Genomic DNA, 57,671 nt, shown 5'->3' with positions numbered 1-57,671 from the left:
CACAAGCAGGATTCAAGACAATCTTTGGTATCGGTTATAAGTTACAACCAGCCATTAAGCAATCAGCAAAAGATTCACCTAAGACTAACTTCGTCATTATTGACGACTCAATCGAAGGGGTTAAGAATGTTGTTTCAGCAACGTTTAAAGACAATGAATCATCATATTTAGCTGGTGTAGCAGCAGCATATACGACTAAGACCAACAAGGTTGGTTTTATCGGTGGTGTTAAAGGTGACGTTATTGACCGCTTTGATGCTGGTTTTGCAGCTGGTGTTAAAGAAGGTGCTAAGAAGTTAGGTAAATCAATCACGGTTATTAATCAATATGCAGGTGATTTCAACGCTCCTGACAAGGGTAAATCAATTGCTCAAGGTATGTATTCACAGGGCGCAGATATTATCTTCCATGCTTCTGGTGCAACTGGTAATGGTGTATTCCAAGAAGCTAAGGCTATTAATCAAGATGGTTCTAAGAAAGTATGGGTTATCGGTGTTGACCGTGACCAATCTGCAGAAGGTAAATACAAGACTAAAGATGGTAAATCAGCTAACTTTACTTTGACATCAACACTCAAGGGTGTCGGTGCTGTAACAGAAGATTTATCCAATCAAGCAATGAAGGGTAAGTTCCCTGGTGGCAAGCATTTAACTTACGGTTTGAAGCAAGATGGCGTTGGTTTAACTGACGGTCAACTCTCAACCAAGGCTAAAGATGCTGTTAAGGAAGCTAAACAACAAATTATTGATGGGAAAATTACAGTACCAGAACATCCTGCTAAGTAAAAGCGTATAGATTGACCAGAATACTCCTTCGCTCATGCAGCCGAGGAGTATTTTTGTCAGTATTTAACTTAAAGACAAGCAATTGTCTATGAAGCAGTTCGGTTCTGTATGAAGTGTAGATTCCTAGAAATGTGAGGTCGCAATGACAAAGTCAGAGTATGTAGTTGAAATGCGTAAAATCACTAAAGACTTTGGTGGTTTTAAAGCAAATGATCAAGTCGATCTAAAAGTAAAGCCTGGCGAAATTCATGCTTTATTAGGAGAAAACGGCGCTGGCAAATCAACTTTAATGAATATTTTATCAGGTCTATTAGAGCCAACTTCCGGTGAGATTCTGTTAAACGGTGAACCTGTCAAAATCGATAGTCCCACGGCAGCTAATCGCTTAGGAATAGGTATGGTACATCAACATTTTATGTTGGTAGATGCCTTTACGGTTACCGAAAATATTATTCTTGGTAATGAGCCTAGCCATCTAGGTGTGATTGATCGTAAAAAAGCAACGAAAGAAATTAAAGAATTATCGGATAAATATGGTTTAGCTGTTGATCCAAATGCCAAAGTTCGTGATATTTCAGTTGGGATGCAACAACGTGCCGAAATTCTTAAAACTTTGTATCGTGGTGCTAATATTTTAATTTTTGATGAACCAACCGCTGTTTTAACGCCACAGGAAATTGAAGAATTAATTGGCATTATGAAGAGCTTAGTTGCTGAGGGCAAGTCAATCATTCTCATCACCCATAAACTAGATGAAATTCGCCACGCTGCTGATCGTTGTACAGTTATTCGTCGCGGTAAAAGTATTGACACCGTTGAAGTTAAAGGAACAACCAGTGAAGAACTTGCCGAAATGATGGTAGGCCATAGTGTTACTTTTAAGATCCCTAAGGATCCGGCTAAAATTGGTGCACCAATTTTAAACGTTAAGGGACTTAAGGTTAACGAAAGTCGGGGTCTACCAGCAGTTAAAGGCATTGATTTCACAGTTCATGGTGGCGAAATCTTGGGTATTGCTGGCATTGATGGTAATGGTCAAACAGAACTGATTGAAGCTTTAACTGGCTTGCGAAAAGTAGCGGCTGGTTCAGTCGTTATTCAAGGCAAGGACGTCACGAATGCACCAGTACGAAAGATTACAGAAACAGGAGTGGCGCACGTTCCCGAAGACCGGCAAAAATATGGTCTGGTTCTGCAAATGTCGCTCTCAGAAAATCTGGCTTTACAAACTTATTATCAAAAGCCAATGAGTCGCCATGGTATTTTAAATTATCATGAAATGCGTAAAGAAGCTTTACGATTAATTAGAGAATACGATATTCGTACAACTAATGAGCAGCTCAAGGCTGGTGAGCTTTCTGGTGGTAACCAGCAAAAGGCAATCGTTGCCCGGGAGTTAGATCGTAATGCTGATTTAATCATTGTTTCTCAGCCAACTCGTGGCTTGGACGTCGGTGCGATTGAGTATATTCACCGTCAATTAATCGATCAGCGTGACCAAGGTAAGGCCGTTTTACTTGTTAGTTTTGAATTAGACGAGATTATGAATTTATCAGATCGCATTATTGTGCTTCATGATGGCAAAATTGCCGGCGAAGTTCATCCAGAAACAACCACTGAACAAGAATTAGGTCTATTAATGGCTGGTTCAAGTGTTCAAGCAGCAGCCCAGGAGGTGAAATAATGTTGAAAGTCAGTCAACCTATTAAAAAGATTTTAGTTCCTTTAATTTCTATCTTATTGGGCTTTTTGGTTGGGGCCATTGTGATGCTTATCTTTAGTTATTCACCAATTCAAGCCTACACATCGATGTTCCAAGGCGCTTTAGGCAGTATGTCTGGCATTGGTGAAACCCTTCGCCAAGCAACGCCATTGATCTTTACAGCCTTAGGCTTCTCAGTTGCTTATTCTGCTGGATTTTTCAACATTGGGATGTCCGGTCAAGCTTTGGCTGGTTGGGTGGCTAGTGTTTGGGTAGCTTTGGCTTATCCAAATCTACCAACTTATCTCTTATTGCCGTTGGCCATTATTGTTGGTGCTTTAGCTGGTGGTTTAATTGGTGCAATTCCAGGTGTTTTGCGTGCTTTCTTTGGTACCAGCGAAGTTATCGTGACCATTATGTTGAACTATGTTGTGCTGTACACCAGTACTTATTTATTGCAAAATGTGATGCCAAAAAGTTTTCGTTCCAGTACTGACTCTACCCAAACGATTAGCGCCCATGCTTCATTAAGAATGGGCTGGTTACAAAATATTTTTGGCGGCTCACGAATTAATGCCGGTCTATTTTTAGCTGTCATCGCTATCATTATTTTTTGGATTATGATGAAGAAAACAACACTGGGATTTGAAATCCGTTCAGTGGGTATGAATCCTTTTGCATCAGAATATGCAGGGATGAGCAGTAAGAAAACCATTATTTTATCGATGGTAATTTCTGGTGTTCTTTCTGGCTTAGGTGGGGTTGTTGAAGGTTTAGGGACTTATCAAAACTTCTTCACACAGACATCATCATTATCGATTGGTTTTGATGGCATGTCAGTTGCCTTATTAGGTGGCGGCAGTGCTTTAGGTATTTTATTAGCGTCATTATTATTCAGTATTTTAAAAATCGGTGGTCTGGGAATGCAGACTGGTGCCGGTGTGCCATTTGAAATTGTTAATATTGTGATCGCTGCTATTATTTTCTTCGTGGCAATTGATTATGTCATTGGCTTATTATTTAAGCAGAAAAAAGCTACTGGTACTAATACAGGAGCCAAACCAGAACAAGTCATTCATCAACCGAAAGGAGGATCAGAGATATGAACTGGGTTAGCATGTTATCGTTAATCGTTTCATCAACCTTTGTTTTTTCAACACCTTTGATTTTCACTGCGATTGGTGGTGCATTCTCTGAAAACGGCGGGATCGTTAACGTCGGCTTGGAAGGTATTATGGTTATGGGGGCGTTCAGCTCAGTTGTCTTTAACTTAACTTTTGCTGATACATTTGGTAAAGCCACACCATGGCTGGGCTTAATTGTTGGTGCAGTTGTCGGCATTGCTATTTCTTTATTACATGCCATGGCCACGATTAATTTCCGTGCGGATCACATTATTAGTGGTACGGTGATTAACCTACTAGCACCTGCTTTAAGTGTCTTCTTGGTTAAGGCAATTTATGCAAAAGGTCAAACAGACAATATTGCCCAAAACTTTGGTTACTTTAGTTTTCCAGGTTTGTCTAAAATTCCGGTTATTGGCCAAATTTTCTTTAAAGATACTTCCTTGTTGGCTTATATTGCAATTATTGTGGCCATCTTAGCTTGGTGGATCCTTTATAAGACTCGCTTTGGACTTCATCTTCGTTCTGTTGGTGAAAATCCACAAGCAGCTGACACCTTAGGATTAAATGTTTATCGTTTACGTTATTCCGGTGTGATTATTTCTGGTTTGCTTGGTGGTATTGGTGGCGCCATTTTTGCCCAATCAATCTCTGGTAATTTCTCTGCCGGAACGATCGTGGGTCAAGGTTATATCTCCATGGCGGCGATGATTTTTGGTAAGTGGAATCCAATTGGTGCAATGGGCGCGGCTTTATTTTTCGGTTTTGCCCAAAGTTTGAGTATTATTGGCGGCCAATTACCGGGAATTGCCAAAATTCCAGCTGTTTATCTACAAGTTGCACCCTATGTCTTAACGATTATCGTTTTGGTACTGTTCTTAGGTAAGGCAGTCATGCCAAAAGCTGACGGAACCAACTATGTTAAGTCAAAATAATTTAACTGAATAAGAATTATTATTAAGTAAAATAAAAAAGTTGAAATGCTGATTTAGACAAAATTGTCTGAATAACAGCATTTCAACTTTTTTTAATGAGGAAAATAATCGGGTAACGGGGCTTCAATCGTCTTAGTTGTAAAAGAAAATGGCGGCGTGAAATTAATCTGATCGCCGTGAAGCAACATTTTTTGCTGAGGATGATCAGGATGGTAAAGTGGGTCACCAATAATCGGATGTCCAATGGCAGCTAAGTGAACGCGAATTTGATGCGTGCGACCGGTTTCTAGATCTAAAGCTAATAAGCTTTTACCAGCTTGATGTTTAACCAATTGATAATGAGTGATCGCAGTCAATCCTTGATTAAAATCAACACAGCGTTTGCGTTGATCTACGGGATCTTGACCAATTGGTAAGGTGATTTTACCAGTTGTTAGTTGTTCATGGGAATCTTCAACCCAAGCTAAATAATGTCGTTTCATTGCTTTAGTTGCTAGTTGGCGGTTATAGAGTGGGACAGCAACAGTTGACTTGGCAACCAGCAATGCACCGCTGGTTTGCTGATCTAAACGATGGACAATTAAAATATTAGGATAATGTGCTTGTAGAATATTTAGCATCGTACCATTTTCGTCTGGTCGATTGGGATGAGTTTTAATGCCAGCCGGTTTATTTACCACCAGCGTGGTCTCATCTTCAAATAAAATTTGAGGTTGTTGTGTAAAATCGGGTAAATAGGCTTGTTCATTATCAGTTAAAAAATCAAAATTCAATGTAATAATATCATGCGCTTTAACTTGTTCATCAAAATGATGGTAGCGATGATTGACGTTAATAGCTTGATCAATTCGCAAAAAATGTTGCCATTTCCGGGGGATTAACCAAGACTGTAATAATTGGCGAATTGTTAATGGTTCAAAATTTGGCGGCAGTTCAATTTGAAATTTGGTTTGCAATTTTGTTACTCCTTATGGTTATCTAAAAAAGCATTAAATGCGGCCGCGGCCCGATGGAATATCAACGGTTCATGGTAAAATTGTATTTAATTGGATGGTTGATATGACATGAAACGAAAAGAAAATAAAACAAAAACTAGTGGTGCTGAAAATAAGCATCCTTATCTTAGCCGATTTTGGCAACAATTTAAAGTGGTTTGGCGTCATGCTGAACTAACAAGATGGGTAATATTGACTTTATTACTGGTCTTTTTAGGTGTGTCTACTTTTTATACGATTAAGGCAAAGACCGCCAATGTTGGTGATTTAAAAGCGTCATTAAAGACGACGACTGAAATTATTGATCGTGATGGCGACAAGGCGGGAAGTTTGTATTCTCAAAAGGGAACTTTTGTGGAGCTTTCTAAGATTTCACCGAATATTCAGCACGCTGTAATTGCAACAGAAGATCGTACTTTTTATTCTAATCCTGGTTTTAGTATTAAGGGATTCGCACGTGCAGGGGTTAGTTATGTGATTCACCACGGCAATATTAGTGGTGGTGGTAGTACCATTACTCAGCAATTAGCTAAGAATATGTTGCTCACACAAAAGCAAACTTTTGGCCGCAAACTAACCGAGTTGTTTATGGCAATTGAAATTAATCGGGTCTACAGCAAGCAGGATATTTTGACGATGTATCTTAACAACGCCTATTTTGGTAATGGTGTCTGGGGTGTGCAAGATGCGTCTAAACGCTACTTTGGCAAAAATGCCAGTGAATTAACAGCAGCACAGGGGGCAACTTTGGCCGCAATGCTGCGCAACCCAACTTACTATGATCCTATAAAAAATGCTAGAAATGCGACTAGTCGTCGTAATTTAATTTTAGATTTAGAGACACAAACTAAATATCTTACTACGGCACAAGCTGACACCGCAAAGCAAGAAACACTGACGATTACGAATGCTTACTCTGCAAGTAGTTCTTATCGCTATCCTTATTACTTTGATGCGGTGATTAGTGAAGCCATTAATGACTATGGCATTTCAGAGTCAGATATTTTAAATAAGGGCTATAAAATTTACACTGGTTTGGATCAGAATTATCAAACGCAAATGCAAAATGCTTATGATAATGATTGGCTTTTCCCAAGTAGTGCTGATGGGACGATGGCACAATCTGGATCAGTGGCAGTTAATCCAAATACTGGTGGCGTACTAGCAGTTGTCGGACGTCGTGGGACGCATACCTTTAGAAGTTATAACTATGCAACAATGGCCAAGCGACAACCAGGATCAGCGATTAAACCATTGGCAGTTTATACACCAGCTTTAGAAAATGGATATCATTATGATTCTGAGTTAGTAGACAAGGATATGACTTTTGGTAAGAATAAGTACCATCCAACTAATGTTGACGGCACTTATTTAGGCAAGGTTTCAATGTATCAAGCTTTGGCTGAAAGTCGTAATGTTCCGGCCGTTTGGTTACTTGATCAAATTGGTGTTAATAAAGGTGTAGCTGCGGTTGAAAAATTTGGAATTAAAGTGCCCAAAGCTGATCAAAATTTAGCTTTAGCACTTGGTGGTTTACAGACCGGTGTTTCACCATTACAAATGGCACAAGCTTATACAGCATTTGCTAATAATGGCAAAATGACCACGACTCACTTTATTACTAAAATTGTAGATGCCACTGGGGCCGTTATTGTCGACAATACTAAAGTTAAAACTAAAACTGTGCTTAGTCAAAAGACTGCAGATACAATGACAAGTATGATGTTAGGTGTCTTTAATCAGGGGACCGGTGTTGTGGCCAAACCTGATGGTTACACAGTTGCTGGTAAAACCGGCACAACGGAAGTGCCAGATAGTTACCCAACTAGCGGTGCTAAAGATCAATGGGTTGTTGGTTATACCCCAGATATTGTCGTGTCAACTTGGGTTGGTTATGACAAAACAGATGAATCACATTATTTGACGGGAAGTTATGCAACTCGTATCTTTAAACAAGAGATGACCAATATTTTACCCTATACGCCTAAGACCAGCTTTAAGACGAAAGATGCAGCAACAATTGCCAGTCAAAAATCAACGACAAACTCAAGTAGTAGTGATTGGTTGTCAGATTTTAGTGATAATGTTGGCAAATCTTTTGATAATGCTAAAGATCAGGTTAATGAATGGTATAATGGCATCAAGGGTCTATTTGACCGATAAAAAACAAAGGAGTTAGACAATGACCGTTAATATCTATGATAATGCCAACGAAATGGCAGATGCATTGCGCCAATTGCCACAATTTACTGCTTTACAAGCAGCTTTTGGAAAGATGAAGGCTGATCCAATCGCCTATGGTATGTACCAACAAATGCAACAAATACAAGGCGAATTACAGCAAAAACAAATGTCAGGTCAAGAAGTAACAGATGAAGATGTTCAACAGTTACGTGACCTTGGCGACAAGTTAATGAAAGTTGACATGATGAAAGATTTAATGGATCGTGAGCGTGAAATGAACAGCGTCATGGATGAGATTAATGGGATTGTCACTAAACCAATCACTGATCTATACCGTGGCTAGAAAGGGTGAGCAATCGTGGCAACACAACTTGCTAATCTGAAAAACGGTGAAACTTTTCAGCTAGTCGTCATGATCAAACAAGCTGAAGTTCGCGTTGCTAAAAACGGCAAACGTTTCATTTCTTTAGTATTTCAAGACAAGACTGGTGAAATCTCAGGAATGTATTGGGATGCTAAGGATGAAGATATTCAACATTTTACGAGTGGTAATATTGTTCATCTTGAAGGTCAACGTGATCTTTATAATGGCCAACCCCAAGTTAAAATTACTAAATTGTACCTAGCTGATGCTAGTGAAGGTTTTCAAGCTAGTCAGTTTGTGGCGCGTGCGCCAATGTCAACTGAACAAATGCAAGATGAAATTCAAAAATCCTTATTTGATATTCAAAATGCAAAATGGAATCGAATTGTTCGTTTCTTATTGCAAAAATATCAACGGGAATTTTATAATCATCCTGCAGCAAAGACCAATCACCATAACTTTGCAGGTGGATTAGCTTACCACACATTAAGTATGATGCGATTAGCTAAATCAATTGCCCAGCAATATGAACAATTAAATTATTCATTATTATTAGCGGGCGTGATTTTACATGATTTAGGGAAGACCCTGGAACTTAGTGGTGCAGTTGGTACTGAGTACACTGTTGAGGGGAATTTAATTGGTCACATTGTGCTCATTGATGAAGAAATTGTATTAGCATGCCAAGCGCTTAAAATTGATGGTACGGACGAAGATGTTGTCTTATTGCGACACATGGTTCTTTCACATCACGGCTTGTTAGAATATGGTTCTCCAGAACGACCTAAGTTGTTAGAGGCTGAAGTGTTACATTATATTGATGAACTTGATGCTTCAATTAATATGATTTCTAAAGCAATGGCTAAAACAGAACCGGGTACGTTTAGTGAACGAATTTTTGGCTTAGACAATCGTCAGTTCTACCGTGCCAAAAATTAATTTAATCATATAAAAAAGACTTTGACTCACAAGGATGAGAGTCAAAGTCTTTTTGTATTGAGAAATACTTATTATAATTTTTAGGGTATCATGATTTCACTAAAAAGCCAGTACCTGACTGAGGATCAGTACTGGCAGGTCAAGATTAAGTTGGCTCATGATAATTAACTTATAATTAATCTTGATAATTTATTTATAACATAAATTACGACCTAAATGTTAACTTTTCCACAAAAAAAACGAATTAATTTTAAAAATAGTATAGGCCAATAAGTTTTTTATATGAAATACAATGTTAAGTTCTTTATAGCAAAATTAGCATACAAAAAAAGCTAGGGATCATCCCCTAGCTTTTTTGTAAGTGCTAATTAGTTACTGCTTGATGAGCTAACGTAGTTAGAAAGAACGTTCTTTAAGTCACTGTCTTTAATATCAACGTTTGCTTTCTTGATAACTTTAGCTAAAACTTTTTGCATAACAGTCGAATCTGATAGCCATGTATCATAAAGTTGTGCTTTTAATTCTTTAGTGTGGTCTGACATCTTACCTTTACCAGGGTTCTTGTCCATCTTGATAATGTGGTAGCCATAAGAAGTCTTAACTGGTGTCTTAGTATATTCACCTTGTTTAAGCTTGAAAGCAGCTGCTTTGAAAGTTGAATCAAGTGAAGTATCAGTGTTGTCAAAGGCATCTAACTTACCGCCATTAGACTTAGTACCAGTATCAGTTGATTTAGATTTAGCTAATTTAGCAAAATCTGCACCATCATCTAATTGTTTAATGATAGCTTCTGCTTCTTTCTTAGTTTTAACTAAGATATGAGAAACTGTTACCTTTGGTTGATAAGATTCCCATTGTTTCTTCAATTGTTTTTGGGTTGGTTTCTTGAGATCTTTTAAAGCAGCTTCAGTTAAGAGGTTAGTTTTGATATTATCTTTTAATTGACTCTTTGTTAAATTGTTGCTTGAAAGAACAGATGAAAAACTGCTGCCATATTGTTTCTTCAAAGCATCATATTGTTTGGTTACTTTAGAAGCAGGGACTTTGTCACCATATTGATTATCTAAGGCTTTAGTAATAATCATCGTTTGTAAAGTTGATTGGCCTGATGATGACTTCTTCATTTCTTTGTAATATTCGTCTTGAGTAATTTTACCGCCCTTCATAGAAACAACGGTTTTACTACTACAACCGGCTAATGTTGCAACGGCAACTAAACTAGCTGCAGCAAGTGCGATCTTTTTGATAGATTTTTTCATTGTTTTACTTACACATCCTAATATATTATTGATTTTCATATGGCTCTTAACTCTAGTAAATATAACACATTTGATAAATGATTTAAACGATCGCCCCAAATTTAACGAAATGTTCACAGCTTCATTGCTAAAAATTCATATTTACCCGTTGAAGTTTATATTTTCCTTAATTTAAGCGTCAAAGAAAGATGTTAATACAAAAATAGTCCAGATAATAAGTCTAGACTATTTAAGAATATTTGATTGATTCGTTATTAAGAAAGTTGCTCTAGATCTTTTTGAAGTTGCTCAGTCGTTTCATTAATCTGCTCAAGGCGAGGCTGAGCTTGGAATTCAAAATCAGTTACAGATTGTTGAATATCAGCAATGGTGGGTTTTAAAGTCTGTTCAACTTCTTGTTTCAAATTAACTAAAGCACTTTGGAATTCTTTAACACTGTCTGAAACATTGTTGGTTTGATGGGTTAAATCTTTAAAATAGTCAGCAATACCTTGTTGCCGTTCTTTACCTGTTTTTTCGGTTGTTAAGAGGACGTAAGCCGTTCCTAAAACAGCACCCATTAATAGCCCTTTACCAAATCCAAACTTTGCCATTTAGTTTTCCTCCAATTGGGCTCTAATTTTGCCTGCAATTGCTTCTAAGGCTTCTGAGTCATATTGATCAGTATGATTGCCAAAATGAATAGAGAAGTCATCTTGCTGGCTGTAACGAGGAATGAAGTGAATGTGAGAATGAAAAACAGATTGATAGGCAACCTCGCCATTATTATTGCAGATATTTAAGCCCTTCATTTCTGGAAATGCGGCCTTAACACCGCGGGCAATCAAGGGAACTTTTGAGAAGACACGATTTGCTAAATCAGCATCATAAGCAAAAATATCAGCAACATGTTGTTTGGGGACTAATAGGGTATGACCTGGTGTTGCTTGGGAGATGTCTAAAAATGCTAAGACGTCGTCATCTTCATAAACTTTAACGCTAGGAATATCACCTTTAATTATTTTGCAAAAAATACAATCATCCATATAATTTCACCTTCGTAAATATACTCAAAGCTTGTCAATTCATGCTATCATTATACAAGTAAATTAGGAATTAAACAAAGCTGAGACTAGAAACAAACAAGGATATGAATTGTTTGGTTGTTTAATCATTGTTTTAATAATCATAGATTGGCTTTATGAAAGGAATCCAAATGTTAAAGGTCGAGAATTTAACGGGTGGTTACCAACATTTAAAGATTTTGGGAGATGTTAGTTTTGAAGTCCACGATGGTGAAGTGGTTGGTTTAATCGGCTTAAACGGTGCAGGTAAATCAACGACAATTAAACATATTCTAGGTTTATTACAACCAATTAGTGGCCAAATTGTTTTAAATGATCAGAATTTACAGACGAATTTAACGCGCTATCGCCAGCAAATTGCTTTTGTTCCGGAAACGCCGATTCTTTATCCGGAGTTAACGTTAAAAGAGCACTTAGCTTTAACCATGATGGCTTATCAATTAGATAGTCAATTAGCTTGGCAAAATGCCAATCGGTTATTGAAACTTTTTCGCTTAGATCAAATGTTAGATTGGTTTCCAGTTCACTTCTCTAAAGGTATGCAACAAAAAGTGATGATTGTTAATGCTTTTATGACGGATGCTGACCTGTTAATTATTGATGAACCTTTTACCGGCCTTGATCCATTAGCGGTTCATAATTTGTTAGATTTAATTGCTGAGAAGAAAGCAGCCGGCAAGTCGGTCTTAATGACCACGCATGTGCTAGCAACAGCACAGGCACAAGCTGATCGCTTCATCCTCTTAAATCATGGTCAAATTCGTGCGCAAGGGACAGTTGCCGAGTTAGCTGAACAATTTGGTGTAGCTGAACAAGACCTAGACCAGATTTATTTGCAAATGGCAAAGGAGAATGGCGATGCGTAAGTTCGATGATTTATGGCATACGCGTCAACAAAAACATCTACTGCAGCAAAGTAAATATTTACGCTATGTCTTTAATGACCACTTAATGATTGCTGTCATTTTTTTGTTTGGCGCACTTGCTTATTGGTATAGTCAACAATTACGGTCAATAAGCCATACTTTATGGTGGGCGCCATTATTAACTGCCCTGTTACTATTGCTCGGTTTGTCTATTGGTCACTTGGCAACTTTATTGAAACCAGCTGATCAGATTTTTCTTTTGCCAGCAGAATCAAAGATGCGGCGCTATTTAATTCACGCGCGGCGTTACAGCTTGTTATTGCCGTTGTTCGTTCTCGTGGCTTTAGGAGGTATCTTAACGCCATTTGTGTTACGAGCAACTGCCTTAACAATAACGGAGTGGCTACTAACAATTTTTGGACTGCTTATTTTAAAAGATGTTCATTTATGGTTACAGCTCTTACGCCTTTTCGATTTTCCAGTTCGACAACAACGCCAACTGAACAGTTTATTTTGGGGAATTGCCACGGCTGGTCTGTTATTAAGTGTCTATGGTTGGGGCTGGCTATTTAGTATTTTATCGTTGGGATTAGCAATCTTGTTAGCTGCACAGGCTAAGAAGTTGTTACAACCACAGTGTTTAATGTGGCGGGAAGCCATTTCAAGAGAAAATCGGCGGCAAACTGTGATTGATCGTTTTTATAATTTGTTTGTTGATGTACCTGGTATTAGCAGTTCAGTTCACCGGCGTAAGTGGTTAGATCCACTGGTTCAACTGCTAGCAGGTAAGTCAGAAAACACTTATCGTTTTTTATTTAGTCGTGCTTTTGTGCGTGGTTCTGAATATAGTAATATTTGGTTGCGTTTTTGCTTAGTGGGGGTTATTTTAATTGCCGTTATTAAGCAACCAGTTATTTTATTAATCATTGTCTTGTTATTTTTATTTTTGACAGGCTACCAATTATTGCCTTTGTACTATCATTTCGATCATAATGCCTTGACGACGTTATTACCTGTAACGAGTCAAGCTAAACAAGCAGCATTTATAAAAGTGATGACGCGTGTTTTATTGATTGAATGGTTCGTTGATAGTTTAGCTATTATGTTAAGTTTATTAGGGCAGTGGTGGAGTATTATTATTATTTTAGCTGCACTAGCTTTAATTATGCTTTTCTTGAAAGTTTATTTACCGTTACGATTAAAACAGCACCAGAAAGGAATTAAATAATGCGTCTACGAAACAAACCATGGGTACCAGAATTAATTGAAGCGCATCAAGATTTAATTATTCAAGCACCACAAACTGATTTGGCTGGTCACTGGGCCAAACGTTTTGCTAATCCAGCATTACCGATTGAATTAGAAATTGGTTCTGGCAAGGGGCAATTTATTATCGGCATGGCGCAAGCTCATCCGGAAATTAATTATATTGCGATGGAATTACAATCTGCAGCCATTGGCATGATTTTGCAAAAGCAAATTGATTTGAAATTACCTAACTTACAACTTTTCCTTGGTGACGGGGCAGCAGTTACGGAGTTTTTTGCACCAGGTGAAATTAGTAATTTGTATTTGAATTTTTCTGATCCTTGGCCTAAGAATCGTCACGCAAAGCGGCGTTTAACGTATTCGACATTCTTAGCACAATACCATCAGATTTTAAAAGCAGAGGGGCAATTACGCTTTAAAACTGATAATCAGGGACTGTTTGAATATTCATTACAAAGCTTAAATGCTAGTGGCTGGTTATTTGATTTTATTTCTTTAGATTTACATCGCAGTGAACGGCAAGCAAGTAATGTTGAAACTGAGTATGAACAAAAATTTGCGGCCAAAGGGCAAGTTATTTATGCACTGGATGCACATTTTGAAGGATAAGATAGTATTCTGAATAAGTTAGCCTTTTTGGGGTAAGGAGATAAAGTTGGCAGTTAAAAATAAATATCAAATTGAATTACCACCTGAGGTTATTGAGAGCATGTCTTTAGAACCTGGCCAAGAAGTGCGGATTGCAGTTAAAGATGAAGTGGCAACCATTACGCCAGTTTCTAAAACGCGTGAATTTGTTTATCGGCAAGTGCAATTATGGTCAATTGTTTTGGCAGTATTGACAGCAATCGTTTTTTTTATGGTTGGGCAAGTTAATCATGCTAAGCAAATTCCAATTAGTGGTGATAATTCAATTGCAGCTTGGTTAATTATTGCTAATGCAGTTGTTGGTACGGTGGTTTTTACCGCGTTCTTTATTAAAAGTCGCCGTTCAAAAATTGGGGCACCTTTAGAACGCATTTACTGGCGAAATTTTCCGGTAATCGTTGTGGCTGTCTGGTTAATTTTGGGTTTGGCCTTAATTGGTATTTCTTGGTTAATGGGACAAGTCTTTACAGGGGTATCCTTTGACTTAATGACCTCAAGTTTTATTTTTCTGATCTTTTGTTATATGACGAATTACTTGATGGCTTTGGCGGCAATCAATTTAAATTCACAGATGTTGACAACATTGTTCACCTTAACGATTGTCGGGGGCATGTTCATTTCAATGGCTACCAATGGCGCTAATCATTGGTGGCAATATAATTTGAGCTTTTTAGGAACTAGTGTTGCGAAAAATAGTTGGCAGTTTAATTTCACGCTTATTTTTTCGGCGTTGATTATGGTGGCTTTAATTGATTATCTATTCGTTTCGTTGCGTCAAGTCTATCCTAAGAATTGGCGTTTAATGACGTTACGTGTCTTATTAACTTTAGCGGCCGTGAATTTAGGCGCAGTGGGCGTTTTTCCTAACAATGCTAATTTTCACGTGTTGCACGATCAAATCGCTGGTTTTATGGTTTATTCAATTTTAATTTTAATTATTGGTATTAAATGGTTGCTGCCCAATGTGTCTAAGGAATTTTTGGTGGCTTCGTATATTATTGGTGCTTTTTTGTTTGCCTGCGAGATTGCCTTTCAGGTTGTGGGTTATTTATCATTAACCGCTTTTGAAATTATTGCTTTTGTGGCGGCTTTTGGTTGGGTTATTCTATTATTTCAAAAGATCCGTGAATTAATTGACGGTCGGGAAGTCGTGGTAGAAATTCCACTTAAAATACAAGTCATTGATGAACAAAAGTAATTAAAAAAGGCGTGGGAAATTTCCCGCGCCTTTTAATTAGCACTAAATTATTTAACTTGTTCAAGTTCTAATAATTCTTTATCCTTAGCATCAAAAATAAATTGATATTGAACCAATTCGTCATTTTCTTTGCGAGTAATACCACCAACGTAAACAACGCGACGTTCGTTGCGGAACGTTGTTAAACGTGGTGATGATTCAATCCACGCACCTTCGATGGGGCCTTCCTGTAAGAATAGTCGTTTTAATTCACTTAATAATTGATCAGGAAGACGTTTCATATAGCGATGCCAACAAAAGGCACTAGTTAAACCGATTGCTAAACCTTGTACAAAGCCGAAGCCAGCGTATTTGACAATTTTTTTAGTAGTTTCATCCATGGGATACTTCCTCCGCCAACATGATATTATCTATAGGATACGCTGTTTTGTTGTTAGGAGCAAACAATAGCCACATTGATTTGCTTGCTAACGGGTCACTTTTTAAGTTAAAAAACGAATTGATTGACGCTTACTAAAGGATAGCTTATGATTATCACAGAATGATTTGGAGGTAGCTCATGAAACAATTAGCTGAATTTAATCAACAAGATTTAAACACTGTAACAGCTCACGATAAAACGATTTTATTCTTTACAGCAACTTGGTGTGGTGATTGCCGTTTTATTAAACCAGCAATGCCAGCGATTGAAGCTGAATATCCTGATATTACTTTTGTTGAAGTTGATCGCGATCAATATCTTGAATTAGCTCAAGAATTAGGTATTATGGGAATTCCAAGCTTTGTTGCTTATCAAGATGGCCAAGAAGTTGGTCGTTTTGTAAACAAAGATCGTAAAACTAAGCAAGAAATTGAAAATTTCATTAACGGCTTAGCTTTTACTAAGTAATACTTTAAAAAGTCTGACAATTATCTTACAATATAAAGCGTGCTGAAGTCCGGTTAAAGTTCATCTACCCGTGATTTTTCAACAAGCTTTATTTTTTTGAAAATTAATGAAAAGGAAGTTTTCCGATTGCTGATCTCAAGCTACAATCCCACAGTCCTAGGCGATGTTCTGATTATGGTGACTGGACAAGCAACTAACGCTGAACAAAATGTTGCCACAAACGGTGACGTAACGCGTCTTACCAAAAAAGATAATAACGAATTAGTTGGTGTTAATTTATTTAACGCTTCTCAATATGTTCATGATTTAAAGGGCAACGGCCAAATCCTTTTGACCGAAAGTCAAATTGCTGAAGTTAATGCAGCGGTTAAAAAAGCTGGCTTTGATTTTGAAGTACCTTTTGACAATCAACCTAAATTTGTAATTGGTCATGTTGAAACCTTAGTTGAACATCCTGATTCAGATCATTTACACATTGCCCAAGTTGACCTTGGCACTGAAAAATTACAAATTGTCTGCGGTGCGCCTAATGTTGGTGCTGGTCAAAAAGTTGTCGTTGCAAAAATTGGCGCGATGATGCCTGATGGTAAGATTATTTGGCCAGGTAAATTACGGGGCGTTGAAAGTTACGGTATGATTTGTAGTGCTCATGAATTAGGTTTACCTAATGCACCACAACGACATGGTATTTTAGTTTTAGACGCTGCAAGTCAAACTGGCGCACCCTTTGACTTTGCTGGCGACTATTCTGCTAATTATTAAACGATTACGATAAATTTTTGGAGATAGATGATAAGATGACGGCTGCAGATAAAAAAGTATATTTCATCGGTATTAAAGGGTCAGGCATGAGTGCTTTGGCTTTAATTTTAAAAGACTTAGGTTATGAAGTGGCAGGTTCTGATATTGATCAGTATACTTTCACACAAACACCATTGGAAGAAGCGGGCATACCCATGTATTCCTTTAGTGCTGACAATGTTAAACCAGGTTGGACTTACATTAAGGGAAATGCTTTTCCAGAAACGCATCCAGAAGTAGTTGCTGCTAAAGAACAAGGGGCTAAAATCGTTAGCTATCCTGATTTCTTAAGTGAACTATTAAAGGGTTACGTTAGTATTGGTGTTTCTGGTACGCATGGTAAGACCAGCACAACGGGATTGTTAGCCCATGTTTTAAGTGGTGTGGCTAAAACGTCTTATTTGGTTGGCGATGGTACTGGTAAAGGCGTTGACGATGCGAAGTTCTTTGTTTATGAAGCTGATGAATATCGTCGGCATTTCTTAGCTTATCATCCTGATTATACGATTATGACCAATATCGACTTTGATCATCCTGATTATTATCAAGATGTTAATGATGTGATTAGTGCTTTTCAAACTGAGGCTGATCAAACTCAAAAGGGTATTTTTGCTTGGGGTGAGGATCAAAACATTCGTCAAATTAAAGCCAATGTGCCAATCTATTATTATGGTCTAAATGACGGCGATGATTTCCAAGCAATTAATATCAAACGTACGGACTTGGGTTCTGAATTTGATGTGAAACACGATGGTCAGATTCTGGGTCATTTTGAAATTCGACTCTTTGGCCAACATAATATTTTAAATAGTTTAGCTGTTGTCGGGGTTAGCTATTTAGAAGGTTTATCAATGACTGAAGTTGCAGCAGAATTGTTGACCTTTAAGGGTGTTAAACGCCGCTTTAGTGAGACAGATATTAATCAGTACACGATCATTGATGATTACGCACACCATCCATCTGAAATTAAGGCAACCATTGATGCAGCTCGTCAAAAATATCCTGATAAGAAAATCGTTGCTGTCTTCCAACCACATACTTATAGTCGGACTAAGGCTTTAATGCCTGGCTTTGCTAAGAGTTTAAATTTGGCTGACGAAGTGTTCCTAACTGAGATTTTTGGTTCGGTTCGGGAACATCAAGGTAGTGTTTCAAGCGCTGATTTAGGTGCTTTAATTAATCATGGTGGCTCAGTTATTCACTTAGATGACTTAAGCCCACTGGTTAACGAGAAAGGCGCTGTGATTGTCTTTATGGGTGCAGGCGACATTCAAAAATATGAACAAGCATTTAAAGATCTGATTAATTAGAAAATGATAGATAGTGTCAGTTAAATTTCAGGGCTAAGGCCCAGGATTAACTGACACTATTTTTTTAATTGAAAAGTGGCAATTTTTAATACAAAGTAACCGTTAACATGATAAGATAACAGGGAAACTAATTTTAAGAAATAAATGGAGATCTGTTGAATGCGAATCGAACATGTGGCTTTATTAACACACGATTTAGAAAAGATGCGGACTTTTTATGAACATTATTTTGGTGCGCAAAGTGGGGCTCGTTATGAAAATCCCAATACAAAATTTCAATCATACTTTTTAACCTTTGCTTCTGGTAGCCGGTTAGAAATTACCAGTAAAAAATTTGTTAACCTACAACCTGGTGAAACGTTAGGCTATAGTCATTTGGCAATAGCTGTTGGCGATCAACAAGCTGTTGATGATTTGGCGTTGCGTCTTTCAGAAGATGGTTACCCATTATTAAATGGACCACGGACAACTGGCGATGGTTATTATGAAGCTGTTGTCCAGGATCCAGAAGGTAATTTAATTGAATTAACCACAGAATAAGTTAAAACAGGAGTGTTAACTGTGACTCAAGATTTTGAATATGAACGAATGTTAGCCGGCGACTTATATGTTGCCCGAGATATTTTACCTGAACATAAATCGATTCATGGCAAGATGATTGCTCAGCAAATTAATCAAGTACCCATTGAAAATACGGCTGAAATTGTTCGCTTAGAAAGAACATTATTTGGCAAGGCTGGCAAGAATTTATATGTTAATCCGCCAATAAATGTTGACTATGGTTGCCATATAACAATTGGCGATAATTTTTATGCCAATATGGATTGTATTTTTCTAGATGTTAATCGGGTGACAATTGGTAATAATGTTATGGTTGGACCACGGGTGGGCTTTTATACCGCAGGCCATCCAATTGTGGCTGATATTCGAATTGAAGATTTAGAATTCGGCTCGCCAATTGTAGTGGAAGATAACGTCTGGATTGGCGGCAGTGCCGTTATATTACCAGGTGTGACCATCGGCAAAAATGCGATTGTTGGCGCTGGCGCTGTTGTCACTAAGGATGTACCTGCTAATAGTATTGTGGGTGGGAATCCAGCTAAAGTTATTCGCATGATCAACGATCAAGATCGGCAAAAGTGGGAACAGGCCAAACAAAAATATTGGACCGCTAAAAATCAAGAAAAATAACTAATAAAAAAAGAGTGAGACAAAAGTTGTTTAGGCAATGAGCATTAAACTGAAAGAACCGCTAAATCCGCATTCGGATTTAGCGGTTCTTTCAATGTTAAGCAAAATTGACTGACTTTTGGAACACGTTTAGCAGCCAATATTCGTTAATATTGCCTTCAAATTATTAAGATGTACTTCTGTTCCAGACTTTTTTAGTTGATGTTTTATAAATTTATGCCTTTACAATATGTTTTGAGAATTTAACAGAGCTTTCAAACAGTTAATTAGCTAAAGTTTTCTAGTTTTAATTTAGCTCGTTTATTTTTGTTTCATTCTTTTCTCTGCTAGAATGAAGTTAACGCAATATCTGGGAGGCATATATGTCACAATCTGATCAAAATAAAAAGCTTTTATTACTAGATGGCAACAGCTTGGCATTCCGAGCTTTTTTTGCCTTGCATAATTCACTAGATAAATTCACCAATCAAGAAGGCTTGCATACTAACGCCCTCTATACCTTTAGTAACATGCTAGATAATTTACTAGCTAGTGAACAACCAACCAATGTTTTAGTGGCCTTTGATGCAGGCAAAACAACTTTTCGAACAAAAATGTTTGATGAGTATAAAGGAACGAGAAGCAAAACGCCGGCTGAGCTTTCGGAACAAATGCCTTATTTCAATACATTATTAGATGCTTACGGTATCACTCATTATCAATTAGCTGACTATGAAGCCGATGATATTATTGGGACATTGGCTAAAGAAGCAGTTGGCAAAATGCCTGTTGTTGTTGTAACCGGTGATCGTGACTTAACGCAACTCACAAGTGATAACACTACCGTTAAGGTGAACCGCAAGGGTGTTAATGATGTGGAAGCTTATACACCAGCATACCTCCAAGAAAAATTAGGCTTAACACCAACACAAATCATTGACATGAAGGGCTTAATGGGAGATACCTCGGATAATTATCCTGGTGTGACTAAAGTCGGTGAAAAAACTGCACTCAAGCTATTAGCTGAATATGGCAGCGTTGAGAACTTATATGAGCATGTTGATGAAATGAAAAAGAGCAAGCTTAAAGAAAATTTGATCAACGATAAAGAAAACGCGTTTTTAAGTAAAAAGTTGGCAACAATTAACGTGGAAGCACCATTAACTATTTCTTTAGCTGATACTGAACGTCAGCCTGTTGATGAAGCAGCACTAGTTCAGTTTTATCAACAAATGAATTTCAAATCAAAACTAGCTAAAATGCCACAAAATGATGAAAATGGCGCAGCTATGCCTAAAATGACTGAACTGCCATTTGTCGAATTAACAGAAGCTAATCTAGAAAGAGCGCTGGCTGATAAGAAGCAACGTAGTTTTGTGATCGATATTTTGGGTGATAATTATCATGTCGAGATGCCAATTGGTTTTGCTTTTGGGACTGATGAACAATGGTATTACAGTACTGATTTAGGTTTATTAGAAGCACCAGTGCTTAAAAACTGGCTGCAAGATTCAAAACAACCAAAAGATGTTTTCGATAGTAAAAAAACAATGGTGCTAATGGAGCGTCTAGGCACGCCAATTAATGCGATGACTTTTGATTTATTGCTAGCGTCTTATTTGCTAGATACTAATGATAATAGCAATGATTTAGGAATTTTAGCGCAACAATATGACTATTTCGATGTTCAGACTGATTTAGAAGTTTATGGTAAAGGTGCTAAACGCGCAGTTCCAACTGAACAGGCAGTATTAGGTGAACACTTAGCACGTAAAGCCAAGGCAATTTATGACTTACGTCCGGAATTATTAAAGCAACTTCAGGATAATGATCAAGATCAATTATATGACGAAATTGAAGCACCATTGGCCATTGTTTTAGGTCAAATGGAGCTCGCTGGTATTACGGTTGATAGTCAACGTCTACAACAAATGCAGACGGACTTTGGCAAGACGCTATCAGAAATTGAAGCGTTGATTTATGAAGATGCTGGTCATGAATTTAATATTAATTCGCCTAAACAACTGGGAACGGTCTTGTTTGAAGAATTAAAATTACCAGTGATTAAGAAAAACAAAACGGGTTATTCAACCTCAGTTGAAGTTTTGGAACAATTACAAAGCGCACATCCAATCGTGCAACGTATTTTAACTTATCGGCAAATTTCTAAGTTACAATCAACTTATATCAAGGGTTTGCTTAAAGTCATTCATCCTGATCACAAAGTGCATACGCGTTATTTGCAAACATTGACGCAGACTGGACGCCTATCTTCTGTTGATCCTAACTTGCAAAATATTCCAATTCGGTTGCCAGAAGGTCGCAAAATTCGCCAGGCCTTTGTGCCAAGTCATCCTGACTGGGAGATTTTTTCTAGTGATTACTCGCAAGTGGAATTGCGTGTTTTAGCGCATGTTTCTGGCGATAAGAATATGCAAGCTGCTTTTAAGAGTGGTTATGACATTCACGCGCATACTGCTATGAGTATTTTTGGCTTGAATGATCCTAGTGAAGTAACACCGGATATGCGGCGTCAGGCTAAAGCGACTAACTTTGGGATTGTATATGGGATTAGTGATTATGGCTTATCCAAAAATATTGGAATTTCTCGCAAACAAGCAGCTGCTTTTATTGCGGCATATTTTGAACAATATCCGGATGTTAAGACTTATATTGATGACATCGTGGCTTTGGCAAAAGAACAGGGCTATGTAGAAACAATTATGCACCGACGTCGTTATTTGCCTGATATTAAATCAAAGAACTTTAATTTGCGTTCATTTGCTGAACGAACAGCCATGAACACGCCTATTCAGGGTAGCGCGGCCGATATTATTAAAGTTGCCATGATTAACATGCAAAAGCGTCTGCAAGCTGAAAACTTACAAGCTAAAATGTTATTGCAGGTTCATGATGAATTAATTTTTGAAGCACCTGCATCAGAAATTCCAATTTTGGAAAAATTAGTACCAAGTGTGATGGACTCTGCAGTCAGTTTGGACGTGCCACTAGTTGTTGAAAGTGCCCATGGCAAGACTTGGTATGATGCCAAATAGATTAAGGTCTACTGTGAAATTTAGTTAAGGGGATTAATAGCGTGCCAGAATTACCAGAAGTTGAAACCGTTCGTCGCTCTTTATTAGGTCTAATTCAAAATAAAACAATTAAAGATATCCATGTTTACTACGCTAAAATTATTGTCGGTGATCCGGAAGGTTTTGTGACGGCTTTACAGGGAAGAAAATTACTCACGATTGATCGCCGTGGTAAATACTTGTTATTCCGGTTTGACCATGACTTAACGATGATTAGTCATTTAAGAATGGAAGGGAAGTATTTCGTTCGCCAAGTGACTGAACCTGAGAATAAACACGTTCACGTTGTATTCGAATTTACCGATGGGAGCGCCTTGCAATATCAAGATGTCCGTAAGTTTGGCCGGATGCAACTTGTGCAAACAGGAACGGAAGCGCAAGTTTCTGGGATCAAAGCTTTAGGACCAGAACCTTTCAGCTCCGATTTCAAGGTTGACTCATTTTATACAGCATTACGTCACCATCATAAAGCTATTAAACAAGTTTTACTAGATCAACATGTAGTGACTGGTTTAGGCAATATTTACGTAGATGAGGTTTTGTGGTTAAGTCAAATTAGCCCGTTATTACCAGCTAACGCCATCACGCGCGCGCAAGCTGAGGTTTTACATGATAATATTATTCAAGAATTAAAGATGGCGGTTGATCATGGCGGTACAACGATTCGTAGTTATGTTGACGCTAATGGCAATACTGGCCAATTTCAATTTGATCTCCATGTTTATGGTCGTCAAGGCCAATCTTGTGAGCGCTGTGGCACCACCATTGAAAAAATAAAACTAGGTGGTCGAGGAACACATTTCTGTCCGCAATGCCAACCACTACCAATTGAAGTGCCTGATCATGAGTAAGGTACTTGGTTTAACTGGTGGTATTGCTTCGGGTAAATCAGCAGTTTCCACCTTGTTTAAAAAACAAGGGGCAGCTGTAATTGATGCCGATTTAATTGCTCATCAAATTGTCGAACCTAATCAACCCGGATTAACTGCAATTATTGCTGCTTTTGGTTCAGATTATTTATTAGCAGATGGTCGCTTAAATCGGCAAAAACTGGGTCAGTTAGTTTTCGCGGATCCTGAAGCACTACAAAAATTAGATCAGTTAACACATCCGTTAATTCGCCAAGAAATTCTACGGCAAACGGTGGCATATCGCGCGGCCGATCGTGATTTAATTGTTTATGATATTCCTTTATTATTTGAAACTGGCTATGATCAATTGTGCGATGCGGTTTTAGTGGTTGATGTTGCGCCACAAATTCAATTGGTGCGTGTTGAACAACGCGATCATCTTACTGAAGCAGCAGCAAAAGCAAGAATTGCCTCACAAATGAGTCATGACGAACGATTGGCTCGTGCCGATTTTGTGTTAGACACCTCTAAACCAATTGACGACTTACCGAAAACTTTTGCAGCCTTTTGGTATAGTTCAGCGTTTCAAAAATTTTTAGCAAATTAAATGTGTACCAATGACCAGACTATTGTTTCGTCATTGGTACACATTTCTTTTTTAAGGTATAATAACAACAGCAAATAAGTTTAAATCGAGGTGTTTTTTGAATGCAATGCCCACGTTGTCACCATAATTCATTAAAGGTTGTTGATAGCCGTCCTGCTGATGAAGGACGGGCAATTCGTCGCCGCCGGGAATGCGAAAATTGTGGCTACCGCTTTACCACTTTTGAGCGCATTGAACAGACACCAGTATTAGTCGTTAAGAAAAATGGCACCCGTGAAGAATTCAATCGTGAAAAAATCATGCGCGGTCTAGTTCGTGCTGCTGAAAAGCGGCCAGTTACAATGGATCAAATGACAGAAATCGTTGATAAGATTGAACATGATATCCGCCAAACTGGCGAAAATGAAATTCGTTCTGAAGCAATTGGCGAGTTAGTGATGAAATATTTAGCCAGTGTAGATGATGTTGCTTATATCCGTTTTGCCAGTGTTTATCGTGAGTTTAAAGACATGAGTGTCTTTATGAAAGAAGTTCAAGAAATGATGGCTCGTGAAAATGACAGTAACGATCATCATCAGGTTCAAGATAATAAGGATGAGTCAATTAATGAGAACTGAAACAATGATTGATCCCCAATTAGGGTATTTTCTAGTTCGTGGCGCTAATTGGAGTGATTTGAATCAACATGTTTTTACAGCCTTGTATCAACCAATTTTATCGGCACAGGCTTTCACACTTTACTTGTCCTTATGGCATGAAGTTAACGATCAACAATTAATCTCACAACGTTCAGCACATTTTGAATTGTTCGATTCGCTTGATCAAGATGCACGAACTTTTCTAAAATCACGGCAACAACTAGAAGCCTGTGGTCTCTTAAAAACTTACCAAAAGCGAGATACATTAGGTGATTATTTAATTTATCGGTTATTAGCACCGTTAGCACCGGAGAAGTTTTTTCAAGAAGAAATTTTAGCAACGTACTTATTAGAGCGCGTTTCACGTAAAAAATTTATGGCTTTACAACGTGAGTTTCAATTGCCTGAAGTGGATTTAACTGACACTAAGGAATTAACGGTCGGTTTTTTAGACGTTTTTCATATGGCAGATTCGGCTTTATTGACACCACCGCAAGAAGTTAAGACCGGTGCAGCAAAGTTTAAACAAGCTCAAACAACGGCAGCGATTTCTGAGATTAGTCCAGCCGAATTAGCCAACTTTGATTGGCAAACTTTGATTGCCTTAGTAGGGCGCAATCAAATTCCTGAAACAGAGATTACCCAGCATAAATCGGATATCTTTGGGCTACAACGCTTCTACGGCTTTTCAATGACCGATATTGCTCGATTGATCAATCGTAGTATTAACGTTGCAACGAATCGGATTAATTTTAGTATGTTAGAAGAACGGGCCTTAGCACTCTATCAACAATTAAATCCCGATCAAATGGCAACCACTAAGCCCGCCAGTGCAACGAATACAACGTCGATTAAGCAATTTACTAGTGCACAACAACGCTTGTTAGAACAGGCTAAAAAATTGGCACCGGCCGAATTTTTGCATGATTTAAAACAACGTCAGCATTCTTACGTCGCTCAAAATGAGTATCGTAATGTTAAAAAATTACAACAACGTGGTGTTCTTGATAATGCAACGATTAATATTTTAATCTATGTTGTTGTTCGTGATTACACAACGGTTACCATGGCGCCTATTGATACCGTAGCCCAGAATTGGCTTAAAGAGGGGATTAATACACCTGAAGCGGCTATTGCTTATTTAAGTCAACGTGATCAAAAACCATTACAACAAAAATCGCGAGCTAATTCTCGTCAGAAACCAGCTGGTGTGACGCCAGATTGGCTCAAAAAACAACAAACTCAAAAGCAAACCGTGGCGGCAACGCCTAATCAGATTAAAGTGGATAAGCAGCAACAACAAAATATTGCCAAGAAATTAGCAGAATTAAACAAAGCTAGTCAACAGCGGGGTGAATAGATGCGCTCGATTAATGAATTTTTTACGAAGTATTTAAACCGTCATGAATTAAATCATAATTATCGCGAATTAATTAGTAAGGCTTTAGCAGATCCCGACGTGCAAACTTTTTTAGCTGCTCATAGCGATCAATTAAATGAAGCTGGTGTGGAAAAATCTGCAGCTGCGATTTATGAATATGTTGCTAACAAACATGCTAAAACTGGTAAAGGTGCTCTTTCGGCAGCAGGATATGAGCCTTTCTTACGAGTAAATAATGGCTATGTCGAGGTTGTTTATCAACCTGATGATCAATTAGTTGCTCAACAACGCGCTGATCAACAGGCTAGTCGGGTCACAATGGTTAATCTGCCTAAAGATCTTGCTAATATTAGTTTTAATGATTATGATCAACAATTTCCCGGACGCTTGCCGGCTTTTGAAGCAGCGATTGATTTAACAACACAATTAATTCAACGGACTCAATCGGCTGATTATGTTAAAGGCCTTTATTTATGTGGTCCATTTGGAATTGGTAAAACCTATTTATTAGGGGCGATTGCTAATAATTTAGCCCAACATAATATTGTGAGTACTTTAGTTCATTTTCCAACTTTTGCCGTACAAATGAAGCAAGCCATCAATGATCATCAAGTCTGGCAACGACTTGAAGAACTTGAAAAAACACCAGTGTTGATGATTGATGACATCGGGGCTGATTCCTTAAGCCCTTGGGTGCGTGACGAAATTTTAGGCGTTATTTTGCAATATCGCATGCAAGAACGGCTAACGACTTGCTTCACTTCTAACTTGACAATGACTGAGTTAGAAACTTATTTAAGCCAAACGAATCAAGGCATTGATGCTACTAAGTCAGCGCGAATTATGGAACGGATTCGTTTTTTGGCGACAGAATATCAAATGACCGGTCCTAATTTACGACAAGGGGTAACCAACTAATTTGAAAATTAATTTTGCCGGGTTCTCTTTTCAGAAAATCTTGACAAAACACTTGCACAGGTTAAATATTTATGCTTTAATAACGCTTGAAGATACCACAAGTTTAGTTGGAACGTTCAGAGAGAAGAGCCTTGGCTGTAAGCTTTTCCGTTTCAAAAATTTGCGACCACTTCGAATTGCATTTGGTTGATCTCATTATCGATCATTAAGAGGATGTGGCTTAATTGCCACATTGAATTCGGGTGGAACCGCGTTAGATAAACGTCCCTAGGTGATTTTAGATTGCCTAGGGATTTTTTTGTGGGAAAAAGAATAGGGGAAAAGAATATGGCACAAATTTCATTAACATTTCCAGATAATAGCGTTCGTGAATTCGACGCTGGTGTTTCAACATTAGCTGTTGCTAAAAGCATTGCCAGTAGCTTAGCTAAAAAAGCCGTTGCTGGTGAGTTAAACGGTACAATGGTTGATATTGAACAACCATTAAACCAAGATGGCAACTTCAAAATCTTCACGACTGATGATGTTGAAGGTTTACAAGTTTTGCGGAACACTGCCGCTTTTGTTTTAGGTGCTGCAATTAAAAAATTACACGCTGATGTTCATTTCGGTGAACACCAAGCAAACGACGACGGTTTCTATTTAGATACTGATCGTGCTGCTGGTCAAATTGCCATTAGCGAATTGCCTGAAATTAAAAAAGCTATGCAAAAAATTATTTCTGCTAACCAACCAATTGAACGTCAATTAGTCGATAAGACAGAATTATTAGAAACTTTCAAAGATGATCCTTATCAAGAATCATTAGTTAAAGCAATTGACAGTGTTCAAATCGCTGTTTATCAATTAGGTGACTATATTAGCTTTGGCGATCGGGCCTTATTAAAGACTATGGCACCTCTTAAACATTTTGAATTATTATCTGTTGCTGGCGCATATTGGCAAGGTAAGTCAAGTAATCCAATGTTACAACGGATTTACGGGACTGCTTTCTTTAAAGCTGCTGATCTTGAAGCTGATTTAAAACGTCGTGCTGAGATTAAAGAACGTGATCACCGGACAATCGGCCGTGATTTAGATATTTTCTTCGTTGATCCTGAAGTTGGTGCTGGTTTGCCATACTGGATGCCAAATGGTGCTACTGTTCGTCGCGTAATCGAACGTTATATTATTGACAAAGAAGTAGCTAATGGTTATCAACATGTCTATACGCCAGTATTAGCTAACTTGAACTTATACAAGACTTCTGGTCACTGGGCTCACTATCGTGAAGATATGTTCCCACCAATGGATATGGGCGATGGCGAATTCTTGGAATTACGACCAATGAACTGTCCATCACATATTCAAATTTACAACCATCACAACCGCTCATACCGTGAATTACCAGTACGTATTGCTGAATTAGGTATGATGCACCGTTATGAAAAATCAGGTGCTCTATCTGGTTTACAACGGGTTCGGGAAATGACATTAAACGATGGTCATACTTTCTTAGCACCTGACCAAATCAAAGAAGAATTCAAGAGCGTCTTGAAGATGATGATGGAAGTTTATGATGACTTCAACATTACTGACTACACTTTCCGTTTAAGCTATCGTGATCCGGCTAATACTGAAAAGTATTTCGATGATGATGAAATGTGGAACAACGCACAATCAATGTTGAAGAGTGCCATGGACGATTTAGGTTTGGATTACTATGAAGCAGAAGGCGAAGCTGCTTTCTACGGTCCTAAGTTGGATGTTCAAACTAAGACAGCACTTGGTGGCGAAGAAACCATGTCAACAATTCAATTAGACTTTATGATGCCTGAGAAGTTTGACTTAGTTTATACAGGTGCTGATGGTCAAGAACATCGTCCAGTGATGATGCACCGTGGGATCGTTGGTACAATGGAACGTTTCATTGCTTACTTAATGGAAATGTACAAGGGTGCTTTCCCAACTTGGTTGGCACCAACGCAAGTTGAAATTATCCCAGTTAATTTAGATTTGCATTCTGATTATGCTAAAGATATTCAAAAGCAAATGGCAGCTAAGGGCTTACGTGTCAAACTTGACTTACGTAATGAAAAGATGGGTTATAAGATTCGTGAAGCACAAACTCAAAAGATTCCTTACACATTAGTTGTTGGTGATCAAGAGTTAGCTGATCAAACTGTTTCTGTTCGTCGTTATGGCGAAAAAGATGCTGCTGATGAACCACTAAAAGAATTTATTGAAAGTACTGAAGCAGATGTTGCTAATTACAGTCGTGTTTCTTCAGATGCGGCTAACTCAAGCATTGAAAAGAAATTAAACTAATTAATTCAAAAATTTTGAGTTAAGTGCAAGGCTTGACAAGCATCATTTCAGTTGCTATACTAACAAGGTTGAATTAAGCAGAAGTTCCCGCTTCTCACCTAAGCTCTTAAGCCTCTAGGTTAATACGTTAGTTAATTTGCTGATGAATTGATACTGCGGGTGCTTTTGCGCCCGCAGTTTTTGCATGGGGTTGATGATAATATCATCAATTACATTTTGGAGGTGACTTCCCATAGCAAGAGATTTAATAGTCAATGAAAATATTCGAGCACGTGAAGTTCGACTGATCGGTGCAGATGGCGCCCAACTTGGCGTTAAGCTTAAGGCTGAAGCGTTACGTTTAGCAGACCAGGCGAACCAAGATTTAGTTCTAGTTTCACCTAATGCTAAACCGCCAGTTGCAAAGATCATGGACTATGGCAAATACCGGTTCGAATTACAAAAGAAGAATCGTGAAGCTCGTAAGAAGCAAAAAGTGGTTAACGTTAAAGAAGTTCGTCTAAGTCCTGCAATCGGCGAAGGTGACTTTAATACTAAGCTCAATAATGCCAAGAAGTTCTTAGGCAAGGGTGATAAAGTTAAAGTTTCAATTCGTTTCAAAGGACGCGCAATCACTCATAAGGATGTCGGTCGTAAAGTGTTAGAACAATTTGCTACACAAGCCGCTGACGTTGCTAACGTCGAAGCTCATCCTAAGATGGATGGCCGTAGTATGTTCTTGATTTTAGCTCCAAAGGCCGAGAAAAAATAGTTGATTCGACATTAGATTAATTTAGGAGGATTTTATCATGCCAAAGCAAAAAACACATCGCGCTTCTGCTAAGCGTTTTAAGAAAACGGCAAGTGGTGCATTAAAACGGGGTCATGCTTATACAAGTCACCGTTTCCATGGCAAGACTAAGAAGCAACGTCGTCAATTAAGCAAGCCAGCTATGGTTTCAAATAGCGACATGCGTCGTATTCGTCAAATGCTTTCACAAATGCGTTAATATTTGTGACCTGTTAAATTAAGATAGTTAGTTCTCAAGGAGGAAATTAATATGCCACGTGTAAAAGGCGGTACTGTTACTCGCAAACGTCGTAAGAAAGTTCTTAAATTAGCCAAAGGTTATCGCGGTGCTAAGCATTTACTGTTCAAGTCAGCACACACACAAGTCATGGTTTCATATCGTTATGCATTCCGTGACCGTCGTGCAGTTAAGCGCGAATTCCGTAAGTTATGGATCGCTCGTATCAACGCAGCTGCTCGTATGAATGACTTAAGCTACAGCAAAATGATGCATGGTTTGAAACTTGCTGGTATTGATATTAACCGTAAGATGTTAGCAGACATTGCTATTACTGATCCCGCAGCATTTACAGAAGTTGCTAATCAAGCAAAAGCTGCTTTAAACAAATAAGACGTTAATTGATTAAAGGTTGGGATATTTCCCAGCCTTTTTTATTGTCATTAATTTAAGCGTATTAGGAAAGCTAAAACCGTTATTTTTTCGCTTTTATCGCTTCCACAAAGTTTGCTCATGGAACGTGGTGGGCGTCAATTTAAGTTGAGTAAAGATAGTTCGTCTTAAGGCTGAGCCTTATTGTAGGCGATAAATCGCAACAATAATTTCACTACTGAGCGGTGTCTTTTCGCCGTCGCTAGGTTAGCAAGATAGAAACTTTCGCGTAATTCTTGTTAATGGTTTACCATTTACAAGAAAGTTTGTATTTGATTCAGATTAAGCTCGTAGTGTTCCACCAGTGCATTTTCCAAAGGCACGAAGAACGATAGTTAGTGTTTGACATGAGTGGTTCTTAATCGGCAATAAATAGGGTTTATGCTATACTTAAAGGCAAATGGGAGTGATGCAATGGCTATTGCAACGTTTAGTTTTTTCTCGAAAAGTTTAGGAAAGACAACAGATTTTAAAATATACTTACCCGCTAATCGAATTAAGAATCAACCAGTCTTATTTCTATTGCATGGATTAGGAGACAATCAAAATTCGTGGCTTTATAATAGCTCTCTGGTTCGGTATGCAAGTCAATATCCTTTTGTGATTGTTATGCCAGATGTTGGTAAAAGTTACTATACTAATACGGCCTACGGTGAGCATTATTGGGATTATTTAACTGAGGATTTGCCAGAGTATTTAACAACTTGGTTGAATTTATCTTTAACTAAGCAAAATACATTTGTTGCTGGTTTATCGATGGGCGGTTATGGTGCCTTTAAGTGGGCCTTAAATTATCCAGATCGTATTGGTGCGGCTGCAAGTTTATCGGGTCGATTAGATATTAGTTCAACTTGGAATGATCGGACTGCTGAATTTGAACAAGTTTTTGGCGATCGGGAAAGTTTTACCAAGAGCCACAATAATCTTTTGAACTTAGTGGCGGATCGTCGAGCCACACAATTGCCACTATTTCAGCTAATTGGCACTGATGATAAACTCTTAGAGAGTAATCGAACTTTCCGTACATTTGCACGCCAATATTTAGATAAACTTGATTATCGTGAGCAAACAGGCCAACATGACTGGAATTTTTGGGATACTTATTTACCGGTCTGTTTGCAATGGCTGGATGAACAATTTCATCTCATTAATAATCATTAAGTTGTTAGCGTGTATAATATTTGAGCAAAGATACTAAGTATTTTTTAAATGTTTGCTATACTGATTTAGTTAGTAGGTTTCTGTTATCGTATTGATACGTATCATGTCAGCATAATAGAAGTTGACTATGGATTTTTAAGGAGGAATTATTGTGAGTTTAACTGATACTTATACATTGAACAATGGTGTTAAAATTCCTGTTGTTGGTTTTGGTACTTGGCAAACACCTGATGGTAATATTGCAGAATCATCTGTTTTAGCCGCTTTAAAAGCAGGTTACCGTCATATTGATACTGCTGCCGCTTATGGCAATCAGGAAAGTGTTGGTCGGGGTATTCGTAAGAGTGGAATTCCACGCGATGAAATTTTTGTGACGACTAAATTATGGAACAAAGATCATGGTTATCAAGCAGCTAAGCAAGCAATTGATCGCTCTTTAATGGAATTAGGTTTGGACTATCTTGATTTATATTTAATTCATTGGCCTAATCCAGTAGACTTCCGTAATCGTTGGCAAGAAATGAACGCTGAATCTTGGCGTGCAATGGAAGAAGCCGTTCAAGCTGGTAAAATTCGTGCGATTGGTGTTTCCAACTTCCATGCTAAACATTTAGATGAACTATTAAAAACAGCAACAATTCAACCAACAGTTAATCAGATCTTCTTAAATCCAAGTGATTTGCAACCAGAAGTAACGGCTTATAATGAGGCTCATCATATTTTGAGTGAAGCTTATAGCCCACTTGGTACTGGTAAGATCTTCAAGGTTGCTGAGTTACAAGATATTGCAGCTAACTATGATAAGACTGTTGCACAAGTTGTTTTACGTTGGAGCTTGCAACATGGTTTCTTGCCATTACCTAAGTCGGTTCACCCAGAACGAATTGAAGAAAATGCCCAATTGTTTGATTTTGAATTAAGTGAAGCAGACATGAAGGTTATCGATGGTTTACATGGTCAAGCTGGTTTAGCAGCTGATCCTGATACGACTGATTTTTAATAATAAAAAGCAATCACGAAGCGTCATTGAACTAAATTAATAGTTCAATTGGCAATCATGATTGCTTTTTTATTGTTATTTTTTGGAAAATTAAGTTATTGTTGAAGAACTTCAGTTAACCAACGTTGTTTCTATCGCACTTTTCTTTTATAATGAAGGGATATGAACGAGGTGGAACATGGTATTTTTTAAACCTGATTGGTTATTAAATCGAATTTATAATTTAACACCAACCGAGCTGAAACGGTATCAGATCAATGCAATTTTAACAGACTTGGATAATACTTTAATTGCTTGGCATGATCCTGATGCGTCTGAAGAACTGCTCGATTGGTTAGAAACAATGAAACAAAATCATATTCAAGTGATTGTTGTTTCTAATAATAGAAAGAAACGGGTTCAACGGGCAGTTGCGCAACTAGGTATTCCGTTTATTTGGAATGCACTAAAGCCATTACCATTTGGCATTGATCGTGCTTTAAAAGAATTTAATTTGGAACCTGAACATACTGTGATGGTTGGCGACCAATTGCTAACAGATGTGCAAGCTGGTCATCTTGCAGGGGTACGTACTGTGATGGTTCGGCCCTTTGTTGAAACTGATAGTTGGACGACTAAATTGAACCGTTTCTTCGAAAACATTATCATGAATCATTATTATCAAAAAAATCCACAGGCCACTTGGCAGGAGCATTTAAATGACTGAAGTTGAAACAAATGATTTATATTGTATTGGTTGTGGGGCTAAGTTACAAAGTAACGACCCAGATGAAGCTGGCTATATTCCTGCTAGCTCATTAAAGAAACAACTGGCAGCAGATAATAACTTATTTTATTGTCAACGTTGTTTTCGTTTGCGTCACTACAACGAAATAACAGACGTTGCCATTGATGATAATGAATTTACCGCCTTATTGAATTCGCTAGGCAAGCAAAATGCTTTAATTGTCAACGTTGTGGATTTGTTTGACTTTGATGGTAGTGTGATTCCCGGGTTGCATCGCTTTGTCGGCACTAACCAAGTTATTTTGGTTGGTAATAAAGCTGATTTACTACCCAAGAGTGTTAAACGTTCAAAAGTCACAAATTGGTTGCAACAACAGGCTGCATTACAAGGCCTACATCCGGTTGCAACGTTATTAACCAGTGCTAAAAGGTTATACCAAGTGGATGAATTATTAGCTGTTATTGAAAAAGAACGTAAAGGTCGCGACGTGTATGTGGTCGGGACAACCAACGTTGGGAAATCAACTTTGATTAATGCCATTATCAAGCAAACTGCTGGTCAAAATGATGTGATTACAACGTCACGTTTTCCTGGGACAACACTCGATCAGATTCAGATTCCTTTGGCTGATGGCCAATCTTTAATTGATACACCGGGAATTATTAATGGTACTCAAATGGCCCACTATCTAAGTGCTAAAGAGTTACGTTATATTAGTCCTCAAAACGAATTACGACCACGTGTCTTCCAATTGAATCCACCACAGACTTTATTCTTAGGTGGTTTGATGCGCTTAGACTTTTTAAAGGGCACGCGCAGCAGCATCGTTGTCTATGTTGAAAATAATTTGTTAGTGCACCGGACAAAAACAGCCACAGCAGATGATTTTTATCAACGTCAACGTGGTAAATTGTTAGTACCACCTGCTGATCCAGAGCAATTCCCACCTTTTAAACAACACGATTTTCACACTAAAGAACCACAAGACCTTGTTATTGCTGGTTTAGGTTGGCTACGATTACCAGCAAATAGCGATTATCGTTTGTTTTTACCAGAAGGTGTTAGTTATAGTTTAAGAACACCGATTGTCTAGAAGGAGAATTTAAATGTTAACAAGTAAGCAGAAACGTTTTTTGAAATCGAAGGCTAATCGGTTACGGCCCAGTTTACAAGTAGGTAAAAACGGTCTAAATGATGCATTCGTTGATGATTTAGTACGTACCTTAGAAACACATGAGTTACTAAAAATTAATATTTTGCAGAATTCAGATGAAACAGCAGCTGAATTAAGTCAAACACTTGCTGAAACGATTCCTAACTTAACAGTTGTTCAATCGTTAGGACGCGTTTTGACTTTGTATCGTCCTGCAAGCAAAATTAAAAATCGGAAGCTTTCTGAAGAAGTGAATGCAATAAAATGAAACAAACAGAACTAAAAACACCACTAGAAACTAAAGTACAAATCAAAACACCTAAATTACCACGTCAGGCAGTAGGGATTATGGGCGGAACTTTCAATCCTGTTCATATTGGTCATTTAATTATGGCAGATCAGGTAATGGCACAACTCAAGCTTAAGAAAGTCTCGTTTATTCCTGATGCACAACCACCACATCAAGATCACAAAGAAACAATTGATGCTAAAGATCGTGTGGCAATGTTAGAGTTAGCACTAGCTGGACATCAGGGCTTTGATTTAGATTTATTAGAAATTGCTCGTGGTGGCAAGAGTTACACCTATGACACAATTGTTGAATTAAAGCGACGTCATCCACTGGCGGACTATTATTTAATTCTTGGTGCTGATATGATTGAGTATTTACCGACTTGGCATCGAATTGATGAATTAGCAAAGTTAGTCACTTTTGTGGGCGTTAAACGCCCAGGTTACTCAACTAAAGCTAAGTATCCGGTCATTTGGGTAGATACGCCAGAGGTGGCGATTAGTTCCACTAAAATTCGGCAACTAGTAAGTAATCACTGCCCAATCAATTATTTAGTACCAGATAAAGTTCAGGCTTATATTAAAGAAAAGGGGCTTTACCTTGAGCATTGAGTATGATCCGCTTGAGTTTAAAAAGATTGTTCCCTATACTCGGGATGAATTAGTAGCAGCTTTACATGAACACCTTAGCGATTATCGCGCTGAGCATTGTCTACGTGTTGAACAACAAGCCATGCAAATCGCTGCTAAAGTTGATGCAGATGTAACTAAAGCCGGCTTAGCAGGGTTACTTCATGACTATGCGAAAGAACGAAGTAATGCTGAATTCATAGCGATGATTCAAAAAAAACAGCTTGATCCTGATTTATTAAATTACGGCAACGCCATTTGGCATGGTGTTGTGGGCCGTTATTTCATCGAAGCAGAACTTGATATTCACGATGAAGCAATTTTACAAGCCGTTGCTCGTCATACCGTAGGTGATCCAGCGATGACTACCCTCGACAAAATTATTTTTGTTGCTGATTTTGTTGAACCAGGACGTAACTTTCCAGGAATTGATGAGGCACGACAAGCTTTAGCGGTAAGTTTAGATGCTGCGGTTGCTTATGAATTACAACATACAATCTTGTATTTAGTTGAGAAACAGGCTAAGATTTTCCCAAGAACTTTTGAAACATATAATGTACTAGGAATCCACAAGGAGGATTAATTTTTGGATAAAAGCAAAGAGATTTTAGAAACAGCGATTAAAGCTGGGGATGATAAACGGGCTGAGGATATTGTTGCCTTAGACATGCGCAATGTTAGCCTATTAGCAGACTATTTTATCATTATGGATGCCGGTTCTGAGCGTCAAGTACTTGCTGTTGTTGAAGAAATTGAAAAGCAAGTTGAAGCATTAGGAATTGAGGGTCATGTTGAAGGTAAGAAGGGATCTAAATGGATTCTAATCGACTTTAAAGACGTGGTTGTTCATGTCTTCTTGAAAGAAGAACGCGAATTCTATAATTTGGAGAAACTGTGGTCAGACGCACCAATGGTCGATATCCACGAGTTAATTGACTAAAATGTACCAAACATTTGCTTACTATTATGATTTATTGATGGATAAGACCTTATATCCACAATGGTTACAATTTACGCGGCGTCATTTAGGATTGCCGTTAGAAGATAAAAAAGTGCTGGATCTTGCCTGTGGAACAGGAGATCTGGCTGTTTTATTTGCGCAAGAAAAAGCTGACACTTATGGCATTGATTTGTCAGAAGAAATGCTCACCTTAGCCGAGGAACGTGCACTTCAAGATGATGTGGCAGTTACGTGGCTTCAAGGTGATATGACCAAATTAACAGACGTCGGAGTTGGTGATTTTGATTTAATCACTTGTTTTGATGATTCACTGTGCTATTTGACTGATTTAGCTGCAGTTGAACGTTGTTTTAGTGAAGTATATGCGAGCTTGAAACCAGGCGGGACGTTTTTATTTGATGTGCATTCTTTATATCAAATGAATGAAGTTTTTCCAGGCTATATGTACAATGAACATGATGAGGATTGGGCTTTTATGTGGTCGAGTTATAGTGACGATCAACCTAATAGCGTCTTACATGATTTAACCTTTTTTGTTTGGCGAGATGAGCTAGAGGCGTATGAAGCCTTACATGAAGAACATCATGAACGTACTTATCCTTATCAACAATATCAACAGCTTTTAGAAAAAGTCGGCTTCAGTGAAGTTGCGGTTTACGGTGGCTTCAACGATGAAAATTTGCAGGAAGAAACGCCACGATGGTTGTTTCAAGCAAAGCGAAGCGACCGCTCATGAAAGCCTGTGGTGTCATAGCCGAATATAATCCGTTTCACAATGGCCATGCTTATCAGCTAGCCCAAGCTCGCAAAAAAACGCAAGCAGATGCTGTTGTAGTAGTGATGTCAGGAAATTATGTCCAACGTGGTGAAGTTGCAATTATTGATAAATGGCAGCGGGCCCAAATGGCTCTGGATCATGGTGCCGACTTGGTTATTGAGTTACCCTTTGCGGTAGCTTGTCAGCCAGCAGATCGCTTTGCTAGCGGGGCGTTGCAAATGCTTGCGACATTGAAGTGCTCTTATTTAGCCTTTGGTGTTGAACAAGATAATTTTGATTATCAACAATTTATTGCGCAGATTGCGCCTAAATTACAGCAACAAAAATTCACCATTGATTATTCAAAGACTTATGCGACGCAGTGGAATGATTTTTTAGAGGCTGAGTTAGGACAACGTATTAATCAGCCCAACCAATTATTGGCATTGAGTTACGCTTTGGCTAATAGTCAATTAGCTGAACCATTAACTTTTGTTCCGATTGAACGTATTGGTGCTGAGCATGATGCATTACAAACCACGAGTGAAAAGTTCGCAAGTGCGACTGCTATTCGGCAATTACTTTTAGCAGGCGATTTAACTACTGCTCAGCAATATCTACCGGCAGATTTAACGAAGTTATCACACCACTGGTTGTCTTGGTCAGATTTATGGCCATTGTTGCATTATCAGTTAACCGTGAATTGGCCAGCATCGCTAGTAGATATTTACCAAATGTCAGAGGGATTAGAGTATCGGTTCTGGCAACAAAACCAAGATAGCGTCAGCTTTGCTGATTTTCTTCAAAAAGTAAAATCAAAACGTTATACTTATGCACGTTTACGGCGCTTGGCTTTGTATACGTTGTTAAATGTTCGCACGACAGAAATCGTCGCTGCGCAAAAACAATTGCCGCAATTACGGGTACTCGGATTTAATCAAGTTGGTCAAGACTATTTACATCAAGTTCGTAATCAAGATGAAATTAAAGCATTAACTAGAGTGACAGCAGATTTAGGTAAACCAGATGGCGAATTAGGGTTACAAGTTCGAGTTGACCGTTTGGTTGAACAACTAACCGGCCATGAACAGAACTTTCACCAACGCATTATTATCAAACACTAAATCATGCCAATTAAATGAGATTAAGGAGCAGTAAAATGGCTTTAAAACTTTCTTTAGACTTATTACAACGTCATTTACATCAAACACTTAAAATTGATGAGACCGTTGATTTATTTACCTCGTTGCAAAAGCGATTGCCTGAATTAATTGCGGCCACATCTTTTGAAGTGAAGGGGACAGTTCGTAATGATAATTTGGGCTGGGTGAGCCATCTTAAAATTAGTGGCACGCTAACATTACCTTCAACAAGAAGTTTAATGCCAGTGGCATTACCAATTAATTTAGCCATTGAAGAATTATATGTGCTTGAAGAAACTCAACCAAGTCAAGAAGTGCAAGATGATCTTGACGAGACAGTTATTGTCATTGAAAACGATCAAATTGATTTACAAACAGCAATTGAAGATCATATTATTTTATCAATTCCAACTCAAATTTTTACAGCAGACGAATTGGCTAATCAGACTATGCCAGAAGGCGAAGGCTGGTCAGTCATTTCAGAAGATGAATATGCAGATCAATTAGAAGACGAAAAAGAACAACCAAATCCAGAGTTTGAGAAACTTAAAGGTTTATTTGACGACGATCAGTCGGATAATAAGTAGTATTACTTTTAAATTAAGTTATTATTAGTGTTATGGAACCATTATAAAAATTGGTGCGAACCAATCGAGTGTTTTGCTTTAATTTAGACGTATTTTTTGATAGTATAATGATATTAAGCAGAATATGATTATCTCATATCAGTATCACGTTCTACTATTATGGAGGCATTTCGAATGGATAAACCACAAATTGGTGTTATCGGCATGGCTGTAATGGGTAAAAACCTAGCTTTAAATATTGAAAGCCGTGGCTATACTGTTGCCATTTATAATCGTACTGGTAGTAAAACCGAAGAGGTTGTTAAAGAACATCGTGATAAACATTTAGTACCAAGTTATACCATTGAAGATTTTGTTGCTTCATTGGAAAAACCTCGTCGTATTTTGATGATGGTTAAAGCTGGTGCTGGTACAGACGCTGTTATTAAAGAATTATTGCCACTTTTAGATAAGGGCGATATTTTAATTGATGGTGGTAACACCTTCTTTAAAGACACAATGCGTCGTAATGCTGAATTAGATAAATCCGGTATTAACTTTATTGGTATGGGAACTTCCGGTGGTGAATTGGGTGCCTTACAAGGACCATCACTAATGCCTGGTGGTCAAAAAGAAGCCTATGATTTAGTTGCACCAATCTTAGAACAAATTGCAGCTAAAGCGCCAGATGGTGCACCATGTGTTACTTACATTGGTGAAAATGGTGCTGGTCATTATGTCAAGATGGTTCATAACGGGATTGAATATGGCGATATGGAATTAATCGCTGAAAGTTACAATATTTTACGTAATGTTTTGGGTCTTTCAGTTGATGAAATTGCTAAGATTTTTGCTGATTGGAATAAAGGCGAATTAGAGAGTTATTTAATTGAAATTACGGCCGAAATTTTGACACGTCAAGATGATCTTGGTACTGGTAAACCAATCGTTGATGTTATTCTTGATGCTGCTGGCAACAAGGGCACTGGTAAATGGAGTTCTCAAGAAGCACTTGAAGTTGGCGTTAACCAATCTTTAATTACTGAATCTGTTTATGCCCGTTATATTTCAGCAATGAAAGAGGAACGTGTTGAAGCCAGCAAGGTGCTGACAGGTCCTAAGCCAGAATTTACAGGTGATAAAGAAGCGGTTATCGAACAAGTTCGCCGTGCTTTATACTTCAGTAAAATCATGAGCTATGCTCAAGGCTTTGAGCAAATGTTATTTGCTGCTAAGCATTATGATTGGGATTTGGATTATGGTAAGATTGCTTCAATTTGGCGTGCTGGTTGCATCATTCGCGCTCAATTCTTACAAAAAATTACAGATGCTTACGATCAAGATGCCCATTTGCAAAACTTATTGTTGAACCCATACTTTACTGATATCGCTAAGAACTATCAAGATTCAGTTCGTGATATCGTTGCTTTGTCAGTTAAGAATGGTATTCCTGCTCCTGCATTTAGTGCGGCAATTTCTTATTATGATTCATATCGTGCTGAAGTTTTACCAGCTAATATTATTCAAGCTCAACGTGATTACTTCGGTGCTCACACTTATGAAAGAACAGATCGTCCTGGTATTTTCCATTACACATGGTACGAGGAACAATAATTATTAAGTCATTCATTTAGAACTGTGTCGATTAATTTCGATGCGGTTCTTTTTTAATCGAAACACAATCTTAATTTAAACAAAATTGGACTAGCGGCTCATGTGTTTTTGTTTTAATGATGTTAAGTTAAAAACAACTAATTTTTTTGTTGCATCAGTTAATTTATTGATATTGGTTTTGTTTTTAATCAAAGGAGAATGCTTTTGAAATTTAAGTCAGGGGTCGCGCTAGTTATCTTGATTGCTGGTGGTTATTATTTATATCATCAAAGCACAGAGCCACAGGCTGAAGTGAACGTTCCAACAAGTCAAGCAGCACAAACGACTTTACAACAAGTACAAGCCGGTGCCCTAACGCTTAAAGATAAATTGGCCTCAATGCTCGACTGGTCCCAACCAGAACAAGCGACAAGTTCTAAGCCAGCAAGTCAGGACGCAAGTACAAAGTCAACGACTAGTACTAGTTCGGATACGAATCAAACCAGTAGTTCATCAGTAGCAGAAAAAAATAGTGATAGTACGACTACACCGATAGAATCGATTGTTAAAGGTCAACCGCTGGCCAATACCTATACCTATTCGTTTAGTAATGAAACATCAAGTCAGGTACGCCAAGTTTTCTTAGAGGCTGTTGCTGCTTACAATCAAACAGATATTGTTAAACTAACGCCAGGAACGCAAACTGAAGATCATAATCATATTACTTTTTCAGTTTATGAAAAGACGATGGATAATCCTAGTACATTAGAGTTAGGTGTGGGTGGACCTAAGATTATCCAAAAATATAGTTTATTCCAATCACAGTCGGTTAATCATGCCACGGCTAATATTAATATAACCTATCAAGTTGCTATTGCTAAGTCTGTTGCAATGCATGAATTAGGTCACGCATTAGGATTAGATCATAGTCAGCAGCTTAGTTCGATTATGTATCCAGTCGACCAAGGAATGACAAGTTTGAGTACAGCTGATCTTACTAGTTTACAAGAAATCTACTAACCTAAATATAAGCGGCGATTAAATGACTATTCAATCATTTAATCGCCGCTTTTTTGTTGGGCAAGCACCTAGACCTTGTTAACAGAATCTTCATAACTTGATGGCAAGAACTTGAAATCATCAAAATTGTATCGTTATTTTACCATTTTTTTATCCGAGTTTTGCCAAAATTGAGGGTTAAAGTAGTCATCATACTCATTAAACAAATGATAGCTCGTCAATATATGGAGGAACTCAGATGACCAAAGAAATTAAACAACAATACTTTAGTGGTGAACGTGCACTATTTGGTGCCAATGATGTAGCAATTAAACATGCAGTATTTCTTGATGGTGAATCACCATTAAAAGAAAGCGAAAACGTTAGCATTGATGAATCAACATTTACTTACAAATATCCAGTTTGGAATAGTATTAATACGGTCATGACTAATTCTAAAGTTGAATTAGAGGCTCGCGCTGGCTTTTGGTATGACAATGGCTTAACCATTAAAGATTCTGTTATTATGGCACCAAAAGAAATTCGTAATTCTCAAAATGTAACGCTCGAAAATGTTTATTTCTCCGATGGCGAAGAAACTTTATGGAATTGTGAGGATGTCACGATTAAAAATGTTCAAGTTAAAGGTGATTATTTCTGCCAACATAGTAAAAATGTTTATGTTGATCATTTAACTTTGGATGGTAAATATGCTTTTGATAGTTGTGAGAATGTCGAAGTTCACAATTCACGTATGATGTTCAAAGATACTTTTTGGAATTGTAAAAATGTGACTATTTATGATTCATTTCTAAGTGGTAAATATCTGTCATGGCATGCAGAAAACATTACATTTATTAATTGTACTATCGAAACGGAACAAGGACTATGTTACTTGGATCATTTGACGATGAAGAATTGTACAATGATGAATTCCGATCGTGTATTTGAATTTTGTAGCAACGTTGATATTGATATTAATTCCCACATTGAAAGTGTTAAAAATATAATGAGCGGTACTGTTCGGGCTCAGTCTATTGGTAAATTGGTAATGGATCCGACTAAAGTAGATGTATCACAGACAAAAATTATTTGTTTAGAAATTGGTGAATATACTGATCATACCGAGGATGATGATTCTAAAGTAGTTGAGCACTACATCAATAGTTAGAGGTGAGTAAATGACAACAGCATCAAAACAAATCGAAGTTCGCGATCCCTTTACTAATGAAATTTATCAAACTTTTTTACAAAGTAGTTCAATGGAAATTCAATTAGCCCTGCAAAATGGGCATGACTATTATCTAGAAGCGTTAGGCCAAGATATTAGTGAACGAGCTAGACAATTACAGCAATTAGCAACGGTTTTTTTGAAACGCCAAGATGAACTGGCAACAGTAGCGGCTCATAGCATGGGGAAACGTTTCGTTGAAGGCCAAAACGAAGTTGCTGCGGCGGCCAATATTGCTCATTATTTTGCTGATCATGGAGCTGAATTTTTAACTGATAAGCCTTACCAGTCAGATGGATTAAAGGCTCATTTAACTTATACGGCTACAGGTATTGTTTTAGCTGTTGAGCCTTGGAATTTTCCTTATACACAGGTTATGCGTGTTTTTGCGCCGAATTTTATTTTAGGTAACCCTATAATCCTGAAACACGCTGGTATTACTGCTGGCTGTGCTGCATTATTTGAAAGTTTAGTAGCCGAGGCAGGTATTCCTAATGGCGCCTTTAAAAATTTATTCTTAGATCACCAACAAGTTAATAACATCATTGCTGACGATCGTGTTCAAGGTGTGGCACTGACTGGATCAGAAGCTGCTGGACGCCAAATTGCAGCGGCAGCTGGCCAACATTTAAAAAAGAGCACCTTAGAACTAGGTGGTAGCGATGCGCTAATTGTTTTAGGTGATGCTGATATCCAAAGTGCCGTCGAAGGTGCAACTGTTTCACGGTTGCGTAATGCAGGTCAAGTTTGTACTTCCGCTAAACGCTATATTGTTCGACGTGAAATTGCTGATGCCTTTGTCGAAGGGTTACAAGCAACCTTCACGAACCAAATAATCGGTGATCCGCTTGATCCTTTGACAACAATGGCACCACTTTCAGCTAAAAGCGCTCAACGTATTTTGCAAGAACAAGTCGAGACAGCCGTTTCTGCTGGCGCTCACGTTTTAATTGCTGGTGGTGCTGTGCCTGAAACTAATTTTTTCTTGCCAATGTTATTGACAAATATTTCCTCAGAAAACCCAGCTTTTAATACTGAATTTTTTGGACCGGTTGCGCAATTATACTTGGTGGATTCAGATGAAGAAGCGATTCAACTTGCTAATGCTACTTCTTATGGACTAGCCGGGGCTGTCTATTCTCAAGATATTGCACACGCACAACACGTTGCCCAACGCATGATTACCGGTCAAGTTTTTATTAATCAGCCATCAATTGGTGTTCCGCAATTTCCTTTTGGTGGTGTGAAACATTCTGGCTATGGTCGGGAAATGAGTGATCTAGGAATTTATGGATTTGCTAATCAAAAAATTATCGTAAAATAATTTTGTCAGTGTTAAAACTAAAATATTCTTAAAAAGCGTTGAAAAATTAAACTGATTTTTCAATGCTTTTTTGAGGCTCATTCACGATCAATAAGGTGAAATCTTGGCGCTTGTTTTCGCAACATCATATAATATTAGTAACGAGTTTAGCTCATAATTCAGGTGATAAGGGGACAGTTCGTGGAGGGAGGCGTGAAAAGTGCGACCATTAAAGATTGGTATTTTAAATGTTATGCATGACAAAGAGGCAACAAATCATCGCTTTAGTCATGTTTTGCAGATCGCCCAAATACCAGTTGATTTAAATTATTACTATCCAAAATTACATTACCAAAATCGGCCAGTGCCAAAAGAAGTTGCCTCTTTATTACAACCATTAAATTTGCAACAAGTTAAGACATTTGATGCTTTTATTATTACAGGTGCGCCGATTGAACAGATTGAATTTGCTGACATTACTTATATTCAGGAAGTTAGGGAATTGTTAGCAATTTTGCGAGCTAATGTCCCTAATTTATTATTTGTATGTTGGGGTGGTATGGTCGCAGCGAATTATTATTATGGTATTAACAAAGCAACTTTTAATAATGGACATAAGCTGTTCGGTGTTTTTCCTAACCAAATTGTAGCTCCAGATCCATTGTTAAACGGGATAGCCGATGGCTTTTTGGCGCCTCACGCTCGTTATGCGGAATTAAAACATCAAGAAGTCGCTAAAATTTCAGATTTAGCGGTTACCGCTCAAACCGATAATGAGCAATTGTTTTCAATGCGGTCACTAAATGGCCAGGAGAATTATTTATTCGCGCATTTAGAGTATGACCGTTATGGCTTAAGGGATGAGTATCAACGTGAAATCGCAGCTCATCCAGAACGATTTTATAAATTGCCACTTAACGATTGGAATCCTCAGACTGATCAAACACCGTTTAGTTGGCAAGAGACACAACAGATTTATTATCGTAATTGGATTAATTTAGTTGCCCAGAATTTAAATAATTAAACGACATAGAAAGTGAGCGATGATCATGGCTAAGATTGCCCAAAATATTACAGACTTAATTGGTCAAACACCACTATTGAAATTGCGGAAGGTTGTACCGGAGGGGGCTGCCGATGTTTATGTCAAACTAGAATTTTATAATCCTGGAGGTTCCGTTAAAGATAGAATTGCTCTATCAATGATAGAAGCAGCAGAAAAGTCTGGACAGCTTCAACCTGGCGGGACGATTGTTGAACCAACGTCTGGTAATACAGGTATTGGCCTATCATTAGTTGCGGCGGCTAAGGGTTATCATTTGATTATTATGATGCCAGAAACAATGTCCGTTGAACGACGCAAAATTATGCAAGGCTATGGCACTGAACTTGTTTTAACACCAGGAGCAGAAGGAATGCCGGGAGCAATTAAGCGAGCCAAAGCGTTAGCAAAAGAAAAAGGTTACTATTTACCGATGCAATTTGATAATCCCGCTAATCCTGATATTCATGAGTTAACAACTGGCCCAGAAATTATCACGGCCTTTAATGGTCAGACACCTGACGCTTTTATTGCGGGTGTTGGTACTGGTGGAACATTAACAGGTGTTGGCCGAGCTTTGCGCAAGGTGAATTCAGAGGTGAAACTTTACGCGCTTGAAGCAGCAGAGTCACCAATGTTAAAAGAAGGTCATGGTGGCAAGCATCAAATTCAGGGGATTAGTGCCGGCTTTGTACCGCAAGTGCTTGATACGACGTTGTATAATGATGTTATTGAAGTCAAAAGCGCTGATGCTTTATCAATGGCGCAAAAGGTCAGTCGTACGGCAGGCTTTTTACCAGGAATTTCGGCAGGAGCTAATATTTACGGTGCAATTGAAATTGCTAAACAGCTAGGTTCAGGACATTCCGTTGTGACGATTGTTCCAGACAACGGTGAGCGATATTTATCAACTGCATTGTTTGATTTTAATCATTAATTAAACCGAGATAAATTAACTTTAATTAAACCGAGATAAATTAACTTTTTATAAGCATATCATAGGTAATTCCTTCTAATAATTGGTAAAATTGTTATATGTATCACTTTAGGAGGATACCATGATTAAAACTAATCGCTTAATTTTACGTCAGTTTCGTCATGATCGAACTGACATGAATGCTTTACTAACAATTTTATCAGATAAAAAAGTCAATCAATATTTACCATGGTTTCCAGTGACAACTTTAACAGATACCGAAACTTTTTACGAAGAACACATTTTGCCTGCCTATCAAGATGAAGGTCAAGCGTACTATTGGGCTATTTGTATTGAAGGCCATGATATTCCGGTAGGTTTTATTAATGTTGCTGGCACTGATTCGCATGATCTTGGCTACGGATTGCGTCAGGAATTTTGGAATTTAGGCATTGTGACCGAAGCTGCTGAAAGTATTTTACCATTTTTGAAATCAGCAGGCGTCCCTTTTGTGACGGCGACTTATGATGCTCATAATTTAAGTAGCGGTAAAGTGCTGGCTAAAATAGGTATGACTTATCAATATTCTTATCAGGAACAATGGCAACCTAAAGATATTCCAGTCCTCTTTAAAATGTACCAATTAAATTTAGCCGATCCTAAAGCGTCTGTTTATCAAGGATACTGGCAGGAACATGCCGAACATTTTATTTAACTTAAAAGAACCCCGACATTGTCGGGGTTCTTTTAATATTTATAAAAAGGGCACTGTAATTTTATCTTAGTAACATTCTTAGACAACAAGGTAAAATGGAGATTAGTTTTTATTAAGATACCATTAACATCAATGCTTTAGTAAGTAGATATGGTATAATTTTTAAAGTATAGAACTTTTTATTCGTGTGTTGTTATACACAAATATAAATATTTAAGGGTTGATAGATAAATGAATAGAAATGATTGGAATGGCTTAAAGCGATTTGTCACAGTTGCAATGGATGTCGTTTTATTTAACGCTAGTATTCTGTTAGCATTTGTTTGGAAATTTGGGCATATGATTCCAGAACGTAATTTTGTTACATATGAACAATCAGCAGTCGTAATTTCCTTGCTGTTTCTCTTAGTTAATTTCTTATTAGGAGCTTATATATACTATAACCGCCGAGTTAGCGATATTTTATTTATTACAGTGCTTGGCCAAATATTAACGATATTGGGAATTACCATTATTTCCTTTATTGGACGTTATTTTGCTTTTCCACGTTCTGTTCTAATTTATTCGTTTATTACGAGTGTTGTTATTTTAGGCGTATGGCGCGTGCTTATTTTTTATCTGTATTTGCATTTTACTAATGATCGGCGGGTAGCGGTTGTCGCTCATAGCGAAGAACTACCAGCCGTTGTACAAAACTTTGATTCTAGTAAAAATAACAAACATAAGATCACGCATGTTATCACGGCCCATTTTGTTGAGAATGTTAAACAAATTCTAGAAGATGTGGATATTGTTTATATTACTAAAGGAGTTAGCGATGCTGACCGTCGGCAAATTGTTGACTTAGCAATTAAGAAAGAAAAAGAAATCTTCGTTCCTTCGACCTTTGATAATTTATTAATGTTACGTCCAAATATGATGAATTTTGAAGATGAAAGTGTAATGGAATTAAGTAAATTCCGTATTTCACCTGAAAATGCTTTCTTTAAACGTTTCTTTGATATTGTTGTCGGTTTAATTATGTTGGTCCTTGCTTCGCCATTTATGTTAATTACAGCTTTATTGGTTAAATTGACATCTCCAGGTCCCATTATTTACAAACAAACACGAATTACTATGAACCAAAAAGAATTCCATATTTATAAATTTAGAACAATGACAGCCAATGCAGAAGCTAAATCCGGCCCTATGTTAGCTCAAGCTAATGATTCGCGAATTACACCAGTTGGTAAGTATTTGCGTAAGGTGCGGTTGGATGAATTGCCACAAATTTTTAATGTTCTAAAGGGTGATATGTCAATTGTTGGACCTCGTCCAGAACGTCCATTCTTCGTTGATCAATTTAATGAAGAAGAGCCGCATTATTATTTACGTCATAATGTTCGTGCTGGGATTACGGGCTATGCCCAAGTTTATGGTAAGTATGCTTCTGATTACCATAGTAAATTGAAATTTGATCTTTTATATATCAAGACTTATAGCTTGATGCTTGATGCGAAAATTTTATTACAGACCATCAAGATTTTATTTGATAAAGTTTCTTCTCAAGGTTTGGAAGATGACGATGAGCCAGAAATGAAAAAAGTACATGAGATTGTTGAAGAACGACATATAAAACATTTAATGTGATCGGAGACGAGCAATAGGCATGAATACTAATATTAGCGTTTTAATGTCGCTATACAAAAAAGAAAATCCTAAATTTCTTCGTGAATCGCTCAATAGTATTTTGTCCCAGACCTTATTACCACAAGAAATTGTTATTATATTAGACGGTCCCATTACAGCAGATTTACAGAATGTGCTCAATGATTTTATGCTTAAAAAGCCTGATTTGTTTCGAATTTTACCTCAAAAAAGCAATAAGGGACTTGGTATTTCACTAGCAATTGGTGTTAATGCTTGCAAAAATGAACTTATCGCACGAATGGATACTGATGACATTATGGTTACCTCAAGGCTTAAAATGCAGGTCCAGCAATTTATTGACGATTCTAATTTATCAATTTGTGGTGGTAATATCACCGAGTTTACCGGTTCAATCGATAATGTATTAGGACATCGAAATGTTCCAGAAACTAATGAGGAAATTCGTTACTATTCACGAAAACGCAATCCGTTTAATCATATGTCTGTTATGTTTAAGAAGAGTCGGGTTATTGATGCCGGCAATTATCTTACGATGAATGGATTTGAGGACTATTATTTATGGGCGCGAATGCTAAAGAGCGGAAATAAATCTTATAATATACCTAAAAATTTAGTTTTTGCACGTACAGGTACTAATATGTATCGACGTCGTGGTGGGTGGAAATATTTAAAAGATGGCGTTCGAGGACGATATTATATTTGTCGTGCTGGGTTGAGTACACCTGTTGACTTTATTTTTGTTGAAAGTGTTCACATTATTATCAGTCTCTTGCCAAATAAATTACGTCAATGGTTCTACGAAACAAAGTTGAGAAATTAGTAGGAGCGATCGATTTGTATAGTCAAGATAAACAGTTATATAAGGTACAAAAAAGAACTTTGCGAATAGCTAGTTCCATTGCCTCCTTTTGTAAGCAACACGATTTACTTTGCTGTCTTTGTGGTGGTGGCGCAATTGGGGCTGTCCGTGAGAAGGGCTTTGTTCCCTGGGATGATGACTTGGATTTTTTCATGCCTAGAGCTGATTATGAAAAGTTTTATCAACTTTGGCAAAAAAATCCGCCAGTTCATGAATATGTTGTGGAAAAAGCCGCGGAACATTTTGTTAATCACAATAATTTCATGACAATTCGTGATCGTGAGACAACCTTCATTAAGACTTACCAACAAGATCTTGATATCGTTCATGGAATTACGGTTGATATTTTTCCACTGGACATTGCACCAGAATCAGTAAGTAAACAAAAAATCCAAAAGTTTTGGGCTTTAATCTATGCTTTGTTTTGTGAACAAGTTGTTCCTGAATCCCATGGTGGTTTGATTTCAATTGGTAGTCGTTTTTTGCTAGGTTTATTTAGAAGCAAATCAAGTCGTTACAAAGTTTGGCGATTTGCGGAGCGTCAGATGACTAAGTATAATAAAACTGATTCGTCGCTGGTTACAGAGCTATGTGTTGGTCCGAAGTATATGGGAAATTTATACAAACGCTCTGATTTTGCTAGCGCTGTCGAATTAACGTTTGAAGATACGGAATTACCATTACCAATTGGCTATGATCATTATTTAAATCAAGTTTTTGGTAATTATATGCAACGTCCTGAAGTAAAAGATCAAGTTCCACATCATGATGCAGTATTTATTGACCCGAATCATTCTTATCAAGAATATCGGGGACGTTATTACTTAAGAAAAGAGGAAAAGTAAATGGCAACAGCATTAATTATCGCCGGCGGTGTTGGTAAACGTATGGGGATGGATATTCCTAAGCAATTTATTCTCGTCAATGAAAAACCAGTAATCATCTATACATTGGAATCGTTTCAAAAACATCCTAAGGTTGATCAAATTTTAGTCGTTTGTAAAGAGGGCTGGATTGATACCATGTGGGCTTACATCAAAGAATATAATATTTCTAAAGTGAAATGGGTGATTGCCGGTGGGAGCAAAGGCCAAGAATCTATTAACAATGGTGTTCAATTCTTAAAAGATTACTGTGACGATGATGAAACTGTTATTATTCACGATGGTATTCGTCCATTAGTTGATGAATTAGTTTTATCTGACGTGATTGTTAAATGTGAACAATATGGTAACGCCGTAACTTCATTACCTTACAATGAACAGATTTTTGTTAAGAAGACTGAAGATACAACCCAACAATATATCGATCGAACGATTTTACGTCGTGTAGGGACACCGCAAGCATATAAATATGGTCGTTTGTTATGGGGCTATAATAAGGCCATTGCCGATAATGTTGGGATGACTGATTCTTCTTATACCAATACGATGATGGTTGATCTAGGCGAAACATTACACTTTGCTGCAGGTTCAGATAAGAATATTAAATTAACGAATACAGATGACTTAGCCTTGTTCAAGGCATACCTTAAGATGAAAGAATAGGCGATGCTCAATGTTAATTGATAATGATATTTATCGTTCCGATTTACAACGAGTTATTAATGCTCAAAAAGATTGGTCTCAGATTGATGGCCATTCTTTTTTGATTATTGGTGCTTCGGGAATGATTGGTTCTTTTCTAGTTGATGTATTGATGCAACGAAATCAACTAACTGACACACCGATCCAAGTTTATGCAATGGGTCGCAGCGAGCAGCACTTAAAAGATCGCTTTGGAAGTTATTTGAATGATAATAATTTTCAGTTAGTGGTTGCTGATGTCACCCAACCGTTACCAGATAATTTACAAGTGGATTATATTTTTCACGGTGCTAGCAATACTCACCCACGTGCTTATGCTACTGATCCAATTGGCACAATCATGACTAACCTTAAGGGTACTGAACAAGTGTTGGAACACGCAGCCAAGGTTAAAACTAAACGCGTTCTATTCTTGTCTAGTGTTGAGATCTATGGTGAAAATCGTGGCGATATCGATAAGTTTAGTGAAAATTATTGTGGTTATATTGATTGCAATACGTTACGTGCCGGTTATCCTGAAGGTAAACGGGTTAGTGAGTCCTTATGTCAAGCCTATATTGCTAAATATGGGTTAGATGTTGTTATACCAAGAATTTGCCGTACTTTTGGGCCAACAATGAAATTAGACGATTCTAAAGCCTCATCACAGTTCATTTTAAAAGCTGTTCATAATGAAGATATTGTTTTAAAAAGTGAGGGCACGCAATATTATTCATATGGTTATGTTGCTGATATTGTATCAGCATTGCTATTTATTCTAGTTAAGGGTGAGAATGGAGCTGCTTATAACATTGGTAGTGAGCAATTTGATTTGCATCTAAAAGATTTGGCTGGTGAGTTAGCAGCAATGAATGACAAACAAGTTGTTTTTGATTTACCTGATGCTACTGAAGCTGCTGGATTTTCTAAAGCAACAACAGCCATTTTAGATACGAAGAAGCTTAATCAATTAGGTTGGCGGTCAATTTTTGACATATCAACTGCGTTAGACCATACAGTTCAGATTTTAAAGGATGAATTAAAAGAGAATGCCTAAAATAAGTATAATTGTTCCTGTTTATCAAGTTGAAAAATATCTTGAAAAATGTGTTAACTCGATTTTAGTACAAACGTTTACTGATTTTGAACTAATCTTGGTAGACGACGGTTCAACAGATCGTGGTCCAGAGATGTGTGATCAATATGCCAAGCAAGATGTGCGTGTCAAAGTTATTCATAAAAAGAATGGTGGTTTGAGTGACGCAAGAAATGCTGGTATTGATGTTGCACAAGGTGAGTATCTTGGATTTGTTGATAGCGATGATTATATTGCGCCTGATATGTATGAGTTACTATATCGAGACATTACTAAAGAAAACGCTGATTTAGCTATTTGTGGTATTTATCATGTATATGAGGGGAAACAACCTAAGAAAAAGAAAAATATTTACTTGGTTGTTGATGCAAATCGTGCACTTGAAATTATTTTCCACGGTAACGTAATTTCTGATCATGCTGTTAATAAATTATACAAGCGAAAAATTTTTAATAGTTTAAGGTATTCGGTTGGTAATTATCATGAAGATTCCATTATTATTGTCGATATACTAGATAAATGTAGGAAAGTTGTCATTGATTCTACGCAAAAATATTATTATTATCATCGTGATGATAGTATAACTAGTCAGTCTTTTTCACGGAAACATTTAGCATATATTACGGCATGGGAGAATAACGAAATTAAGGTCCAGAGTAGAACAAAAGATTTGGATATTGCCGCTCATCAACGTGTGTGCTTTGCTAATTTTTTAGTGTTAGATAAAATCGTTAAAAGTAATATGGAAAATGAAGTTCCAGAAACTCGTGAGATTATTTGCTATTTACGACATAACTATAAATTTATTTTGAAAAATCCTATTTTTACAAAGAGTCGGAAAGTTGCCTTAACAGGATTAATGTTTAATATTAAATGTTATAAATTTTTTGTGCAACTTCAAAGCAGTTTTATAACAAAGTCAAATAAGTAGTTGGGAGCGAAAAGTATAGGAAAGAAATCTTAGATAGACAAAAATATACTTATATATTGTAATCTTGTATTTTGTTGTCTAATTAAAACGATTAGAATATATAATTGTAATGGTTGAAAATTTGACGTTGTTTTAGTGGATTTATATTATATTGGTTTGCTTTTATGTATAAAAATTTGATTAATGAAAAATTCATATACGTTGAATAAATTTAGATGACGAAATAATTATTAAGGAGTTAGTATGAAGAAAAGTAGACTAGAATATTCATTCATGAATTCTGGTATTTCAACAGCGATTTATATTTTTAGATTGGTACTTCAATTTATCGCCAGAAGTTTTTTTATTAAATATCTTGGAAATGAATATCTAGGTTTAAATGGTCTTTTTACCAATATTTTAAGTTTATTATCTGTTGCAGAGTTAGGAATTGGAACATCAATTATATTTTCACTTTATAAACCACTACTTAACAACGATCACGAGAAAATTAAATCATTAATGATACTATACAAAAAGGCATATGAAATAATTGGAATATTGATTGGTATAGTTGGCCTAATGGTTGTTCCTTTCTTAAATCTTATCATTAATAATCATGCACATTTTCCTAATTTATATTTAATTTATATTTTATTTTTACTTAACTCAGTTGTCAGTTACTTTTTTACTTATAAAAGATCTTTAATATCCGCTGACCAACGAGCATATATAGTTTCATTAAATGACTTTATCTTTTTAGTGATAAGCAATATAATTCAAATCATTTTCTTAATTTTGACATCAAACTTTGTGATATATTTACTCATTCAAATTATATTTACGATTATTAGTAATATCGTTATATCCAAAATTGTTGATAAAAATTATCCATACTTATCAGAAAAAAATATTGTTAAATTAGATGCGGATACTGTAACTGAAATAAAGAGAAATGTAATTGGAAATTTTTCTTCTAAAGTTGGCGGAGTTATTGTTATGGGAACTGATAACATATTAATTTCGTTATTTTTAAATTTATCAGCAGTGGGTATCTACTCAAACTATACTCTAATTATTAATAGTGTACAAAATTTATGTAAACAAGTGACAAATTCTATTACGGCAAGTATTGGTAATTATGCAATAACTAGTGATAGAGATGCTGGTAACCGATTATTTCATCGTCATTTTTTTATTAATCACACGTTGATATTCTTTTCTGCTATATTACTACTTACAATGATCAATCCATTTATATCTTGGTGGATTGGGGGAAGATTTACCTTACCACTATCTACTGTAGTACTGATTGTTTTTAACTATGCAATTCAAGTTTATCGAAATACAAGTTTTGCTTTCATCGAATCTTATGGGCTTTTTTGGTATCAAAGAAAAAAACCTATAATAGAAGCAATTATAAACTTAAGCGTATCATTAGTGTTACTGGGTGTATTTAAGTTGGGGATTAATGGAGTCTTGATTGGAACCATTGCGTCCTCGTTAGGTTTTGTAATATGGTATGAAGCATTTGTGATATATAAATATGCATTAGGGAAAAATTTCATTGAATTTATAAAATTATTTATGCAGAGTCTTTTTCAATTAATTATATCGTCAATTGCTGTCTATCTTTTTGTTACCTTTTTAATTCAGTCTGTTAAGGTTGATGGAATTTTACAATTATTATTAATTGGAATGAGCACTGTAATGTTTTCTGGATGTATTTATTTGCTTTTATATCATAAACGAGATGAATTTAAATATTTAAGAGATATTTTGAAGGGCTTAGCTAGAAGGTGGACTACAAGATGAAAATAGCAATTATTTCCCCACAATATGGATTTGGAGGATCTAATATTGTCGCGGCAACCGTCGGTAAGGAACTTGAGAAAAAAGATTCAGTAATTTATATTGCTTATGAAAAAGATAAGTCCTCAGAAATCTACCCGATTAAGAATTATTATTATGTCGGAATTAAACATTCGAAAATTTCTTTAGCATGTCAAAAAACTTTAAAAGGTATTTCTTATATATTGAGAGGGAGTTTTAATCCTGAAAAATATGTTGCGCAAGAAATTCATAAAATTAACAATTTAATCAAGAATAATAAAATTGATGTTGTAGTTCTTAACTCATATCAGTCTGTATCCTTATTTGCAAAGTCGTTAAAACGCAATAATCCGAATCTTAAAATATTAAGTTGGTTACATGAATCTGTAGATTACTGTAAAAATGTAACTCGTAATTACCGTAAGTATTTTATTGAATCTCTAAAGTGTTCTGACAAGATCATATGTTTATCTAAAGAATCTGTACAGTACTACCATCAATATAGTGAAACACAGTTAATCTATAATCCTATTTCTCTACCAGAACATGGCATATCGAGCCTAAAAAATCCAGTGATATCTTTTACCGCACGACTGAATGTTCAAGTGAAAGGATTAGACTACTTATGTCAAGTTGCTCAGCAATTGCCGGATCCTTGGAAAATACATGTCGCTGGACAGGGTACAGAGAAGGAAATTGATGCTCTAAATAATTTGATTATTAAATATCAAGTTGAAGATAAAATTGTCTTTGTTGGACCAAAAATAGGGCGGGAACTGATAAAACATTATCAAAATAGTTCGATATTTATTTCAACATCAAGAACTGAAGCGTTACCGCTTGTAATGATTGAAGCATTATCTTTTGGATTACCTATTGTAAGCTTTAATCACAGTGGTGCACAGGAAATATTATCTAATGGAAATTATGGTAAATTAGTAGCTGTTGGAAATATCGATAAAATGAGTCAAGAGATTAATACCTTAATTAATAGTTTTGAGCAACGTTTATTTTTTCAAAAAAAATCATTACAACGTTTTTCAGACTTTAAAACTCCTCATATAATGGATATTTGGGAGAAAGTGTTACAAGAAACAATAAGTCAAGGGAGACCAGATTACATTGAATAAGGTTAGTGGAAATAAATTAGTAGAAATATATTTATATGCATTATTTTCTTTTTTGATTTTACGTTCAATTAATGTGTACAGCTTATTACCATCAGTTATTGATTCAATAGCTTTTATGATGCTGGCAATTTTCGGAGCGGTTATTATTTTATATAACTTTTTTCAACAATTAAGAAACAAATCAGTTATTTCATATGATCTTTTTTTAATATTATTTTTAATAATTATGTTCCTAACTAGTTTATTGAATTTTAAATATGGAATTACTAATAATATTAAAACAATTATTTGGTCGGCAATTTATTTTTTAATTATATATGCATTTAGTAGTAACGAAGGCCTTTCTAAGAATTTTTATAATATTATATTAAAAACTTTAGTTTATGCTTACTTTTTGATATCACTATTTTCTTTAGCAATGTATCTATTTCAGTATAGTTATTTTAGGCCTGGGGATCTAAATACAAGAGTACGAATTGGATTTTTAGAGTCACGTTTATTTGGATTGTACGGTGATCCCAATTTTGGTGGTGTTATTGCCCTAATTGTTGTTCTTGTTAGCTTGTACTGTCTCATTAATCGGACATTGATTTTAAATCGTATTTTTTTATGGATTAATATTGTTATACAAATGATTTTGATTATATTAACAGGTTCTAGGTCAGCAGTATTGCTTGGAATGATTGCAGCGGCAATTTGTACATTTTTATTTACTTTAAATATAAAACAATTACAAAAGCGAAATGTAATTCTTCGATGGTTGATCTCATTACTTGCGGCAATAGTAGTTGTTATTGGCTTAAATTTTATTATTGAAGTTTTAAAAAATTATTTACAAAGAGTGCCTGAATTATTTGCAATATTTAAGGATTCTACAAATACTCCAAAACAAAAAATTGTTGATGAAGTGTCCTTAACAAGGCATGATGTTGCTCAGAGTACTGATATTTCGAATTTAAGATTTTCAATTTGGAAAAGTGCATTTCAGTTGTTTGAGAGCCGGTGGTTGTTCGGTGTCTCGCCTCGTAATATGATACTGTATGCTAAAGATGCTTTTCCAAACGGATTTATTGCAACTAGAGGTTTTAAGACTCATAATGCGTGGATTGATGTACTCACTTCAACTGGTATTACTGGATTAATAACTTGTATTAGCTTCGCTATACGCAAAATTAAACAGGTTTTTTCAAAGGGAATATTTAGTCTATCTGTATCTCATAGAATAGAATATTTGTATTTTTTATCAGTTGTTATTTTAACTGGTTTTAGTTTTTTAGTTAATGTAATATTTTTCACTAATGATGTATGCTCATTTTTATTTTGGTTGTTTTTGGGATATTTAGTTTCACATTCTCCTAAAAAGAAATTAAATAGTTTCATTGAATATTAATAAATATACTTTTATCAATTTACGTTTTACAGTCTATAGTTTAAAAAAGATTGAGTTAACCTTTGTAAGGTATTAATATTTTAGCTGAATTTAAGCAGTAGTATATTTAAAACTGACATTTGAAACTTCGGGGGATAAAAGTAGATGAAGTTTGAAACTAAACTTTTTACAATAATGAGTATTTTATTAACATTTTTCTATGTAAATTATGAAGTGGTTGACGCAGCAAATAACGCAAGTGAATATGGAACTGAAGCTATAATTTGATACAGATATATAAAAGCACTTTCGAAAAAAGTAAAATTTATTCGGA

The 57,671-nt window shown here is 36.8% G+C and carries 58 protein-coding genes and 1 other annotated feature (1 of these 59 running past the window's edge); of the genes, 53 read left to right on the top strand and 5 right to left on the bottom strand.

The window, feature by feature from the left end; genetic code table 11:
- From FC84_RS08550 to FC84_RS08535, 4 genes are all read left to right on the top strand, one after another.
- Positions 1-785 carry the 3' portion of a BMP family lipoprotein gene (locus FC84_RS08550; RefSeq protein WP_057757864.1) on the top strand. Its footprint begins 298 nt before the window's first position, so 785 of the gene's 1,083 nt are visible here — the last part of the coding sequence; the start codon falls outside the window, past its left edge; it ends in the stop codon at positions 783-785.
- Between the two features lie 142 nt (positions 786-927).
- Positions 928-2,469 carry an ABC transporter ATP-binding protein gene (locus FC84_RS08545; protein ID WP_057757861.1) on the top strand — a complete coding sequence of 514 codons (1,542 nt, stop codon included), beginning with the start codon at positions 928-930 and terminating at the stop codon, positions 2,467-2,469.
- On the top strand, positions 2,469-3,593 hold the full coding sequence (locus FC84_RS08540; RefSeq protein ID WP_083479607.1) for an ABC transporter permease: 1,125 nt from the start codon (positions 2,469-2,471) through the stop codon (positions 3,591-3,593). The genes FC84_RS08545 and FC84_RS08540 overlap by 1 nt, the downstream gene beginning before the upstream one ends.
- Positions 3,590-4,546, top strand: a complete 957-nt coding sequence (locus FC84_RS08535; protein WP_057757858.1) for an ABC transporter permease — start codon at positions 3,590-3,592, stop codon at positions 4,544-4,546. Before FC84_RS08540 ends, FC84_RS08535 begins: the two co-directional genes overlap by 4 nt.
- A gap of 92 nt (positions 4,547-4,638) precedes the next feature.
- Here FC84_RS08535 and FC84_RS08530 read toward each other — a convergent pair whose 3' ends face one another.
- Positions 4,639-5,502, bottom strand: coding sequence for an RluA family pseudouridine synthase (locus tag FC84_RS08530; protein WP_057757855.1), 864 nt, complete (start codon positions 5,500-5,502; stop codon positions 4,639-4,641).
- Positions 5,503-5,610: 108 nt separating this feature from the next.
- Between FC84_RS08530 and FC84_RS08525 the strand changes: the two genes are divergently transcribed.
- The 3 genes from FC84_RS08525 (at position 5,611) to FC84_RS08515 (ending at position 9,028) form a co-directional block, all read left to right on the top strand.
- Entirely contained in the window at positions 5,611-7,704 is a 2,094-nt protein-coding gene (locus tag FC84_RS08525; RefSeq protein ID WP_057757852.1) for a PBP1A family penicillin-binding protein, read from the top strand.
- 19 nt (positions 7,705-7,723) lie between these two features.
- Positions 7,724-8,068 (top strand): YlbF/YmcA family competence regulator, encoded by a 345-nt coding sequence (locus FC84_RS08520; RefSeq protein WP_057757847.1) that lies wholly within the window; start codon positions 7,724-7,726, stop codon positions 8,066-8,068.
- Positions 8,069-8,137: 69 nt separating this feature from the next.
- Complete coding sequence (locus FC84_RS08515) at positions 8,138-9,028, top strand: 3'-5' exoribonuclease YhaM family protein (protein ID WP_057757963.1); 891 nt, start codon at positions 8,138-8,140, stop codon at positions 9,026-9,028.
- A gap of 368 nt (positions 9,029-9,396) precedes the next feature.
- Here FC84_RS08515 and FC84_RS08510 read toward each other — a convergent pair whose 3' ends face one another.
- From FC84_RS08510 to FC84_RS08500, 3 genes are all read right to left on the bottom strand, one after another.
- A complete protein-coding gene (locus FC84_RS08510) occupies positions 9,397-10,287 on the bottom strand; it encodes a peptidylprolyl isomerase (protein WP_192496375.1) in 891 nt (296 codons plus the stop codon).
- 254 nt (positions 10,288-10,541) lie between these two features.
- Positions 10,542-10,880, bottom strand: coding sequence for a YtxH domain-containing protein (locus FC84_RS08505; RefSeq protein ID WP_057757845.1), 339 nt, complete (start codon positions 10,878-10,880; stop codon positions 10,542-10,544).
- Positions 10,881-11,312: an HIT family protein gene (locus FC84_RS08500; RefSeq protein ID WP_057757843.1), complete on the bottom strand. Its 432-nt coding sequence runs from the start codon at positions 11,310-11,312 to the stop codon at positions 10,881-10,883.
- A gap of 170 nt (positions 11,313-11,482) precedes the next feature.
- Here FC84_RS08500 and FC84_RS08495 point away from each other — a divergent pair, with 170 nt between their 5' ends.
- Genes FC84_RS08495 through FC84_RS08480 form a run of 4 tightly spaced genes read left to right on the top strand, consistent with a single transcriptional unit; the run spans position 11,483 to position 15,332 of the window.
- Entirely contained in the window at positions 11,483-12,217 is a 735-nt protein-coding gene (locus tag FC84_RS08495; RefSeq protein ID WP_057757840.1) for an ABC transporter ATP-binding protein, read from the top strand.
- Positions 12,210-13,445 (top strand): ABC transporter permease, encoded by a 1,236-nt coding sequence (locus FC84_RS08490; RefSeq protein ID WP_057757837.1) that lies wholly within the window; start codon positions 12,210-12,212, stop codon positions 13,443-13,445. Before FC84_RS08495 ends, FC84_RS08490 begins: the two co-directional genes overlap by 8 nt.
- A complete protein-coding gene (gene trmB, locus FC84_RS08485; protein ID WP_057757834.1) occupies positions 13,445-14,095 on the top strand; it encodes a tRNA (guanosine(46)-N7)-methyltransferase TrmB in 651 nt (216 codons plus the stop codon). Before FC84_RS08490 ends, trmB begins: the two co-directional genes overlap by 1 nt.
- A gap of 46 nt (positions 14,096-14,141) precedes the next feature.
- The gene (locus tag FC84_RS08480; RefSeq protein ID WP_225733060.1) at positions 14,142-15,332 is read left to right on the top strand and encodes an AbrB/MazE/SpoVT family DNA-binding domain-containing protein; all 1,191 of its coding nucleotides are present in this window, start codon (positions 14,142-14,144) and stop codon (positions 15,330-15,332) included.
- Between the two features lie 47 nt (positions 15,333-15,379).
- On the opposite strand, the gene FC84_RS08475 is transcribed toward FC84_RS08480, so the two are convergent.
- Positions 15,380-15,712, bottom strand: a complete 333-nt coding sequence (locus FC84_RS08475; protein WP_057757828.1) for a hypothetical protein — start codon at positions 15,710-15,712, stop codon at positions 15,380-15,382.
- A gap of 179 nt (positions 15,713-15,891) precedes the next feature.
- Between FC84_RS08475 and FC84_RS08470 the strand changes: the two genes are divergently transcribed.
- The 42 genes from FC84_RS08470 (at position 15,892) to FC84_RS08265 (ending at position 57,358) form a co-directional block, all read left to right on the top strand.
- The gene (locus FC84_RS08470) at positions 15,892-16,221 is read left to right on the top strand and encodes a thioredoxin family protein (RefSeq protein WP_057757825.1); all 330 of its coding nucleotides are present in this window, start codon (positions 15,892-15,894) and stop codon (positions 16,219-16,221) included.
- A 126-nt stretch (positions 16,222-16,347) separates the two neighbouring features.
- Entirely contained in the window at positions 16,348-16,983 is a 636-nt protein-coding gene (ytpR, locus tag FC84_RS08465; protein ID WP_057757822.1) for a YtpR family tRNA-binding protein, read from the top strand.
- 35 nt (positions 16,984-17,018) lie between these two features.
- Positions 17,019-18,332, top strand: coding sequence for a UDP-N-acetylmuramate--L-alanine ligase (murC, locus tag FC84_RS08460; protein WP_057757819.1), 1,314 nt, complete (start codon positions 17,019-17,021; stop codon positions 18,330-18,332).
- 159 nt (positions 18,333-18,491) lie between these two features.
- Entirely contained in the window at positions 18,492-18,872 is a 381-nt protein-coding gene (locus FC84_RS08455; protein WP_057757816.1) for a VOC family protein, read from the top strand.
- 21 nt (positions 18,873-18,893) lie between these two features.
- Complete coding sequence (locus FC84_RS08450; protein WP_057757813.1) at positions 18,894-19,523, top strand: sugar O-acetyltransferase; 630 nt, start codon at positions 18,894-18,896, stop codon at positions 19,521-19,523.
- A gap of 362 nt (positions 19,524-19,885) precedes the next feature.
- Positions 19,886-22,558: a DNA polymerase I gene (polA, locus tag FC84_RS08445; protein ID WP_057757809.1), complete on the top strand. Its 2,673-nt coding sequence runs from the start codon at positions 19,886-19,888 to the stop codon at positions 22,556-22,558.
- Positions 22,559-22,599: 41 nt separating this feature from the next.
- Positions 22,600-23,448 carry a DNA-formamidopyrimidine glycosylase gene (gene mutM / locus FC84_RS08440; RefSeq protein WP_057757807.1) on the top strand — a complete coding sequence of 283 codons (849 nt, stop codon included), beginning with the start codon at positions 22,600-22,602 and terminating at the stop codon, positions 23,446-23,448.
- Entirely contained in the window at positions 23,441-24,055 is a 615-nt protein-coding gene (gene coaE / locus FC84_RS08435; RefSeq protein ID WP_057757804.1) for a dephospho-CoA kinase, read from the top strand. The genes mutM and coaE overlap by 8 nt, the downstream gene beginning before the upstream one ends.
- A gap of 101 nt (positions 24,056-24,156) precedes the next feature.
- Positions 24,157-24,672 carry a transcriptional regulator NrdR gene (gene nrdR / locus FC84_RS08430; RefSeq protein ID WP_057757801.1) on the top strand — a complete coding sequence of 172 codons (516 nt, stop codon included), beginning with the start codon at positions 24,157-24,159 and terminating at the stop codon, positions 24,670-24,672.
- Entirely contained in the window at positions 24,662-26,053 is a 1,392-nt protein-coding gene (locus FC84_RS08425) for a DnaD domain protein (protein ID WP_057757798.1), read from the top strand. The genes nrdR and FC84_RS08425 overlap by 11 nt, the downstream gene beginning before the upstream one ends.
- Positions 26,054-26,992: a primosomal protein DnaI gene (gene dnaI / locus FC84_RS08420; RefSeq protein ID WP_057757795.1), complete on the top strand. Its 939-nt coding sequence runs from the start codon at positions 26,054-26,056 to the stop codon at positions 26,990-26,992.
- 327 nt (positions 26,993-27,319) lie between these two features.
- A complete protein-coding gene (gene thrS / locus FC84_RS08415; protein WP_057757792.1) occupies positions 27,320-29,299 on the top strand; it encodes a threonine--tRNA ligase in 1,980 nt (659 codons plus the stop codon).
- Positions 29,300-29,368: 69 nt separating this feature from the next.
- Positions 29,369-29,488 (top strand) — a sequence feature (ribosomal protein L20 leader region).
- Between the two features lie 58 nt (positions 29,489-29,546).
- Positions 29,547-30,050 carry a translation initiation factor IF-3 gene (gene infC, locus FC84_RS08410; protein WP_057757789.1) on the top strand — a complete coding sequence of 168 codons (504 nt, stop codon included), beginning with the start codon at positions 29,547-29,549 and terminating at the stop codon, positions 30,048-30,050.
- Positions 30,051-30,087: 37 nt separating this feature from the next.
- The gene (gene rpmI / locus FC84_RS08405; RefSeq protein WP_057757786.1) at positions 30,088-30,288 is read left to right on the top strand and encodes a 50S ribosomal protein L35; all 201 of its coding nucleotides are present in this window, start codon (positions 30,088-30,090) and stop codon (positions 30,286-30,288) included.
- A 51-nt stretch (positions 30,289-30,339) separates the two neighbouring features.
- The gene (rplT, locus tag FC84_RS08400) at positions 30,340-30,699 is read left to right on the top strand and encodes a 50S ribosomal protein L20 (protein WP_057757783.1); all 360 of its coding nucleotides are present in this window, start codon (positions 30,340-30,342) and stop codon (positions 30,697-30,699) included.
- Positions 30,700-31,152: 453 nt separating this feature from the next.
- Positions 31,153-31,899 (top strand): alpha/beta hydrolase, encoded by a 747-nt coding sequence (locus FC84_RS08395; protein ID WP_057757780.1) that lies wholly within the window; start codon positions 31,153-31,155, stop codon positions 31,897-31,899.
- Between the two features lie 148 nt (positions 31,900-32,047).
- The gene (locus tag FC84_RS08390; protein ID WP_057757777.1) at positions 32,048-32,899 is read left to right on the top strand and encodes an aldo/keto reductase; all 852 of its coding nucleotides are present in this window, start codon (positions 32,048-32,050) and stop codon (positions 32,897-32,899) included.
- A 178-nt stretch (positions 32,900-33,077) separates the two neighbouring features.
- Complete coding sequence (locus tag FC84_RS08385) at positions 33,078-33,605, top strand: YqeG family HAD IIIA-type phosphatase (RefSeq protein WP_057757774.1); 528 nt, start codon at positions 33,078-33,080, stop codon at positions 33,603-33,605.
- Positions 33,598-34,719: a ribosome biogenesis GTPase YqeH gene (gene yqeH / locus FC84_RS08380; protein WP_057757771.1), complete on the top strand. Its 1,122-nt coding sequence runs from the start codon at positions 33,598-33,600 to the stop codon at positions 34,717-34,719. Before FC84_RS08385 ends, yqeH begins: the two co-directional genes overlap by 8 nt.
- 13 nt (positions 34,720-34,732) lie before the next feature.
- Entirely contained in the window at positions 34,733-35,047 is a 315-nt protein-coding gene (gene yhbY / locus FC84_RS08375; RefSeq protein ID WP_057757767.1) for a ribosome assembly RNA-binding protein YhbY, read from the top strand.
- Entirely contained in the window at positions 35,044-35,682 is a 639-nt protein-coding gene (locus FC84_RS08370; protein WP_057757764.1) for a nicotinate-nucleotide adenylyltransferase, read from the top strand. The genes yhbY and FC84_RS08370 overlap by 4 nt, the downstream gene beginning before the upstream one ends.
- Positions 35,672-36,283: a bis(5'-nucleosyl)-tetraphosphatase (symmetrical) YqeK gene (yqeK, locus tag FC84_RS08365; protein ID WP_225733058.1), complete on the top strand. Its 612-nt coding sequence runs from the start codon at positions 35,672-35,674 to the stop codon at positions 36,281-36,283. Before FC84_RS08370 ends, yqeK begins: the two co-directional genes overlap by 11 nt.
- A 3-nt stretch (positions 36,284-36,286) precedes the next feature.
- Positions 36,287-36,640, top strand: a complete 354-nt coding sequence (gene rsfS, locus FC84_RS08360) for a ribosome silencing factor (RefSeq protein ID WP_057757761.1) — start codon at positions 36,287-36,289, stop codon at positions 36,638-36,640.
- Between the two features lies 1 nt (position 36,641).
- Complete coding sequence (locus tag FC84_RS08355; protein WP_057757758.1) at positions 36,642-37,397, top strand: class I SAM-dependent DNA methyltransferase; 756 nt, start codon at positions 36,642-36,644, stop codon at positions 37,395-37,397.
- Positions 37,394-38,542, top strand: a complete 1,149-nt coding sequence (locus tag FC84_RS08350) for a nucleotidyltransferase (RefSeq protein ID WP_083479612.1) — start codon at positions 37,394-37,396, stop codon at positions 38,540-38,542. The genes FC84_RS08355 and FC84_RS08350 overlap by 4 nt, the downstream gene beginning before the upstream one ends.
- 35 nt (positions 38,543-38,577) lie before the next feature.
- The gene (locus FC84_RS08345) at positions 38,578-39,147 is read left to right on the top strand and encodes a DUF177 domain-containing protein (RefSeq protein ID WP_057757752.1); all 570 of its coding nucleotides are present in this window, start codon (positions 38,578-38,580) and stop codon (positions 39,145-39,147) included.
- Between the two features lie 174 nt (positions 39,148-39,321).
- Positions 39,322-40,740, top strand: coding sequence for an NADP-dependent phosphogluconate dehydrogenase (gndA, locus tag FC84_RS08340; protein WP_057757749.1), 1,419 nt, complete (start codon positions 39,322-39,324; stop codon positions 40,738-40,740).
- A 204-nt stretch (positions 40,741-40,944) separates the two neighbouring features.
- A complete protein-coding gene (locus FC84_RS08335; RefSeq protein ID WP_162257976.1) occupies positions 40,945-41,739 on the top strand; it encodes a M57 family metalloprotease in 795 nt (264 codons plus the stop codon).
- Positions 41,740-41,977: 238 nt separating this feature from the next.
- A complete protein-coding gene (locus FC84_RS08330) occupies positions 41,978-42,889 on the top strand; it encodes a DUF3737 family protein (protein WP_057757746.1) in 912 nt (303 codons plus the stop codon).
- 10 nt (positions 42,890-42,899) lie between these two features.
- On the top strand, positions 42,900-44,273 hold the full coding sequence (locus FC84_RS08325; protein ID WP_057757743.1) for an aldehyde dehydrogenase family protein: 1,374 nt from the start codon (positions 42,900-42,902) through the stop codon (positions 44,271-44,273).
- Between the two features lie 199 nt (positions 44,274-44,472).
- Positions 44,473-45,276, top strand: coding sequence for a homoserine O-acetyltransferase/O-succinyltransferase family protein (locus FC84_RS08320; protein WP_057757740.1), 804 nt, complete (start codon positions 44,473-44,475; stop codon positions 45,274-45,276).
- A 25-nt stretch (positions 45,277-45,301) separates the two neighbouring features.
- Positions 45,302-46,231 carry a cysteine synthase A gene (gene cysK, locus FC84_RS08315; RefSeq protein ID WP_057757737.1) on the top strand — a complete coding sequence of 310 codons (930 nt, stop codon included), beginning with the start codon at positions 45,302-45,304 and terminating at the stop codon, positions 46,229-46,231.
- A 121-nt stretch (positions 46,232-46,352) separates the two neighbouring features.
- Positions 46,353-46,925, top strand: coding sequence for a GNAT family N-acetyltransferase (locus FC84_RS08310; RefSeq protein ID WP_057757734.1), 573 nt, complete (start codon positions 46,353-46,355; stop codon positions 46,923-46,925).
- 231 nt (positions 46,926-47,156) lie between these two features.
- Positions 47,157-48,554 (top strand): sugar transferase, encoded by a 1,398-nt coding sequence (locus FC84_RS08305; protein ID WP_057757731.1) that lies wholly within the window; start codon positions 47,157-47,159, stop codon positions 48,552-48,554.
- Positions 48,555-48,573: 19 nt separating this feature from the next.
- Positions 48,574-49,395: a glycosyltransferase gene (locus tag FC84_RS08300; RefSeq protein WP_057757728.1), complete on the top strand. Its 822-nt coding sequence runs from the start codon at positions 48,574-48,576 to the stop codon at positions 49,393-49,395.
- Positions 49,396-49,409: 14 nt separating this feature from the next.
- Positions 49,410-50,279 carry a LicD family protein gene (locus FC84_RS08295; RefSeq protein ID WP_057757723.1) on the top strand — a complete coding sequence of 290 codons (870 nt, stop codon included), beginning with the start codon at positions 49,410-49,412 and terminating at the stop codon, positions 50,277-50,279.
- Positions 50,280-50,981 (top strand): IspD/TarI family cytidylyltransferase, encoded by a 702-nt coding sequence (locus FC84_RS08290; protein WP_057757720.1) that lies wholly within the window; start codon positions 50,280-50,282, stop codon positions 50,979-50,981.
- 10 nt (positions 50,982-50,991) lie between these two features.
- Complete coding sequence (locus tag FC84_RS08285; RefSeq protein WP_057757717.1) at positions 50,992-52,056, top strand: NAD-dependent epimerase/dehydratase family protein; 1,065 nt, start codon at positions 50,992-50,994, stop codon at positions 52,054-52,056.
- The gene (locus tag FC84_RS08280; RefSeq protein ID WP_057757714.1) at positions 52,049-53,026 is read left to right on the top strand and encodes a glycosyltransferase family 2 protein; all 978 of its coding nucleotides are present in this window, start codon (positions 52,049-52,051) and stop codon (positions 53,024-53,026) included. Before FC84_RS08285 ends, FC84_RS08280 begins: the two co-directional genes overlap by 8 nt.
- 243 nt (positions 53,027-53,269) lie before the next feature.
- Positions 53,270-54,820, top strand: a complete 1,551-nt coding sequence (locus tag FC84_RS08275; RefSeq protein ID WP_057757711.1) for a lipopolysaccharide biosynthesis protein — start codon at positions 53,270-53,272, stop codon at positions 54,818-54,820.
- The gene (locus FC84_RS08270; protein WP_057757708.1) at positions 54,817-55,968 is read left to right on the top strand and encodes a glycosyltransferase; all 1,152 of its coding nucleotides are present in this window, start codon (positions 54,817-54,819) and stop codon (positions 55,966-55,968) included. The genes FC84_RS08275 and FC84_RS08270 overlap by 4 nt, the downstream gene beginning before the upstream one ends.
- Positions 55,961-57,358: an O-antigen ligase family protein gene (locus FC84_RS08265; RefSeq protein ID WP_057757705.1), complete on the top strand. Its 1,398-nt coding sequence runs from the start codon at positions 55,961-55,963 to the stop codon at positions 57,356-57,358. Before FC84_RS08270 ends, FC84_RS08265 begins: the two co-directional genes overlap by 8 nt.
- Positions 57,359-57,671: the final 313 nt, after the last annotated feature.

The sequence above is a fragment of the Lapidilactobacillus dextrinicus DSM 20335 genome, from assembly GCF_001436095.1.
Taxonomy (GTDB): Bacteria; Bacillota; Bacilli; order Lactobacillales; family Lactobacillaceae; genus Lapidilactobacillus; species Lapidilactobacillus dextrinicus.
The sequence above is the reverse complement of the archived record's forward strand: the minus strand, read 5'-3'. Positions and strand labels throughout refer to the sequence as shown.

Excerpts from the sequence above, each read along its gene's own strand:
- yhbY (WP_057757767.1), top strand. The coding sequence starts at position 34,733 with ATGTTAACAAGTAAGCAGAAACGTTTTTTGAAATCGAAGGCTAATCGG.
- FC84_RS08310 (WP_057757734.1), top strand. The coding sequence starts at position 46,353 with ATGATTAAAACTAATCGCTTAATTTTACGTCAGTTTCGTCATGATCGA.
- FC84_RS08510 (WP_192496375.1), bottom strand. The coding sequence starts at position 10,287 with ATGAAAAAATCTATCAAAAAGATCGCACTTGCTGCAGCTAGTTTAGTT.
- nrdR (WP_057757801.1), top strand. The coding sequence starts at position 24,157 with ATGCAATGCCCACGTTGTCACCATAATTCATTAAAGGTTGTTGATAGC.
- coaE (WP_057757804.1), top strand. The coding sequence starts at position 23,441 with ATGAGTAAGGTACTTGGTTTAACTGGTGGTATTGCTTCGGGTAAATCA.
- rpmI (WP_057757786.1), top strand. The coding sequence starts at position 30,088 with ATGCCAAAGCAAAAAACACATCGCGCTTCTGCTAAGCGTTTTAAGAAA.
- FC84_RS08285 (WP_057757717.1), top strand. The coding sequence starts at position 50,992 with ATGTTAATTGATAATGATATTTATCGTTCCGATTTACAACGAGTTATT.
- FC84_RS08500 (WP_057757843.1), bottom strand. The coding sequence starts at position 11,312 with ATGGATGATTGTATTTTTTGCAAAATAATTAAAGGTGATATTCCTAGC.
- FC84_RS08270 (WP_057757708.1), top strand. The coding sequence starts at position 54,817 with ATGAAAATAGCAATTATTTCCCCACAATATGGATTTGGAGGATCTAAT.
- FC84_RS08545 (WP_057757861.1), top strand. The coding sequence starts at position 928 with ATGACAAAGTCAGAGTATGTAGTTGAAATGCGTAAAATCACTAAAGAC.
- FC84_RS08520 (WP_057757847.1), top strand. The coding sequence starts at position 7,724 with ATGACCGTTAATATCTATGATAATGCCAACGAAATGGCAGATGCATTG.
- FC84_RS08300 (WP_057757728.1), top strand. The coding sequence starts at position 48,574 with ATGAATACTAATATTAGCGTTTTAATGTCGCTATACAAAAAAGAAAAT.
- FC84_RS08505 (WP_057757845.1), bottom strand. The coding sequence starts at position 10,880 with ATGGCAAAGTTTGGATTTGGTAAAGGGCTATTAATGGGTGCTGTTTTA.
- FC84_RS08515 (WP_057757963.1), top strand. The coding sequence starts at position 8,138 with ATGATCAAACAAGCTGAAGTTCGCGTTGCTAAAAACGGCAAACGTTTC.
- thrS (WP_057757792.1), top strand. The coding sequence starts at position 27,320 with ATGGCACAAATTTCATTAACATTTCCAGATAATAGCGTTCGTGAATTC.
- FC84_RS08475 (WP_057757828.1), bottom strand. The coding sequence starts at position 15,712 with ATGGATGAAACTACTAAAAAAATTGTCAAATACGCTGGCTTCGGCTTT.
- FC84_RS08455 (WP_057757816.1), top strand. The coding sequence starts at position 18,492 with ATGCGAATCGAACATGTGGCTTTATTAACACACGATTTAGAAAAGATG.
- FC84_RS08395 (WP_057757780.1), top strand. The coding sequence starts at position 31,153 with ATGGCTATTGCAACGTTTAGTTTTTTCTCGAAAAGTTTAGGAAAGACA.
- FC84_RS08355 (WP_057757758.1), top strand. The coding sequence starts at position 36,642 with ATGTACCAAACATTTGCTTACTATTATGATTTATTGATGGATAAGACC.
- FC84_RS08325 (WP_057757743.1), top strand. The coding sequence starts at position 42,900 with ATGACAACAGCATCAAAACAAATCGAAGTTCGCGATCCCTTTACTAAT.
- FC84_RS08275 (WP_057757711.1), top strand. The coding sequence starts at position 53,270 with ATGAAGAAAAGTAGACTAGAATATTCATTCATGAATTCTGGTATTTCA.
- FC84_RS08470 (WP_057757825.1), top strand. The coding sequence starts at position 15,892 with ATGAAACAATTAGCTGAATTTAATCAACAAGATTTAAACACTGTAACA.
- FC84_RS08290 (WP_057757720.1), top strand. The coding sequence starts at position 50,280 with ATGGCAACAGCATTAATTATCGCCGGCGGTGTTGGTAAACGTATGGGG.
- FC84_RS08540 (WP_083479607.1), top strand. The coding sequence starts at position 2,469 with ATGTTGAAAGTCAGTCAACCTATTAAAAAGATTTTAGTTCCTTTAATT.
- FC84_RS08525 (WP_057757852.1), top strand. The coding sequence starts at position 5,611 with ATGAAACGAAAAGAAAATAAAACAAAAACTAGTGGTGCTGAAAATAAG.
- FC84_RS08345 (WP_057757752.1), top strand. The coding sequence starts at position 38,578 with ATGGCTTTAAAACTTTCTTTAGACTTATTACAACGTCATTTACATCAA.
- dnaI (WP_057757795.1), top strand. The coding sequence starts at position 26,054 with ATGCGCTCGATTAATGAATTTTTTACGAAGTATTTAAACCGTCATGAA.
- FC84_RS08350 (WP_083479612.1), top strand. The coding sequence starts at position 37,394 with ATGAAAGCCTGTGGTGTCATAGCCGAATATAATCCGTTTCACAATGGC.
- FC84_RS08370 (WP_057757764.1), top strand. The coding sequence starts at position 35,044 with ATGAAACAAACAGAACTAAAAACACCACTAGAAACTAAAGTACAAATC.
- FC84_RS08535 (WP_057757858.1), top strand. The coding sequence starts at position 3,590 with ATGAACTGGGTTAGCATGTTATCGTTAATCGTTTCATCAACCTTTGTT.
- FC84_RS08280 (WP_057757714.1), top strand. The coding sequence starts at position 52,049 with ATGCCTAAAATAAGTATAATTGTTCCTGTTTATCAAGTTGAAAAATAT.
- polA (WP_057757809.1), top strand. The coding sequence starts at position 19,886 with ATGTCACAATCTGATCAAAATAAAAAGCTTTTATTACTAGATGGCAAC.
- FC84_RS08490 (WP_057757837.1), top strand. The coding sequence starts at position 12,210 with ATGCGTAAGTTCGATGATTTATGGCATACGCGTCAACAAAAACATCTA.
- cysK (WP_057757737.1), top strand. The coding sequence starts at position 45,302 with ATGGCTAAGATTGCCCAAAATATTACAGACTTAATTGGTCAAACACCA.
- FC84_RS08495 (WP_057757840.1), top strand. The coding sequence starts at position 11,483 with ATGTTAAAGGTCGAGAATTTAACGGGTGGTTACCAACATTTAAAGATT.
- rplT (WP_057757783.1), top strand. The coding sequence starts at position 30,340 with ATGCCACGTGTAAAAGGCGGTACTGTTACTCGCAAACGTCGTAAGAAA.
- yqeH (WP_057757771.1), top strand. The coding sequence starts at position 33,598 with ATGACTGAAGTTGAAACAAATGATTTATATTGTATTGGTTGTGGGGCT.
- trmB (WP_057757834.1), top strand. The coding sequence starts at position 13,445 with ATGCGTCTACGAAACAAACCATGGGTACCAGAATTAATTGAAGCGCAT.
- FC84_RS08385 (WP_057757774.1), top strand. The coding sequence starts at position 33,078 with ATGGTATTTTTTAAACCTGATTGGTTATTAAATCGAATTTATAATTTA.
- FC84_RS08425 (WP_057757798.1), top strand. The coding sequence starts at position 24,662 with ATGAGAACTGAAACAATGATTGATCCCCAATTAGGGTATTTTCTAGTT.
- murC (WP_057757819.1), top strand. The coding sequence starts at position 17,019 with ATGACGGCTGCAGATAAAAAAGTATATTTCATCGGTATTAAAGGGTCA.
- FC84_RS08330 (WP_057757746.1), top strand. The coding sequence starts at position 41,978 with ATGACCAAAGAAATTAAACAACAATACTTTAGTGGTGAACGTGCACTA.
- gndA (WP_057757749.1), top strand. The coding sequence starts at position 39,322 with ATGGATAAACCACAAATTGGTGTTATCGGCATGGCTGTAATGGGTAAA.
- FC84_RS08305 (WP_057757731.1), top strand. The coding sequence starts at position 47,157 with ATGAATAGAAATGATTGGAATGGCTTAAAGCGATTTGTCACAGTTGCA.